Source organism: Pseudomonas sp. DF11 (assembly GCF_058148565.1).
This window is the reverse complement of the sequence record NZ_JBYVYN010000017.1, coordinates 1-56358: the sequence shown is the minus strand read 5'-3', so window position 1 is coordinate 56358 and position 56358 is coordinate 1. Positions and strand designations below refer to the sequence as shown.

51 protein-coding genes, 4 tRNA genes and 1 pseudogene are annotated in these 56358 nt (G+C 61.3%); 28 read left to right on the top strand and 28 right to left on the bottom strand.

The window, feature by feature from the left end; translation table 11 throughout:
- Positions 1-14: 14 nt before the first annotated feature.
- The 9 genes and pseudogenes from rluD to AC30D9_RS29010 all read left to right on the top strand — a co-directional run bounded on the left by rluD (position 15) and on the right by AC30D9_RS29010 (position 6877).
- Positions 15-977, top strand: coding sequence for a 23S rRNA pseudouridine(1911/1915/1917) synthase RluD (rluD, locus tag AC30D9_RS29050; protein WP_490145347.1), 963 nt, complete (start codon positions 15-17; stop codon positions 975-977).
- Positions 974-1699 carry a peptidoglycan editing factor PgeF gene (pgeF, locus tag AC30D9_RS29045; RefSeq protein WP_490145346.1) on the top strand — a complete coding sequence of 242 codons (726 nt, stop codon included), beginning with the start codon at positions 974-976 and terminating at the stop codon, positions 1697-1699. Before rluD ends, pgeF begins: the two co-directional genes overlap by 4 nt.
- Positions 1700-1829: 130 nt before the next feature.
- Complete coding sequence (clpB, locus tag AC30D9_RS29040) at positions 1830-4394, top strand: ATP-dependent chaperone ClpB (RefSeq protein WP_053125348.1); 2565 nt, start codon at positions 1830-1832, stop codon at positions 4392-4394.
- Between the two features lie 299 nt (positions 4395-4693).
- Positions 4694-4769 (top strand) — tRNA-Asn (locus tag AC30D9_RS29035).
- A gap of 7 nt (positions 4770-4776) precedes the next feature.
- Positions 4777-4853: transfer RNA gene (locus AC30D9_RS29030), tRNA-Pro, on the top strand.
- A 5-nt stretch (positions 4854-4858) separates the two neighbouring features.
- Positions 4859-4934 (top strand) — tRNA-Lys (locus tag AC30D9_RS29025).
- A gap of 93 nt (positions 4935-5027) precedes the next feature.
- A tRNA-Pro gene (locus AC30D9_RS29020) sits at positions 5028-5104 on the top strand.
- Positions 5105-5209: 105 nt separating this feature from the next.
- Positions 5210-6019, top strand: a pseudogene (locus AC30D9_RS29015) (MCP four helix bundle domain-containing protein); the annotation flags it as partial.
- Positions 6011-6877, top strand: a complete 867-nt coding sequence (locus AC30D9_RS29010; protein ID WP_373459266.1) for a methyl-accepting chemotaxis protein — start codon at positions 6011-6013, stop codon at positions 6875-6877. The pseudogene AC30D9_RS29015 and the gene AC30D9_RS29010, both read left to right, overlap by 9 nt.
- 204 nt (positions 6878-7081) lie before the next feature.
- Here AC30D9_RS29010 and AC30D9_RS29005 read toward each other — a convergent pair whose 3' ends face one another.
- The 4 genes from AC30D9_RS29005 to AC30D9_RS28990 are packed head-to-tail and all read right to left on the bottom strand — an operon-like array spanning position 7082 to position 9817.
- Positions 7082-8380, bottom strand: coding sequence for an NAD(P)/FAD-dependent oxidoreductase (locus AC30D9_RS29005; RefSeq protein ID WP_109756367.1), 1299 nt, complete (start codon positions 8378-8380; stop codon positions 7082-7084).
- Positions 8381-8440: 60 nt separating this feature from the next.
- Positions 8441-8614, bottom strand: a complete 174-nt coding sequence (locus AC30D9_RS29000; RefSeq protein WP_003185543.1) for a DUF3094 domain-containing protein — start codon at positions 8612-8614, stop codon at positions 8441-8443.
- 52 nt (positions 8615-8666) lie between these two features.
- Entirely contained in the window at positions 8667-9194 is a 528-nt protein-coding gene (locus tag AC30D9_RS28995) for an MOSC domain-containing protein (protein ID WP_134925867.1), read from the bottom strand.
- The gene (locus tag AC30D9_RS28990) at positions 9191-9817 is read right to left on the bottom strand and encodes a DUF1780 domain-containing protein (protein ID WP_003205682.1); all 627 of its coding nucleotides are present in this window, start codon (positions 9815-9817) and stop codon (positions 9191-9193) included. The genes AC30D9_RS28995 and AC30D9_RS28990 overlap by 4 nt, the downstream gene beginning before the upstream one ends.
- A gap of 145 nt (positions 9818-9962) precedes the next feature.
- Between AC30D9_RS28990 and AC30D9_RS28985 the strand changes: the two genes are divergently transcribed.
- Together AC30D9_RS28985 and AC30D9_RS28980 are read left to right on the top strand one after the other, a co-directional pair.
- Positions 9963-10649 carry an energy-coupling factor ABC transporter permease gene (locus tag AC30D9_RS28985; protein ID WP_307576408.1) on the top strand — a complete coding sequence of 229 codons (687 nt, stop codon included), beginning with the start codon at positions 9963-9965 and terminating at the stop codon, positions 10647-10649.
- Positions 10650-10712: 63 nt separating this feature from the next.
- Positions 10713-10928 carry a hypothetical protein gene (locus tag AC30D9_RS28980; RefSeq protein ID WP_013694234.1) on the top strand — a complete coding sequence of 72 codons (216 nt, stop codon included), beginning with the start codon at positions 10713-10715 and terminating at the stop codon, positions 10926-10928.
- Between the two features lie 202 nt (positions 10929-11130).
- Here AC30D9_RS28980 and yacG read toward each other — a convergent pair whose 3' ends face one another.
- From yacG to pilB, 5 genes are read right to left on the bottom strand one after another with little or no spacing between them, the layout of a single operon-like run.
- Complete coding sequence (gene yacG / locus AC30D9_RS28975; RefSeq protein ID WP_109756364.1) at positions 11131-11337, bottom strand: DNA gyrase inhibitor YacG; 207 nt, start codon at positions 11335-11337, stop codon at positions 11131-11133.
- Positions 11334-11957, bottom strand: coding sequence for a dephospho-CoA kinase (coaE, locus tag AC30D9_RS28970; protein WP_307576412.1), 624 nt, complete (start codon positions 11955-11957; stop codon positions 11334-11336). Before coaE ends, yacG begins: the two co-directional genes overlap by 4 nt.
- Positions 11957-12826, bottom strand: coding sequence for a prepilin peptidase (locus AC30D9_RS28965; RefSeq protein ID WP_307576414.1), 870 nt, complete (start codon positions 12824-12826; stop codon positions 11957-11959). Before AC30D9_RS28965 ends, coaE begins: the two co-directional genes overlap by 1 nt.
- Position 12827: 1 nt before the next feature.
- The gene (locus tag AC30D9_RS28960; protein ID WP_109756361.1) at positions 12828-14045 is read right to left on the bottom strand and encodes a type II secretion system F family protein; all 1218 of its coding nucleotides are present in this window, start codon (positions 14043-14045) and stop codon (positions 12828-12830) included.
- A 2-nt stretch (positions 14046-14047) separates the two neighbouring features.
- Positions 14048-15748 carry a type IV-A pilus assembly ATPase PilB gene (gene pilB, locus AC30D9_RS28955; protein WP_307576418.1) on the bottom strand — a complete coding sequence of 567 codons (1701 nt, stop codon included), beginning with the start codon at positions 15746-15748 and terminating at the stop codon, positions 14048-14050.
- Positions 15749-15971: 223 nt separating this feature from the next.
- On the opposite strand from pilB, the gene AC30D9_RS28950 reads away from it, so the two are divergent.
- Both AC30D9_RS28950 and AC30D9_RS28945 read left to right on the top strand, forming a co-directional pair.
- Complete coding sequence (locus AC30D9_RS28950) at positions 15972-16391, top strand: pilin (RefSeq protein WP_134925863.1); 420 nt, start codon at positions 15972-15974, stop codon at positions 16389-16391.
- A 280-nt stretch (positions 16392-16671) separates the two neighbouring features.
- Positions 16672-17025, top strand: a complete 354-nt coding sequence (locus tag AC30D9_RS28945; RefSeq protein ID WP_134925862.1) for a BON domain-containing protein — start codon at positions 16672-16674, stop codon at positions 17023-17025.
- A 313-nt stretch (positions 17026-17338) separates the two neighbouring features.
- Here the strand turns inward: AC30D9_RS28945 and AC30D9_RS28940 are convergent, their stop codons facing one another.
- From AC30D9_RS28940 to dksA, 14 genes are all read right to left on the bottom strand, one after another.
- On the bottom strand, positions 17339-17635 hold the full coding sequence (locus AC30D9_RS28940) for a DUF2845 domain-containing protein (RefSeq protein WP_307576422.1): 297 nt from the start codon (positions 17633-17635) through the stop codon (positions 17339-17341).
- 1 nt (position 17636) lies between these two features.
- Entirely contained in the window at positions 17637-20570 is a 2934-nt protein-coding gene (locus AC30D9_RS28935) for a DUF748 domain-containing protein (protein ID WP_209022168.1), read from the bottom strand.
- Positions 20571-20691: 121 nt separating this feature from the next.
- Positions 20692-21708 (bottom strand): class I SAM-dependent rRNA methyltransferase, encoded by a 1017-nt coding sequence (locus tag AC30D9_RS28930; RefSeq protein ID WP_307576425.1) that lies wholly within the window; start codon positions 21706-21708, stop codon positions 20692-20694.
- Between the two features lie 237 nt (positions 21709-21945).
- Positions 21946-23883, bottom strand: coding sequence for an acetate--CoA ligase (gene acs / locus AC30D9_RS28925; RefSeq protein ID WP_490145345.1), 1938 nt, complete (start codon positions 23881-23883; stop codon positions 21946-21948).
- 213 nt (positions 23884-24096) lie between these two features.
- Entirely contained in the window at positions 24097-25761 is a 1665-nt protein-coding gene (gene pgi / locus AC30D9_RS28920) for a glucose-6-phosphate isomerase (protein ID WP_116641323.1), read from the bottom strand.
- A 377-nt stretch (positions 25762-26138) separates the two neighbouring features.
- The gene (gene panC, locus AC30D9_RS28915; protein WP_307576431.1) at positions 26139-26999 is read right to left on the bottom strand and encodes a pantoate--beta-alanine ligase; all 861 of its coding nucleotides are present in this window, start codon (positions 26997-26999) and stop codon (positions 26139-26141) included.
- Positions 26996-27796 carry a 3-methyl-2-oxobutanoate hydroxymethyltransferase gene (gene panB / locus AC30D9_RS28910; protein WP_134925856.1) on the bottom strand — a complete coding sequence of 267 codons (801 nt, stop codon included), beginning with the start codon at positions 27794-27796 and terminating at the stop codon, positions 26996-26998. Before panB ends, panC begins: the two co-directional genes overlap by 4 nt.
- A 365-nt stretch (positions 27797-28161) precedes the next feature.
- Complete coding sequence (gene folK / locus AC30D9_RS28905) at positions 28162-28647, bottom strand: 2-amino-4-hydroxy-6-hydroxymethyldihydropteridine diphosphokinase (RefSeq protein WP_490145344.1); 486 nt, start codon at positions 28645-28647, stop codon at positions 28162-28164.
- Between the two features lie 3 nt (positions 28648-28650).
- A complete protein-coding gene (locus tag AC30D9_RS28900; protein ID WP_167659357.1) occupies positions 28651-30048 on the bottom strand; it encodes a polynucleotide adenylyltransferase PcnB in 1398 nt (465 codons plus the stop codon).
- 717 nt (positions 30049-30765) lie between these two features.
- Complete coding sequence (locus tag AC30D9_RS28895; protein ID WP_307576434.1) at positions 30766-32199, bottom strand: sigma-54-dependent transcriptional regulator; 1434 nt, start codon at positions 32197-32199, stop codon at positions 30766-30768.
- A gap of 22 nt (positions 32200-32221) precedes the next feature.
- Positions 32222-35176 carry a sensor histidine kinase gene (locus AC30D9_RS28890; protein ID WP_307576435.1) on the bottom strand — a complete coding sequence of 985 codons (2955 nt, stop codon included), beginning with the start codon at positions 35174-35176 and terminating at the stop codon, positions 32222-32224.
- Positions 35160-35336 carry a hypothetical protein gene (locus AC30D9_RS28885; RefSeq protein WP_003176118.1) on the bottom strand — a complete coding sequence of 59 codons (177 nt, stop codon included), beginning with the start codon at positions 35334-35336 and terminating at the stop codon, positions 35160-35162. Before AC30D9_RS28885 ends, AC30D9_RS28890 begins: the two co-directional genes overlap by 17 nt.
- Positions 35337-35413: 77 nt before the next feature.
- The gene (gene gluQRS / locus AC30D9_RS28880; protein ID WP_490145343.1) at positions 35414-36301 is read right to left on the bottom strand and encodes a tRNA glutamyl-Q(34) synthetase GluQRS; all 888 of its coding nucleotides are present in this window, start codon (positions 36299-36301) and stop codon (positions 35414-35416) included.
- A gap of 217 nt (positions 36302-36518) precedes the next feature.
- Positions 36519-36962, bottom strand: a complete 444-nt coding sequence (gene dksA / locus AC30D9_RS28875) for an RNA polymerase-binding protein DksA (RefSeq protein WP_109756347.1) — start codon at positions 36960-36962, stop codon at positions 36519-36521.
- 350 nt (positions 36963-37312) lie between these two features.
- Here dksA and AC30D9_RS28870 point away from each other — a divergent pair, with 350 nt between their 5' ends.
- Both AC30D9_RS28870 and sfsA read left to right on the top strand, forming a co-directional pair.
- Positions 37313-38485 (top strand): pyridoxal phosphate-dependent aminotransferase, encoded by a 1173-nt coding sequence (locus AC30D9_RS28870; protein ID WP_134925850.1) that lies wholly within the window; start codon positions 37313-37315, stop codon positions 38483-38485.
- The gene (gene sfsA / locus AC30D9_RS28865) at positions 38485-39240 is read left to right on the top strand and encodes a DNA/RNA nuclease SfsA (protein WP_490145342.1); all 756 of its coding nucleotides are present in this window, start codon (positions 38485-38487) and stop codon (positions 39238-39240) included. The genes AC30D9_RS28870 and sfsA overlap by 1 nt, the downstream gene beginning before the upstream one ends.
- On the opposite strand, the gene AC30D9_RS28860 is transcribed toward sfsA, so the two are convergent.
- Positions 39196-39513: a Rieske (2Fe-2S) protein gene (locus tag AC30D9_RS28860; protein ID WP_490145341.1), complete on the bottom strand. Its 318-nt coding sequence runs from the start codon at positions 39511-39513 to the stop codon at positions 39196-39198. The two genes, sfsA and AC30D9_RS28860, sit on opposite strands and share 45 nt — an antisense overlap.
- Before the next feature lie 254 nt (positions 39514-39767).
- On the opposite strand from AC30D9_RS28860, the gene AC30D9_RS28855 reads away from it, so the two are divergent.
- From AC30D9_RS28855 to AC30D9_RS28840, 4 genes are read left to right on the top strand one after another with little or no spacing between them, the layout of a single operon-like run.
- The gene (locus AC30D9_RS28855; protein ID WP_307576443.1) at positions 39768-40646 is read left to right on the top strand and encodes a heme/hemin ABC transporter substrate-binding protein; all 879 of its coding nucleotides are present in this window, start codon (positions 39768-39770) and stop codon (positions 40644-40646) included.
- Between the two features lie 50 nt (positions 40647-40696).
- Positions 40697-41680: a FecCD family ABC transporter permease gene (locus AC30D9_RS28850; protein ID WP_167659397.1), complete on the top strand. Its 984-nt coding sequence runs from the start codon at positions 40697-40699 to the stop codon at positions 41678-41680.
- Positions 41680-42447 carry a heme ABC transporter ATP-binding protein gene (locus AC30D9_RS28845; protein WP_490145340.1) on the top strand — a complete coding sequence of 256 codons (768 nt, stop codon included), beginning with the start codon at positions 41680-41682 and terminating at the stop codon, positions 42445-42447. Before AC30D9_RS28850 ends, AC30D9_RS28845 begins: the two co-directional genes overlap by 1 nt.
- Positions 42448-42469: 22 nt before the next feature.
- On the top strand, positions 42470-43318 hold the full coding sequence (locus tag AC30D9_RS28840) for a ChaN family lipoprotein (protein WP_490145339.1): 849 nt from the start codon (positions 42470-42472) through the stop codon (positions 43316-43318).
- Positions 43319-43555: 237 nt separating this feature from the next.
- Here AC30D9_RS28840 and AC30D9_RS28835 read toward each other — a convergent pair whose 3' ends face one another.
- From AC30D9_RS28835 to AC30D9_RS28825, 3 genes are all read right to left on the bottom strand, one after another.
- Positions 43556-43828, bottom strand: coding sequence for a TfoX/Sxy family protein (locus AC30D9_RS28835; RefSeq protein WP_003205623.1), 273 nt, complete (start codon positions 43826-43828; stop codon positions 43556-43558).
- Positions 43829-44060: 232 nt separating this feature from the next.
- The gene (locus tag AC30D9_RS28830; protein WP_063324353.1) at positions 44061-44402 is read right to left on the bottom strand and encodes a pentapeptide repeat-containing protein; all 342 of its coding nucleotides are present in this window, start codon (positions 44400-44402) and stop codon (positions 44061-44063) included.
- A 91-nt stretch (positions 44403-44493) separates the two neighbouring features.
- The gene (locus AC30D9_RS28825; RefSeq protein ID WP_307576450.1) at positions 44494-46050 is read right to left on the bottom strand and encodes a bifunctional aminoglycoside phosphotransferase/ATP-binding protein; all 1557 of its coding nucleotides are present in this window, start codon (positions 46048-46050) and stop codon (positions 44494-44496) included.
- A gap of 116 nt (positions 46051-46166) precedes the next feature.
- Here AC30D9_RS28825 and mrcB point away from each other — a divergent pair, with 116 nt between their 5' ends.
- The 3 genes from mrcB to AC30D9_RS28810 are packed head-to-tail and all read left to right on the top strand — an operon-like array spanning position 46167 to position 49550.
- Complete coding sequence (mrcB, locus tag AC30D9_RS28820; RefSeq protein ID WP_490145338.1) at positions 46167-48485, top strand: penicillin-binding protein 1B; 2319 nt, start codon at positions 46167-46169, stop codon at positions 48483-48485.
- A gap of 16 nt (positions 48486-48501) precedes the next feature.
- Complete coding sequence (locus tag AC30D9_RS28815; protein ID WP_490145337.1) at positions 48502-49221, top strand: tetratricopeptide repeat protein; 720 nt, start codon at positions 48502-48504, stop codon at positions 49219-49221.
- On the top strand, positions 49221-49550 hold the full coding sequence (locus tag AC30D9_RS28810) for a YqcC family protein (protein ID WP_116833458.1): 330 nt from the start codon (positions 49221-49223) through the stop codon (positions 49548-49550). The genes AC30D9_RS28815 and AC30D9_RS28810 overlap by 1 nt, the downstream gene beginning before the upstream one ends.
- A 6-nt stretch (positions 49551-49556) precedes the next feature.
- On the opposite strand, the gene AC30D9_RS28805 is transcribed toward AC30D9_RS28810, so the two are convergent.
- A complete protein-coding gene (locus AC30D9_RS28805) occupies positions 49557-49979 on the bottom strand; it encodes a DUF4124 domain-containing protein (protein WP_307576453.1) in 423 nt (140 codons plus the stop codon).
- 401 nt (positions 49980-50380) lie between these two features.
- Between AC30D9_RS28805 and AC30D9_RS28800 the strand changes: the two genes are divergently transcribed.
- The 6 genes from AC30D9_RS28800 to msrQ form a co-directional block, all read left to right on the top strand.
- A complete protein-coding gene (locus AC30D9_RS28800) occupies positions 50381-52105 on the top strand; it encodes an acetolactate synthase 3 large subunit (protein WP_116834279.1) in 1725 nt (574 codons plus the stop codon).
- Positions 52106-52107: 2 nt separating this feature from the next.
- Complete coding sequence (gene ilvN / locus AC30D9_RS28795; protein WP_003205610.1) at positions 52108-52599, top strand: acetolactate synthase small subunit; 492 nt, start codon at positions 52108-52110, stop codon at positions 52597-52599.
- Positions 52600-52644: 45 nt separating this feature from the next.
- Complete coding sequence (gene ilvC, locus AC30D9_RS28790; protein WP_109756335.1) at positions 52645-53661, top strand: ketol-acid reductoisomerase; 1017 nt, start codon at positions 52645-52647, stop codon at positions 53659-53661.
- A gap of 144 nt (positions 53662-53805) precedes the next feature.
- A complete protein-coding gene (pssA, locus tag AC30D9_RS28785) occupies positions 53806-54651 on the top strand; it encodes a CDP-diacylglycerol--serine O-phosphatidyltransferase (RefSeq protein WP_134925841.1) in 846 nt (281 codons plus the stop codon).
- A 75-nt stretch (positions 54652-54726) separates the two neighbouring features.
- Complete coding sequence (gene msrP / locus AC30D9_RS28780; RefSeq protein WP_134925840.1) at positions 54727-55740, top strand: protein-methionine-sulfoxide reductase catalytic subunit MsrP; 1014 nt, start codon at positions 54727-54729, stop codon at positions 55738-55740.
- A partial coding sequence (msrQ, locus tag AC30D9_RS28775; RefSeq protein WP_490145336.1) for a protein-methionine-sulfoxide reductase heme-binding subunit MsrQ occupies positions 55740-56358 on the top strand: 619 nt, incomplete at its 3' end. The genes msrP and msrQ, both read left to right, overlap by 1 nt.

Sequence of the window (56358 nt, the reverse complement as noted above, 5' to 3'; positions counted from 1 at the left end):
CGCCCAGTCCGAGCATGTCCGATAAAATAGAACTTCGCGCAGAGGTGCCGTCCGAATTGGGCGGCCAACGCCTCGATCAAGTCGCCGCACAACTCTTTGCCGAGCACTCTCGCTCGCGCCTTTCCGCCTGGATCAAGGACGGCCGCCTGACTGTGGATGGGGCGGTGATCCGCCCGCGCGACATCGTCCATGGCGGCGCCATCCTCGAGCTGACCGCCGAGCAGGAGGCCCAGGGAGAATGGGTCGCCCAGGACATCGCCCTGGACATCGTCTATGAAGACGACGACATTCTGGTGATCAACAAGCCTGCGGGCCTGGTGGTACACCCGGCGGCCGGGCATGCCGACGGCACGCTGCTCAATGCCTTGTTGCATCACGTCCCGGACATCATCAACGTTCCGCGCGCCGGTATCGTCCACCGCTTGGACAAGGACACCACCGGTCTGATGGTGGTGGCCAAGACCATCCAGGCGCAGACACAACTGGTCACTCAGTTGCAAAGCCGCAGCGTCAGCCGTATCTATGAGTGCATCGTGATCGGCGTAGTCACCGCCGGTGGCAAGATCAACGCCCCCATCGGTCGTCACGGCCAGCAGCGCCAGCGCATGGCGGTGATGGAGGGTGGCAAGCAGGCGGTCAGCCATTACCGCGTGCTCGAACGCTTCCGCTCCCACACGCATGTACGGGTCAAGCTGGAAACCGGCCGTACCCACCAGATTCGTGTGCACATGGCTCACATCAACTTCCCATTGGTGGGTGACCCGGCCTACGGCGGACGCTTCCGTATTCCGCCGGCTGCCAGCCAGACCATGGTCGAATCGCTGAAGAGTTTCCCGCGCCAAGCGCTGCACGCGCGTTTCCTGGAATTGGATCACCCGACGACCGGCAAGCGCATGAGCTGGGAGTCGCCGTTGCCGGATGACTTCGTCTGGCTGCTGACGTTGCTCAAGCAGGATCGCGAGGCGTTCGTCGGATGAGTGACTGGCTGATACCCGACTGGCCTGCGCCGGCCCGGGTCAAGGCCTGCGTTACCACCCGTGCGGGTGGCGTCAGCCTGGCGCCGTTCGACAGTCTCAATCTGGGCGACCATGTGGGCGACGACCCTGGAGCCGTCGCCGAAAACCGTCGCCGCCTCACCGATCGATTCGCCATCACCCCGGCCTGGTTGCAGCAGGTCCACGGCATTGCCGTGGTCGAGGCTGACCCCACCCAGGTAGCCACCGCCGATGCCAGTTGGACCGAGACGCCGGGTATCGCCTGCGTGGCGATGACGGCGGACTGCCTGCCCGTGCTGTTCTGCAACCGTGCCGGCACCCGCGTCGCGGCGGCCCATGCCGGTTGGCGCGGGCTGGCCAACGGTGTGCTGGAAGCCACCCTCGACAGCCTTGCCGTGCCCGCGGATGAAATCCTCGCCTGGCTCGGCCCGGCCATTGGTCCGCAAGCGTTTGAAGTCGGGCCGGAGGTGCGTGAAGCCTTCATCGCGCAATTGCCCCAGACGAGCCAAGCCTTTGCTGCGAGCCCCAATGCCGGCAAATTCCTGGCCGATATCTACCAATTGGCACGGCTGCGCCTGGCCGCACGCGGTGTCACGGCCGTTTACGGTGGTGATTTCTGCACTGTGACCGACCCACGTTTCTTTTCTTACCGCCGCAATCCGCGCACCGGTCGCTTCGCCTCGCTGGTCTGGATCGAACGCTAGACTTCTCTGATCTGTATCAAGGGCGCCCGGCTTGAATCTTCCAGAATCGACCACATCTATAACGGTATCTGGCAGGTTTCTTCATTCAGGATGTTTCCAAGGTCCGGCCTGCTCATTAGGAAGGTGACCCATGCGTATTGATCGTTTAACCAGCAAATTACAATTGGCCCTGTCCGATGCCCAGTCCCTGGCCGTCGGCCTGGACCATCCCGGTATCGAACCGGCGCATTTGATGCAAGCCATGCTCGAACAGCAGGGCGGCTCCATCAAGCCGCTGCTGATGCAGGTCGGCTTTGACGTCAACAGCCTGCGCAAAGAACTGGCCAAGGAACTCGACCAGTTACCCAAGATCCAGAATCCGACCGGTGACGTGAACATGTCCCAGGACCTGGCGCGGCTGCTCAACCAGGCCGACCGCCTGGCCCAGCAGAAGGGCGACCAGTTCATTTCCAGCGAGCTGGTGCTGCTCGCCGCCATGGACGAAAACAGCAAGCTCGGCAAACTCCTGCTTGGCCAGGGCGTAAGCAAGAAAGCCCTGGAAAATGCCATCAACAACCTGCGTGGCGGCGAAGCGGTCAACGACGCCAACCACGAAGAGTCGCGCCAGGCGCTGGACAAATACACCGTCGACCTGACCAAGCGTGCCGAAGAAGGCAAGCTCGACCCGGTGATCGGCCGTGACGACGAGATCCGCCGCACGATCCAGGTGCTGCAACGCCGTACCAAGAACAACCCGGTGCTGATCGGTGAGCCGGGCGTGGGTAAAACCGCCATCGCCGAGGGCCTGGCCCAGCGCATCATCAACGGCGAAGTGCCGGATGGCCTCAAGGGCAAGCGGCTGTTGTCCCTGGATATGGGGGCCTTGATCGCCGGTGCCAAATACCGTGGTGAATTCGAAGAGCGGCTCAAGGCGCTGCTCAATGAACTGTCCAAGCAGGAAGGGCAGATCATCCTGTTCATCGACGAACTGCACACCATGGTCGGTGCGGGCAAGGGTGAAGGCTCGATGGACGCCGGCAACATGCTCAAGCCTGCGTTGGCCCGTGGCGAGTTGCACTGCGTCGGCGCGACCACGCTCAACGAGTACCGCCAATATATAGAGAAAGACGCGGCCCTTGAGCGGCGCTTCCAGAAAGTACTGGTGGAGGAGCCGAGCGAAGAAGACACCATCGCTATCCTGCGCGGCCTTAAAGAACGCTACGAAGTTCACCACAAGGTGGCGATTACCGATGGCGCGATCATCGCGGCGGCCAAGCTCAGCCACCGCTACATCACCGACCGCCAATTGCCGGACAAGGCCATCGACCTGATCGACGAGGCGGCCAGCCGCATCCGCATGGAAATCGACTCCAAGCCTGAAGTGCTGGATCGGCTGGAGCGGCGCCTGATTCAACTCAAGGTCGAATCCCAGGCCCTGAAGAAAGAAAGCGACGAAGCGGCGAAGAAGCGTCTGGAAAGGTTGCAGGAAGAAATCGTTCGCCATGAGCGCGAGTATTCCGACCTCGAGGAAATCTGGAACTCGGAGAAAGCCGAAGTCCAGGGTTCGGCGCAGATTCAGCAGAAGATCGAACAGTCCCGCCAGGAGCTGGAAGCGGCCCGCCGTAAAGGCGACCTCAATCGCATGGCCGAGCTGCAGTACGGGGTGATCCCGGACCTGGAGCGCAGCCTGCAAATGGTCGACCAGCACGGCAAGAGCGAAAACCAGTTGCTGCGCAGCAAGGTCACCGAGGAAGAAATTGCCGAAGTGGTCTCCAAGTGGACCGGCATTCCGGTGTCGAAAATGCTCGAAGGCGAGCGTGACAAGCTGCTGAAGATGGAAAGCCTGCTGCACCAGCGCGTGATCGGTCAGGAAGAAGCGGTGGTGGCGGTGTCCAACGCCGTGCGCCGTTCCCGCGCCGGGCTGTCGGACCCTAACCGGCCGAGCGGTTCGTTCATGTTCCTCGGCCCTACCGGTGTCGGTAAGACTGAATTGTGCAAGGCGTTGGCCGAGTTCCTCTTCGATACGGAAGAGGCCATGGTGCGCATCGACATGTCCGAGTTCATGGAGAAACATTCCGTGGCACGGTTGATCGGTGCGCCACCGGGTTATGTCGGTTATGAAGAGGGCGGCTACCTGACCGAGGCTGTGCGGCGCAAGCCGTACTCGGTGATCCTGCTCGATGAGGTCGAGAAGGCGCACCCGGATGTGTTCAACATCCTGCTGCAAGTGCTGGAGGATGGTCGCTTGACCGACAGCCACGGGCGCACGGTGGACTTCCGTAACACGGTGATCGTGATGACCTCCAACCTGGGTTCGACGCAGATCCAGGAACTGGTGGGTGACCGCGAGGCGCAGCGCGCTGCGGTGATGGATGCGATCTCTACCCACTTCCGACCAGAGTTCATCAACCGGGTCGACGAAGTGGTGATCTTCGAGCCGCTGGCCCGTGATCAGATTGCCGGCATTACCGAGATCCAGTTGGGTCGCCTGCGCAGTCGCCTCACCGAGCGTGAGCTGAAACTGCAGTTGAGCGATGAGGCGTTGGACAAGTTGATTGCCGTGGGTTACGACCCGGTCTATGGCGCACGGCCGCTGAAGCGGGCGATCCAGCGCTGGATCGAAAACCCGCTGGCGCAGTTGATCCTGTCGGGTCGCTTCATGCCGGGTGAAACCGTGACCGGTACGGTGGAGAACGACGAAATCGTCTTCAACTGAAAGCCGGCATCGCCTGCAATTGGAATGGCCTCGCTTTGCGAGGCCATTTTTTTCATCAGGCCGTTGAACTCAAAGGAAAAGGCTTGTAAAGTGCGCCCCGCAGTCAGTCACCCCAAGGACGACTTCTCCCTGAGAAGGAATCCAAAATAAGTTGCAAATCATTGTCTTGAAAGCAATTTAAGGGGTTGACAGAGGTTTTGAAGATTGTAGAATAGCGCGCCTCAGACACACGAACGCAGCGATGCGTAAGAGTAGAAGAGGTTGAAGCTAGCTTCAACGTTGTAACTTGAAATATCAGTTCCGTGATAGCTCAGTCGGTAGAGCAAATGACTGTTAATCATTGGGTCCCAGGTTCGAGTCCTGGTCACGGAGCCATTTCAATCGGGGTATAGCGCAGTCCGGTAGCGCGCCTGCTTTGGGAGCAGGATGTCAGGAGTTCGAATCCCCTTACCCCGACCATTTTTGGGTCGTTAGCTCAGTTGGTAGAGCAGTTGGCTTTTAACCAATTGGTCGTAGGTTCGAATCCCACACGACCCACCATTTTTGAAACCAGTTCGCTGGAATCGAATCTTAAGATCAGAGGCCAAAAGCGCTGATCGAGAAGGCGACTTGCGAAGGTCGCCTTTTTTTTACCGGGGTATAGCGCAGTCCGGTAGCGCGCCTGCTTTGGGAGCAGGATGTCAGGAGTTCGAATCCCCTTACCCCGACCATATTGAAAATCCTCGTATCGAAAGATACGGGGATTTTTTTTGCCTGCGATAAAGCAGATTGCCTTAAGTCATCGTACAACCTGCCGATAACCCAGCGACAGGGGCATGGCCCCACTTCAGGCCAATAATAAAAAGGCGCTTCCCATGGTTCTTCGTCAACTGAATATCGCCCCCCGTGCTGCGTTGGGTTTCGCTTTGATCGCCGTGCTGGTGGCGCTGCTCGGAGTGTTTGCGCTGGGACAGATGTCGAGTATCCGTGACAGTGAAGTTGCGGTAGAAACCCAGTGGTTGCCCAGTATTCGTGGCGGTGACGAGATCCGTGAATTGATGTTGCGCATCCGCACGATTTCACTGCGCATGGCCCTGGACCAGGATCCGAAGAACATCCCTGTGTACCGTGGGCAAATGGATACCCGCGACAAGGAGCTGAGCGAAAAAATCACCAGTTACGAAAAGCTGGTCGTCACGCCTGAAGGCAAGGCGCTTTATGACCAGTTCAAGCAGACCTTCGCCGCTTACCGCACGGGCATCGCCCAATCTTTCACCCTGGCGGAACAAGGGCGCCGGGATGAGCTGATCAAGCTGCTGCTGGTGGACATGAAGACCGTGGTAGACGGTTCCGGCAAACAACTCAACGACCTGGCGGAGCTGTTCTCCAAACAAGTCTCCATCGAGAGCCAGAAATCCCAGGAGCACTACGTCAATTCCCGGATGATCGTCAGCCTGTTCATCGTGCTCGCCGCCCTGGCGACGGTGGCCCTGGCCATGCTGCTCACACGCAGTATCGTCAAGCCTTTGGGCGAGGCGTTGAATGCCGCCGAGAACGTCGCCCGAGGCGACCTGACCCGACCGATCGAGACCCACGGCAGCGACGAAGTGAGCCGCTTGCTCAAGGCGCTGGCGACCATGCAGCAGAACCTGCGTGAAACCCTGCAGGGTATCAGCGGCTCGGCTACCCAACTGGCGACCGCCGCCGATGAGCTGAACACGGTCACCATCGATAGCACCCACAGCCTGCAACAGCAGAATAACGAAATCGAACAGGCGGCCACCGCCGTCACCGAAATGACCACCGCCGTGGAGGAAGTCGCGCGCAATGCGGTTTCCACCTCCGATGCCACGCGTCAGTCCAGTGAGTCGGCGTCCCTTGGGCAGCAGCGGGTCAGCGACACGGTCGATGCCATCGGCGCCCTTGCCAGCGACGTGCAAGTGACTGGCGGCCTGGTGCAGTCCCTGGCCAACCAGTCGCAGGATATCGGCAAGGTACTGGACGTGATCCGGGCCATCGCCGAGCAGACCAACCTGCTGGCCCTCAACGCGGCCATCGAAGCGGCCCGGGCGGGTGAGAGTGGACGTGGGTTCGCGGTGGTCGCGGACGAGGTGCGGGCGCTGGCTTATCGCACGCAGCAATCGACCCAGGAAATCGAACAGATGGTCCAGGGCATGCGCAGCGGTGCCACCCAGGCACTCGACTCCATGCAGGCCAGCTCCAGTCGCGCCGCCAGCACCCTGGCGATGGCGGAACGAGCAGGGGAGGCGCTACAGACCATCACGGCGTCGGTCAACGAGATCCACGAGCGTAACCTGGTGATCGCCAGCGCCGCCGAAGAACAGGCGCAAGTCGCCCGTGAGGTGGATCGCAACCTGGTGAACATTCGTGACTTGTCGGTGCGCTCGGCCTCGGGCGCGGACCAGACCAGCGCCTCCAGCCATGAGTTGTCGCAACTGGCGAATTCGCTGCGCACGATGGTGCAGCGGTTTCAGGTTGATTGATGCTGCGCAGCTCGATTTTTATCGTTTAGATGACTATTGACTGCACTGCCGCCTTCGCGAGCAAGCCCGCTCCCACAGGAGATCGAGTATTTCATGAGTATGCGATCAACTGTGGGAGCGGGCTTGCTCGCGAAAACGATGGAACAGGCGATGCACCTCTAGAACCCATCGCTGTCACGAGCAGTTTACGCGTCGCTTTTATCCTCAGTGCAACTTGAGCCGAGGCTCAGTCCCACGCCCGATCTTGCTGCCCAACATCAGCATCGCCGTGCGAAACATGCCGTACAGCGCCATCTGGTGCATGCGGTACAGCGACACGTAGAACATCCGCGCCAGCCAGCCTTCGAGCATCACGCTGCCGGTCAGGTTGCCCATCAGGTTGCCCACCGCCGAGAACCGCGACAGCGAGATCAACGAGCCATAGTCGGTGTACTTGTACTCGGGCAGGGCCTTGCCCTCGATCCGCAGCTTCAAGGACTTGGCCAGCAGCGAGGCCTGCTGATGCGCTGCCTGGGCGCGGGGCGGGACGTTGCGCTCGCTGCCGGGTTGCGGGCAGGCGGCGCAGTCACCGAAGGCGAAGATGTTCTCGTCACGGGTGGTCTGTAGCGTAGGCAGCACGTGCAACTGATTGATCCGGTTGGTCTCCAGGCCGTCGATGTCCTTGAGGAAGTCCGGTGCGCGAATCCCGGCGGCCCAGACTTTCAGGCTCGCGTCGATCACTTTGCCATCCGCCGTAATCAGGCTGTCGGCGGTCACCTGGCTGACGGCGGCGTTGGTCATGACGTTGACCCCGAGTTTTTCCAGGGTCTTGTGCACCGGTCCGCCGATGCGCTCCGGCAGTGCCGGCAAGACCCGTGGGCCTGCCTCGATCAGGGTGATGTGCATGTTTTCCGGTTTGATGCGGTCCAGGCCGTAGGCATGCAGTTCGTGGGCGGCATTATGCAGCTCGGCCGCCAGTTCGACCCCGGTCGCACCGGCACCGACGATGGCGACGCTGATGCGCTCGACGATATCGGTCTGCCCGGCGTGGGCCCGCAGATAGTGGTGAAGCAATTGCTGATGGAAGCGCTCGGCCTGCTTGCGGGTGTCGAGGAACAGGCAGTGCTGCGCCGCGCCTTCGGTGCCGAAATCGTTGGTGGTACTGCCGACGGCAATCACCAGGGTGTCGTAGCCCAGTTCCCGGGCCGGCAACAATTCGACGCCGCCCTCGTCATAGGTGGCGGCCAGTTGGATTCTCTTGCGCTCGCGATCCAGGCCACTCATGCGCCCCAGCTGGAACTCGAAGTGGTTCCATTTTGCCTGGGCAACATAGTTGAGTTCGTCTTCGGAGGAGTTCAAGGAACCGGCGGCCACTTCGTGCAGCAGGGGTTTCCAGATGTGGGTCAGGTTCGCGTCGACCAGCATCACACTGGCCGTACCGCGCTTGCCCAGAGTCTTACCCAGACGGGTAGCCAACTCCAGACCGCCGGCGCCGCCGCCAACGATGACAATACGATGAGTCATGGGGATATCTCGCAAGGCTAAAGGAAATCGGTGCCGTTACCCGCGCGAGCATCAAGCGGCTCATAGCGTCAGGTAACTGATCAGTCGGCTCAACAGGCCCAGGCCGATGGTCACGGCCAGTACCACCACCAGGAGCATCCACGGCCGGAAGGGCCGGCGCTCGACTCGGTGCTGGGACAGTTGCAGGTACTCTTCGACATGCTTCTGGTCATCTGGGTTCAGGCGGCTGGTCATAAAGGCCTCGTCAGGTAGACGTTGCGGAATGTGAACACGTTACAGCGTCCGGCTAGCCGGCATTGAAAGCAGCGTAGCCGCTCGCCGGAACGGGTTCGACGATCAGGCTGTCGTCCAGGCGAATGATTCCACTTTTTAACACTCGGGCTGTGATTCCGCCATGGCCGCGTACGGCCTGGAACGTCCCTTCACCGAGGTTGCGCTCCAGTCGAGCGCACGGTTGGCACCAGCCGGTGGTTTCGAAGATCGCCTGGCCGATGCGAAAGCGCCGGCCCTTGAGGCTGAACAGATTGATGCCGCTGATCACAAGGTTGCGTCGCAGCTCTTGCGGCAACACCGGTTGATCCGCCGGGCGGCCCATCAGGGAACTGATCACGGCCAGGTGTTCCCACTGAATCAAGGTGACTTGCCGGGCATTGCGCACGCCGGGGCGGGCATGATCGCCTGTCAGGCCGGCTTCCAGGCGGGCCTCCACGGCGTCCAGTTCAATCATGGGCGCATGGCCCTGGGGGCGCACGCCAATCCAGCGTACGCGGCCCTGCTGCGGCACGGCGGCGATCAACTCCTGCAACGGGCTCACAGGCTGATCCCGACATCGAACACAATGCTGCGCCCCAGGTTGCTGCGCAGAAAATCCGGCGCGTCGGGATGGGCGAACAATACCCGGGCAAACGTCGGCCCCACCAGCGACAGCGAGCGCCAGCCCTGGCGCAGGTATTCGGTCGGCGGCGGGAAATGGCTGTTGAGGTCCAGCACTTCGCGCTTGAGACTGGCGAAGGCGATGATGTCCAGGTCGCCCAGGTCCATGCCGCGCTCGGTGTAGTTGTGGGCTTTCTTGCGCAGGGTCGGGGCCAGCCGCATCAGGAACTCGTTGGCCGGGATCCGCCGGGGCTTGGCTTCGCGGCGCACCAGTTGGCTCAGGGAGAACGCGCTGCGGCGACGTTGCAGTTCGTCGCGCCATTCGTCATTGAGGCGCCGGCCCTCGTCGAGGACGAAAAACACCTCGAAGTTGGCGTCGCGAAACAACACGTCCGGCGGCTCACCGGCGGGGGCGAACTCGTCGGCGCGATAGGGCACGTTCAACCCTTGCAACAGGCGTTGGCAGACCCAACGCTCACGCTCCCATTTGCGGGCATTGGAGAGAAAGGCGTTGGCTTGCTCGGCCGCGATGGTCAGCAGGCGTAAGTAATCGGAGTCATCCATGAGCCCAAGCTTAGCGTTCAATTGCGACAAGCTGGAAGCGTTGCGTTGATTAATGGCCGTTATGGGGCGGGGTGTAGACTGCCCGCTTGGATCGTGGAGCGATCAAGGAGTCTTTGATGCAAGGGCAAGTGAAAGGAGTAGTCCCATGATCGGTGCTGAACTGCTCTCACCGCAGACCCTGGCGGCCGGTTGGCTGATTTATGTGCCGGTATTGGCCTGGGCGGTGTCGCGGGTACCGTGGGTCGAGTTGTTCACCGACAGTCGTCGCCAGCACCTGCTGTTCGGCACGGTGCTGGCGTTGTTCATGCTGTGGCTGGTGCGCCGGGATTTCGACACGGGCGTTTCGTATCACTTCATCGGCATGACCGCCGTGACGTTGCTGCTGGACTGGCCCTTGGCGATCCTGGGTGGCCTGTGCGCACAACTGGCGCTGGTGCTGCTGGGGCGTCAGGACATGGCGGCGGTAGGGGTCAACGGTACGCTGTTGATCCTGTTGCCGGTGCTGGTTACCGAGTGTTGCGCGATCCTGGTGGAGCGCGCCCAGCCGCGCAATCTGTTCGTATATATCTTCTGCTCGGGTTTTCTCGCTGCCGCGCTTTCGGCGTTGGCGTGCCTGCTGCTGGGGCTTGGCCTGCTGTGGTACGACGGAATATTCGCCATGCCTTACTGGCTGGAAGATTTTGTCGGCTACCTCTGGCTGATCATTTTTCCCGAGGCCTTCATCAACGGCATGGTGATCAGTGCGTTGGTGGTGTTCAGCCCCGAATGGCTGGAGACGTTCAACCGCACGCGCTATCTGTCGGCGCCCTGGAAAGATGACGACAAGCCTTGATTCACGTCAAGGCTGCACAATCGCACGCCCTTCATGCTCTGGAAAACTTCCAGGAGCACAACCATGAGTGTTTATGAGTGGGCGAGACAAGAGATCAGGCGTAGTCACGATGCCGCAATGGAGATCGGCTTCGACCCGGGTTTGAGCCTGCGTGCCTTGCTCAGTGCGATCGTGCAGCAGAGCAAGACAGTGCGCAGCCCAGAAGACCTGGCCGATGAGTTGAGTTTCCTGGCGGAAAACCTCGACGATGAACAGGACTACGGTTTCATGCGGCCTTAGTGGCTGAATGCCGCCCGCCAGGAAACGATGACTCTGTGGCGAGGGGATTTAGCGAAACGTCGCACCGCCCCGCTGGGCTGCGTAGCAGCCTTGAAACCTGACACTGTGGTGTTTCAGATTGACTGCATCAGCTTTTTTGGGGGCCGCTTCGCAGCCCAACGGGGATAAATCCCCTCGCCACAATGATTCAACCGGTTCTGAGTTAGTGGTGTGAGCGAGGTTCGAAATCTTCGCTGAACAGCTCATCCTCGGCATCGGGGCTGACCGGAATCTTGTGTTCTTCCGACGCCCAGGCGCCTAAGTCAATCAGCTTGCAGCGATCGGAGCAGAACGGCCGGAACTTGCTCTCTGGGCTCCATTCCACGGGGGCGCCACAGGTTGGGCAATCAACGGTTGGGATTTGGCTCATGACTGGCCTCCACGCAAAGTAAGGTAAAAGTGATGCAGGCGCTCGACCTCGCTGTGCAGCCAGGCGAGGTCGCGGTCGTTGACCACCACGTCGTCGGCATGGCTCAGGCGATCCTGGCGGCTGGACTGGGCCTTGAGAATCGCCTGGACCTGCTGCTCGCTGGTCTGGTCGCGCTGTAAGGTACGTTCGATCTGCAGTTGTTCCGGCACATCGATCACCAGGATCCGCTGGGTCATGGCGTACTGCCCTGACTCGATCAGCAGTGGCGATACCAGGATCGCGTAGGGCGATTGTGCCTGGGCCAGATGATGGGCGATCTCCTCGGCGATCAGCGGATGCAGCAGCGCCTCGAGCCAGCGGCGTTCGTCGGCATTCTCGAAGATCAGCTTGCGCAGCGCCGCCCGATCAAGGGTGCCGTCGGCCTGCAATACACCGGGGCCGAAGTGTTCGGCGATTTTCGTCAGCGCCGGGCGCCCGGGCTCGACCACCCAGCGCGCCGCATGATCGGCGTCGATCACGTGCACGCCCAGGTCGATGAAATGCTGGGCTGCCGCGCTCTTGCCGCTGCCGATGCCACCGGTCAGGCCGAGAATCCAGGGTTTTTCCAGGGGGGTATTCATTAGAAACCGACAGACTGCCAATAGAAGTCGGTTATTTGACCACCCCAGAGCAAGGCAATCCAGCCGGCAATGGCCAGATAAGGCCCAAAGGGGATCTGCGTCGACCCTGGGGCATCACGCAGGCGCAGCACGATGACCCCGATAACGGCGCCCACCAGCGACGACAATAACAACGTCAGCGGCAGGATCTGCCAGCCACCCCAAGCCCCCAGCATCGCCAGCAGCTTGAAATCCCCGTAGCCCATGCCCTCCTTGCCGGTGATCAGCTTGAACACCCAGAACACCGACCACAACGCCAGATAACCGGCCACCGCGCCCCACATCGCCTGGTTCAAGGAAACGAACAGCCCGAAGCTGTTGACGATCAAGCCCAGCCACAACAACGGCAACACCAGGGTATCGGGCAGCAATTGATGTTCGGCGTCGATCAGGCTCATGCCCAGCAGGCCCCAGCTCAACACCATCACCATCGCCGCCTGCCAGCCGAAGCCGAAGTGCCAGGCGACGAACGCCGACAACGCGCCGCAGGCCAGTTCGGTCAGGGGATAACGCCTGCCGATGGACGCGGCGCAGCTTGAACAGCGGCCGCGCAGCATCAGGTAGCTGAGCAGCGGAATGTTTTCCCAGGCGCGGATGCGATGGCCGCAGTGCGGGCATTGGGAGTGGGGCAGCATCAGGTTGTAGACCGGGCCCGGGGTTTCAGCCGGCAGGCCCAGCAGATCGTGGGCTTGCAGGCGCCATTCGCGGTCGAGCATCTTTGGCAGGCGCCACACCAGCACGTTGAGGAAGCTGCCGATGATCAGACCGAGCAGTGCCGCAACGAGCACGAAAGCCAGGGGATACAGCACGAAGAATTCGCTCAGGGGCATGTCAGATCGCAGAGCCGAGTTGAAAGATGGGCAAGTACATGGCAACCACCAGGCCACCGACGACGACCCCCAGGACCACCATGATGAAGGGTTCCATCAGGCTGGTGAGGTTGTCCACCAGATTGTCCACCTCGGCCTCATAAAAGCTCGCCACCTTGTCGAGCATGTCATCCAGCGCACCGGATTCTTCGCCGATGGCGGTCATCTGGATCGCCAGGTTCGGAAAGATCCCTGAGGTACGCATGGAGAAATTCAACTGCATGCCGGTCGAGACGTCTTGCTTGATGCGCTGCACCGCGCGCTTGAACACCACGTTGCCGGTGGCGCCAGACACCGAGTCCAGGGCTTCCACCAGCGGCACGCCGGCGGCGAATGTGGTGGAGAGCGTGCGGGCGTAGCGGGCCACGGCGGATTTGTACATCAGGGTGCCGATCAGTGGCAGCTTGAGCAGCCATTTATCGCGCCAGTCACGAAAGGCCTCGGAGCGTCTGAGCGCGTATTTCACGCCAAAGAATCCGCCCACCATCCCGCCGAGCAGTATCCACCATGACTCCTGCATGAACTCTGACAAGCCGATGACCATCACCGTGAAGGCTGGCAACTGCGCACCGAACCCGGAGAATACCGATTCGAACTGCGGCACCACCTTGACCAGCAGGATCCCCGTGACCACTGCGGCGACGAGAACGACGGCGGCTGGATAGGTCATGGCTTTCTTGATCTTGGCCTTGAGGGCTTCGCTCTTTTCCTTGTAGGTCGCGACCCGGTCCAGCAGCGTGTCCAGGGCGCCGGCCTGTTCACCGGCGTCCACCAGGTTGCAGTACAGATCGTCGAAATACTGCGGGCATTTGCGCAGCGATGCGGCAAAGCTGTTGCCGGCGGCGACTTCCTGTTTCACCTCGTCCACCAGCTTGCGCATATTGGCGTTGTCGAAGCCTTCGCCAATGATGTCGAACGCCTGCAACAGCGGCACGCCTGCCTTGAGCATCGTTGCCATCTGGCGGGTGAAGAGGGCGATATCCAATGGCTTGATGCGCTTGCCCTTGCTGAATATCGAGGTGGATTTCTTGCGTACCTTCTGCGGGTTGATGCCTTGTTTGCGCAGCTGTGCCTTGACCAGGGCCGGGCTCTGGCCCGTCAGCTCGCCGGTCATTTTCGTGCCTTTGCGGTCCTTGCCTTCCCAAGTGTAAACATCGGTTTTGACTGCTTTGACCGCCATGTTCAATCCTTGGTGACCCGGTTGATTTCTTCGAGGCTGGTGACGCCCTGCATCACTTTGAGCAGCCCCGATGTACGCAGGTCATTGAAACCGTCCTTGCGCATTTGCAGATCGATTTCCAGCGAGTTGCCCTCGGCCATGATCAACCGCTGCAGCTCGGGCGTGTTCTTGACCACTTCATAAACCCCCATGCGCCCTTTGTAACCATGGTTGCACTGTTCGCAACCGACCGGCTCATAGATCGTGAATGTGCCGATGCGTTCCCGGGGGAAGCCTTCCTTGAGCAAGGTCTCTTCGGGAATCTCGATGGCCTTCTTGCAGTGGCTGCACAACTTGCGCGCCAGCCGCTGGGCGATGATCAGGTGCACGGCGGTGGCGATGTTGAACCCTGGGATGCCCATGTTCTGCAGGCGGATCAGGGTTTCGGCGGCGCTGTTGGTGTGCAGGGTGGAGAGCACCAGGTGCCCGGTCTGGGCGGCCTTGATGGCGATCTCGGCGGTTTCCAGGTCGCGGATCTCGCCGACCATGATCACGTCCGGGTCCTGGCGCAGGAACGAACGCAGGGCCTGGGCGAAGTCCAGCCCCTGGCGTGGATTCACGTTGACCTGGTTGATGCCTTCCATGTTGATCTCCACCGGGTCTTCAGCGGTGGAAATGTTGATGTCCACGGTGTTGAGGATGTTCAGCCCGGTGTACAGCGATACGGTCTTGCCCGAGCCGGTCGGGCCGGTCACCAGGATCAGCCCTTGCGGTTGCTTGAGGGCCGCCATGTACAGGTCTTTCTGGTCCGGTTCGTAGCCCAGGGCATCGATGCCCATTTGCGCGCTGGACGGATCGAGGATCCGGATCACCACTTTTTCGCCCCAGAGCGTGGGCAGGGTGTTGACCCGGAAGTCGATGGATTTGCTTTTCGACAGGCGCATTTTCAGGCGCCCATCCTGGGGTTTGCGTCGTTCGGAAATATCGAGGCTGGCCATGACTTTCAGGCGTGCGGCGATGCGGTTGGCCAGTTGGATCGGCGGCCTGGCGACTTCTCGCAGCATGCCGTCGGTGCGTACCCGCACGCGGTAGATTTTTTCATAGGGCTCGAAGTGCAGGTCGGAAGAGCCTCCCTTGATCGCGTCCAGCAGCATCTTGTTGACGAAGCGCACCACGGGCGCGTCGTCAGTGTCCTGGCCGGCGATGGAATCCTGCTTGGTATCGTCGATCGATTCGATGTCCAGGCCATCGAGGTCGACATCGCCCATGCCTTCCAGGCCCGTGCTACTGGATTCGAAGAATTTTTCGATGGCGTCGCTGAGCTTGTCGTCCTCCACCAGGATGGCTTCGGTGGTCAGGCCGGTGCTGAACTGGATGTCATTGATGGCCTGGTGATTGGTGGGGTCGGAGATGCCCACGAACAATTTGTTGCCTCGTCGCCACAGCGGCAGGGCGTGATGTTGGCGCACCAGTTTTTCGCTGACCAGGCCCGTGGGCTGGGTTTCCTTGTCCAGGCTGTTGAGGTCCAGCAGGGCGACGCCGAAGTGCTCCGAGGCGATTTCCGCGACCTGGCGGCTCTGGACCAGTTTGTTCTGTACCAGATAACTGACCAGGGGCATGCGACTGCGCTGGGCCTGTTGATACGCCTGTTGCGCGCTTTGCTCGGTGAGCAGTTCGGCCAGTACCAATTGCTTGGTCAGGCCGCTGAGGGCGATGTCATTCATGGGAATCCCGGCGGCGAACAGTTCATGACTTATAGCCTAGACAAGCATCGACGCCAAACCAGCGAGCCGGAGTGACAAAAAACGTCAGATAGTGCGGTTGTTTAGGTAGGACGTCGCCGTTGGGCTGGTTGAAACCCCTTATTCATCGGGTTTCCGGGTTGGCATGTGCCCTGCAATGGCCGTTTCAGGTCATGAGATTCCGACTCATGCATGGGAGATGTCTATGAATAAGCAGAGTGGCTTTACCTTGATCGAGCTGCTGATCGTCGTGGCGATCATCGGCATTCTGGCGACCTTTGCGTTGCCGCAATATTCCAAGTACCAGGCGCGAGCCAAGGCGACGGCGGGGCTGGCGGAAGTATCTGCGTTGAAGGTGCCGTTCGAGGACATCATGAATCAAGGCACCAACCCATCATTGGCCAATATTGGTGGGACATCGCCTACCAGCAATTGCACCTTGACCGCTTCAGGTACTGCTTCGGCTGGAACGGGTACCATCGCATGCACCTTGTTGAACGCGCCCGCTCCGGTCCTTGGCAAGGCGATCACTCTTACCCGTTCTGCCGAAGGTGTTTGGAGTTGCGGTTCGACGGCTGCCCAGGAGTTCTTGCCAGCTGGCTGTACTGGTACAGCGGCTCCGTAATTGAAGTTCGCTTGATCGGATAGCGAGGGAGCGGGCTCCCTCGCTAAAGAAAATCCTTCGCAATTCATTAGCTTAGAAAAAGACCCAAACCCGCAAGTTGCATGTCCAGAATCACCGCTTCATGCATTTTGCATGATCACGAAAATCGCCGCTTCGCTTAACTTACTGATTTATAAGCAATTGATAAATATTTCAAAAGTGGCACAGCCTTCGCACTACTCCTGATAACCCTGCCGGGATGCACGTCCGGCAGTTTTTGAGAAAAACAGGAGTTACTCGTATGAAGAAGTTCGCTATCACTGCCGCCGCTGCAACCGCACTGACCTTGACCATGGCTAGCGCATTCGCCGAGACCACTCAAGCGACTCAGGCGCCGATGATGCTGGCTGCTGGCGAAGTGACCAAGGCCAAGGAAGAAACCAAGGACACTTGGATTACCACCAAGGTCAAAGCTGACCTGGTCACCGAGAAAGGCATTCCTGGCACCGACATCAAAGTGGAAACCAACAAAGGTGTTGTGTCCCTGTCGTCGACTGTTGCCGTGACCGAAGCGCAGAAAAAAACTGCCGTTGCGATCGCCAAGAAAATCAAAGGCGTCCAAGCCGTATCGGCTGACGGCCTGAAAGCCGAGTAAGGCTAAGACTTCTCGCCTGGACTGGGAGAAGGCGCGGCAAGCGGGCCAGGATATACGTTTGCCGTCGCTTTGGAGTTCATGCGAAAGGCCACAGGGATGTGGCCGTTACAGGCCTCCGGCATTCGTGTCGGGGGCCTGTTCTATTTTGGGGTGACTCAATCTGTGGGCCAGACTCAGGCACCGAGTTGTCGCCATCGCGAGCAGGCTCGCTCCCACAGGTGATCGAGTTCTCTCAGGAAGAACGCAATCCAATGTGGGAGCGAGCCTGCTCGCGATGGCGGCGCTACTTCACAACACATATGGATGGACAAGCTCATCGCCCACGCTTGCTGGTAATCTGCACCAGCCGATTTCCCTCGAAACGCAGGTACTGGTACATGCCGCTGTTGGGGCCGTAGGTCCATTCTTCCACCGGGTATTCCTCCCGGCGATTGACACTGCGCTTGTAGCCCAAGTCATCCCGCGCCGCAGGCTGACCGCACTTCTGCAGCACTTCGCTCGAGCGGTCTCCGACACTGATCAACTGGCTGCCGCAGCGCAGGGTATCGGCTGCCGACACTTGGCCAGCGACAAGCAGTAGCGTCAGGCCGAGGCCGTACAGGTGCTTCATCTTATTCGGCATCCAGATGCATAGGCGTGATCACGCGACCGTCGCTCTCGGCCTGGCCGAGGCTGGCGTCGATGAAATACACGCGGTCGTCGGCCAGTTGTCCTTTGTCCACCAGGAAGTCCTTGATGCTGCTGGCCCGTTCCTGCCCCAGTTGGCGCAAGAGCACGTCACTGCCACTCCAGAACTTGATCACGCTCTCGCGCAGTTTCTCGATACGCGCCTTTTTGTCCAGTTGCGTCCATTCGGCGGGCGGTTGGGTCTTGAGGCGGGTGCGGTAGATGCCTTCGAGCAGCGCTGGTTTTTCATCCTCGGGCACCTGTATCAGCGAGGCCTGGGCCGGTACCTTGTCGCCCCGACGCTGCAGCATCTTGTAGTAGTTGTACTGGTATTCGCGCTCCAGGCGCTGGGCGGCGAGCAGCGGGCCGTCGCTGCTCTCGGCGGCGGTGCCTTCGATCTCCAGGCGCAGCTCCGGACGTTTGCCCAGGGCCTCGGACAGCTTGAGCAGTACGCCTTCGTTTTCCTTGCTCAGATCGCTGGAGCCGGGGGCGAACGACACACTGCCCAGATCCTCTGAACCACCACCAGCCACCAACCCACCAATGAGCTTGAACGGCGCCTGGGCCGCTCGTACCACCAGGTTGCGCAAGGTCTGCCAGATGATCGGCATGACACTGAATTGCGGATCGTTGAGATCGCCGGACACCGGCAGTTCGATGGAGATCTTGCCGTCGGAATCCTTCAGCAGTGCGACGGCCAATTTGAGTGGCAGGCTCACGGCATCCGGGCTGTCGACTTTTTCTCCCAATTGCAGCTGCTCGACCACCACCTTGTTCTCCGCCTGGAGCTTGCCCTGGGTGATCCGGTAATGCAGGTCGAGATTAAGCCGGCCCTTGCGGATGCGATAGCCGGCGAACTTGCCGGAGTAGGGGGTCAGGGTGGTCAACTCGACCCGTTTGAAGCTGGTGGCGATGTCGAGGCTGGCCATCGGGTCGAAGGGGTTGACCGCCCCCTTGATGGTGACCGGTGCATAGCGATCGACCTTGCCCTTGATGTCCACGCTGGCCGGTTTGGCCTGGCGGCTGTCGATGGTGCCGATCTGGCCGTTGAGCTGCTGGATGGCGGTGGCGAAGTTCGGGGTCAGGCTGAAGTCGGCGAAGTTGGCCGAGCCGTCGTTGATGGCAATGCCGCCAATATGGATACCCAGCGGTTTTTCCTGGGAGGCCGGTTTTGCCGCGGTCTTCTTCGTGCCGCCGTCGGCCGGTTGTGGGATCAGCAGGTCATCGACGTTGGTGGTGCGGTCGTCGTTGATCATGAAGCGCGCGTACGGCTGGAACAGGTTGACCTTGTCGATGGACAGGCTGTCACCGTGCTGATAGTTGAGCCCTTCGAGGACCAGGCTCTGCCACTTGAGAAAGTCGCGGGTCTTGAGGGTGTCGAGGGTGTGCAACTGATCGACCTGGGCGCGACCGGTAACGGCGAATGCCAGCGGCTCGGTGCTCTTGAGATCCACCGCCAGGTCGCTGCCGAGCATCCCGGAGCGCAGCTCCAGGCGAATGAATGGGTTGATGTACGACTGGGCAACACGCAGGTCGACGTCCTGGGTCTTGACCTTGAGTCGGGCGCTGATCGGGTTCAGGTTGACCTCGCCGTCGGCCAGGATCTTGCCCTGTTTGCCTATCCCGGTGTCCAGCTTGAGGGTAAAGGGCGAGCCGTTGAGGGTGTCGTAGTTCTGCAAGTCGAGGTTCAGCGGGCCGACCTCCAGTGCCACGGCGGGCTGCGCCTGGCGGTCGGCCAGATGTACCTGGTAGTTGCGCAGTTGCACATCCTTCAACAGCACCTGCCACGGTTTGCTGGGCGGCGCCGGTTCAGCTTTTGGCGAGTCGGCCGCTGCCGGGGCGGAGGCCGGTTCAGCCTTGACCTGCGGTTTGGCCGGCTGGCTGGCGAAGAGTTTCTGCCAGTCCAGTTGCCCGTCCGCCTCGCGCGCGGCCCAGGTTTCCAGTTTCTGGCTGCGGATCTTGCCCACCACCACTTGCTGCTTGGCCAGGTCCACTGTGGTTTCACTGACATCCAGGCGTTCGAGTTTCACCAGTGGACGGCCATCGGGGGCCTTGATGGCAAAAGGCGCGACGCTGACGGCGACGTTGTTGAGCAGCAACTCGGTGCCCTTGGCCAGGTTGAGCTTGTAGTCGGCGCTGAGGTTCAGGACACCGTTTTCCAACACCAGCGGCACGGCATCGCGCACATAGGGCCACCAGGCTTTCATCTGGCCGCCGGTGACTTTGAGCGTACCTTGGGAGGCAATCGGCGTGAGGCTGAAATTACCGGTCCAGTCGATCTGCCCGCCTTCGGGGCCGGCGGCCACCAGGGTCATGTCGGCATTGTCGTCGGGCAGGGTGCTGAGGTTTTTCAGCTCGAAATCGAGGGTGTCGTACAGAAATTCGATGGGCTCGCTGGGGCGCAGGTCCTGGAAATGCACATAACCACCGGCCAGCTTGATGCGATCGACCCGCAGCGGGAACGGCTTGGCCTCGGGATCGGCGGGCGTCGGTTCGCTGGCCGGCAGCTTGAACAGGCCCAGCAGGTTCAGCTGGCCGTCCTTGGTGAACACCACTTCGGTCTTGGGCTTGTCCAGCTCGATGTCGACCAGATGCAGGGCGCCTGACCACAGGCTATCGAGTTGCAGGTTGGCGTAGAGCCGTTCGAAGCCGACCTGCTCCTTGCCCGGTTCGCCGATATTCAGGCCCCAGAGGGTGACTTCCAGGCTGAAGGGATTGAGTTCTATACGCTGGATCTGGGCCGGCACCGTCGCAAGGGCGGCCAATTGCTGGTTGGCGATGCGCAAGGCGATGCCCGGCAGTATCAGGAAACCCAACAGACTGTAGAGGGCCAGTGCGGTCAACAGAGCGCCGATAGCGCGAATCAATCCTTTGGGCATGTGCGGCTTCATCTTGGTGTGAATTCGGAATGCCTTGGAGTATGGCATGCGTTTACGGTTCCGAAGCCACTGTGATTTATGAGATTTGTCTGGTTTTCTCGGTAAGAATTTCGACGCGGGCCTAGAGCTGGAGGATCAACGTCTTGAGCGGCGGCTGCTGATCCAGGGAAGGGAAATCGCTGCCGGGCGTTAGCGCGCTCCATTCGCGCACCGGGCGGCCGACCTTTTCCGCGCAACGCAACACCTGCTCGCGCCAGTCGTCCATGGGCACTTTTGCCAGGTTGTTGCAGCAGATCAGTACGCCATTTTCAGCGGTGGTCAGCAGAGCCGGTTTCAGCAGGCTTTGGTAGTCACGCAACAGGTCGACGGTGCCGAACGCACTTTTCGCCCAGGCCGGAGGGTCGAGCAGCACCAGGTCGTACTGGCGTTGCTCCAGGCGCGCGTAGCTGGGCAGTTTCTGCCCGCGACGCTGGCTGATGGGCAGGCCGGCCAGCTGGCGGATCGCCGGGAAGTAATCCGACTGCACGAATTCCATCGGCGGCAAATCGGGGTTGAGCAGACCGTTTTCGCGGCCCACCGCCAGGTTGCCCTCGGCGAAGTCCAGGTTGCACACCTCCCGCGCGCCACCAGCCGCAGCACTCAGGCCGACGCCGCAGGTATAGGCGAACAGGTTCAGCACGCTTTTGTCGCGGCTGTGTGCCTTGACCCAGCCCCGGGCGTTGCGCAGGTCGAGAAACAGCAGTGGATCCTGCCCCGCATGGCGGCCGCGAACGCGATAATTCAAGCCCCATTCATGTCCGACCAGATCTTGCAGGGCGGCCTCGTCAGCCTGATAGACCGTGTCCTGGCGGTCGACGCGCGAATTACCGCGGGCGCGGTCGTTGTAGACCAACAGGGTCTCCAGGCCCAGCCGCTCGTTGACGATGCCGTGCAGTTGCAGCAGGTCGTCGCGCTCCAGCGACTGATGGAAACTCTGCACCAGCAGTTGCGGGCCGTAGCGGTCGACGGTCAGGCCGGGCGCGCCTTCCTGGCTGCCATGGAACAGGCGATAGCAGTCGGTGCCTTGCTGATGCAGTTGGCCGAGCAGCTCCTGGCGCTGGTCGAGGGCGGCGCGCAGCGCCTGATTCAAGGAAGACATGCCGGGCGCGCCTTAGAGAAATGAGGCGAGGGAGTTTAGCAGTTATGGATACTCGGGTATTGCATACAGATGTGAGCCTGGCACCGACCTGTGGCGAGTGGATTCATCCCCGTTGGACTGCAGCAGTCCCTGGTTCGGCAAGCGAAATCCGACTGACACTCTGAGGTGTCAGGCTTTAGGGCTGCTGCGCAGCCCAGCGGGGATGAATCTCCTCGCCACAGGGGGGCCAGTTGTCGCTCAGCGATTCAGGCGTTTGTCGATCAACCCTTCCACCACACTTGGGTCAGCCAGGGTCGAAGTATCGCCGAGGCTGTCGAGCTCATTGCAGGCGATCTTGCGCAGGATCCGCCGCATGATCTTGCCCGAACGGGTCTTGGGAAGCGCTGGCGCCCACTGGATCAGTTCCGGCTTGGCGAAGCTGCCGATTTCCTTGCTGACGTGGGCCAGCAACTCCTTCTTCAACTCGTCATTGGCTTCCACACCGTTCATCGGCGTGACGAAAGCATAGATACCCTGGCCCTTGAGGTCGTGGGGGTAGCCGACGACGGCCGCTTCGGCAATGCTGTCGTGCAGCACCAGGGCGCTCTCCACCTCGGCGGTGCCAATGCGATGCCCGGAGACGTTGATCACATCGTCGATGCGCCCGGTGATCCAGTAATCGCCGTCCTCATCGCGGCGCGCCCCATCGCCGGTGAAGTAATAGCCGGGGTAGGGCTTGAAGTAGGTGTCGACCATGCGCTGGTGGTCGCCGAAGACGCTGCGAATCTGCCCTGGCCAGCTGGATTTGATCGCCAGTACACCGCTGCCGGCGCCGCTGATTTCCTTGCCCACCTCATCCAGCAAGACCGGTTGTACGCCGAACATCGGCCGGGTGGCGCAGCCGGGCTTGAGCCGTGGCGCGCTCACCAGGGGGCTGAGCATGATGCCGCCGGTTTCGGTCTGCCACCAGGTATCGACAATCGGGCAGCGCTGTTCGCCGACCGCGTTGAAGTACCATTCCCACGCCTCCGGGTTGATCGGCTCACCGACACTGCCGAGTAATCGCAGGCTTTTGCGCGACGTTTCCTGCAGCGGTCCGGTGCCTTCGCGCATCAAAGCCCGCAGTGCGGTCGGCGCCGTATAGAAGATGTTGACCTGATGTTTGTCGATCACCTGCCAGAAACGCGAACTGCTGGGGTAGCTCGGCACGCCTTCGAAGATCAGCGTGGTGGCGCCGTTGGCCAACGGGCCGTAGACGATGTAACTGTGGCCGGTGACCCAGCCGACGTCGGCGGTGCACCAGAACACTTCGTTGTCGCGGTAATCGAGCACGTACTTGAACGTCATCGCTGCTTGCAGCAAATAGCCGCCCGTGGTGTGCAGCACGCCCTTGGGTTTGCCGGTGCTGCCGGAGGTGTAGAGGATGAACAGCGGATCCTCGGCATCCATCGGTTCGGGTGGGCAGTCATCGCTCATCTCGTGCATGGCCTCGTGGTACCAGAGGTCACGCCCTTCAACCCAGTCCACGTCGCCGTGGGTGCGCTCGACCACCAACACGGTGCTGACGTTCGGACAGCTTTCCAGGGCCTTGTCGACGTTGCGCTTGAGCGGTATGAAGCGCCCGCCGCGCACACCCTCGTCGGCGGTGATCACGGTGCGGCAATCGGCATCGAGAATCCGGTCGCGCAGCGAATCCGGCGAAAAACCGCCGAACACCACCGAATGCACCGCGCCGATGCGGGTGCAGGCGAGCATGGCGTAGGCGGCTTCCGGAATCATCGGCATGTAGATGCAGACCCGGTCGCCTTTCTTCACCCCACGGCTTTTCAGCACGTTGGCCAGGCGGCACACATGATTGTGAAGTTTCTTGTAAGTGATTTGCGCCGATTCGGCGGGGGCGTCGCCTTCCCAGATGATCGCGATCTGATCGCCGCGCGTGTCCAGGTGACGGTCGATGCAATTGGCACTGACATTCAGCTTGCCGCCGGCGAACCAGGTCGCGTCGCCGTTCTTGAGGTCATAGCGCTGGACGGTTTGCCAGGGCGTCATCCAGTCGAGAAAACGCGTGGCCTGCCCGGCCCAGAAGGTGCTGGGGTGTTCGATGGATTCTTTATAGAGCCGCTGGTACTCGTCCTGGCTCAGTTGCGCAGCCCGGCGGACGGCATCGGCGTGGGGGAACTGGCTGATATCGAACATGACGGTTCCTTATTCTTGTTTTTGCGACAAGTCATAAAGATGCGCCCAGTAGCGGGAGGGTTCAAGTCAACTGTGGGTGCGAGCTTGGTGGGAGCAAAGCTTGCTCGCGATGACGTCGTCACATTCAACGGATAGGTTGATATCAGACCGCTATCGCGAGCAAGCTTTGCTCCCACCAAGCCCGCTCCCACAAGGGGAATGCAAACCTAGGGATCAGCCGCGATGACGCCCGCGGAAGTAATTGATCAAGCCTTGGGTCGAGGCATCTTCGGCCGGGCTTTCTTCGCTGCCCACCAGGCGGTTGTAGACGCCCTTGCCCAGCTCCTTGCCCAACTCCACGCCCCATTGGTCGAAGGCGTTGATGCCCCAGACCACGCTCTGCACGAACACCTTGTGTTCATACAGCGCCACCAGTGCGCCGAGGCGCCGTGGGCTGATGCGTTCGACCACCAGGGTGTTGCTCGGACGGTTGCCCGGGATCACCTTGTGGGAGGCCAGTTTCTGCACCTCTTCTTCGCTGGCGCCCTTGTCCCGCAGCTCGGCTTCGGCTTCGGCGCGGGTCTTGCCCAGCATCAGCGCCTGGCTCTGGGACAGGCAGTTGGCGTACAGCCACTGGTGGTGATCGGAAACCGGGTTGAAGCTGACGATCGGCACGATGAAGTCGGCCGGGATCAACTGGGTGCCTTGGTGCAGCAGCTGGTGGTAGGCGTGCTGGCCGTTGCAACCGACGCCGCCCCAGATCACCGGGCCTGTGTCGGTCGACACCGGCGTGCCGTCCTGCCGCACGCTCTTGCCGTTGGACTCCATGTCCAGTTGCTGCAAGTGCTTGGTGATGTTGCGCAGGTAATGGTCGTACGGCAGGATCGCGTGGCTCTGCGCGCCCCAGAAGTTGCCGTACCACACGCCCAGCAGTGCCAGCAGCACCGGCATGTTCTGTTCGAACGGTGCGCTCTGGAAATGCTGGTCCATGGAATAGGCCCCGGACAGCAATTCCTTGAAGTTCGACATGCCGATGGCCAGGGCGATCGGCAGGCCGATGGCCGACCACAGCGAGTAGCGCCCGCCGACCCAGTCCCACATCGGGAAGATGTTCTCTTCACGAATGCCGAAGGCCACGGCGGCGGCGTTGTTGCTCGATACGGCGATAAAGTGGCGATACAGCTCCGCTTCGGAACCGCCCTGGGCCAGGTACCAGGCACGGGCGGCCTGGGCGTTCTTCAGGGTTTCGAGGGTGTTGAAGGATTTCGACGAAACGATGAACAGCGTGGTTTCGGCGCGCAGCTTCATGGTCAGTTCATGGAATTCGCTGCCGTCGATGTTCGCCAGATAGTGGCAGCGAACGCCTTTTTGCGCGTAGGACAACAGCGCTTCGGACACCAGTTCCGGGCCGAGGAAAGAGCCGCCGATGCCGATATTCACCACGTCGGTGATGGGCTTTTCGGTGTAGCCGCGCCACAGGCCGTCGTGAATGCGGCCGACCAGGTCGGTGATCTGGTTCAGCACTTTATGTACGTCCGGCATCACGTTGACACCGTTGACCAGCAACTTGTCGCCCACTGGCCGACGTAGGGCGGTGTGCAGGGCAGGGCGGTTTTCCGAGGCGTTGACGATTTCGCCTTCGAACAGCGACTTGATCGCGCCCTTGAGGTCGACTTCGTTGGCCAGGCCCACCAGCAGGTCGCGGGTCTGGGCGTTGATCAGGTTTTTCGAGTAGTCGAGAAACAGGCCGCAGCTCGACAGGGTGAATTGAGTGAAACGCTGCGGATCGGCATTGAACGCTTCGCGCATGCTGAAATCCTGCATGGCTTTGCGGTGGTCATTCAGCGCTTGCCAGGCTGGCAGAGCGGTCACGTCATGAGGGGTTCGGTAATACGCCATCGCTGCGGGTTTCCTTTTTACTTGAACGACCTTTTGTACACTAAAAATTCCGACGCGGCTCGAGGTGGGCGTCTGGACACTGCGTCGACACGATCGCCGGACGCAGGGCGACTACAGTAAACCTCGCGTTGCGATCTGTCTTGACTTTGTAAGACCGGTTCCCGGTACTTTTTTATACAACGGGGGTGGGAAGGGGCCGACGGACGGAAACGCGATGAGGTCTTGCGGACAAACTGAATTGTTGTGGGGGGGAGCCTTGTGGGAGCAAAGCTTGCTCGCGACGACGAGGTCACATTCAACACCTATGTTGACTATCAGACCGCTATCGCGAGCAAGCTTTGCTCCCACGGGCCTCCTCCCGCGGGGTGTGCGTTGGTTCAGGCGGGAGTGTCGAGGTCCAGATGCAAGTTGTCGATCAGGCGCGTGGTACCGAGGAAGGCGGCCACCAGAATCACCAGGTCGCGGTCCTCGCTCGACGCCGGGCGCAGGGTCTTGGCGTGACGGATTTCCAGATAATCGGGGCGCAGGCCAGCGGCTTCGAGTTGCTTGAGCTGCTCGCCGATCAGCGCCGGGAAGTCCCGTTGGCCCTGCCTGATCGCCTCGGCGATCTGGCTCAGGCTGCGATAGACCACGGGCGCGACGGCGCGTTGCTCCGGGCTGAGGAAGCCATTGCGCGACGACAGCGCCAGGCCGTCCTCGGCACGGACGGTCGGCTCGCCGATGATCTGGATCGGCATGTTCAGGTCATGGACCAGGGCGCGGATTACCGCCAGTTGCTGGAAGTCTTTCTGGCCGAACACCGCCAGGTCAGGCTGGACCATGTTGAACAGCTTGCTGACCACCGTCGCCACACCTTCGAAATGCCCTGGACGGCTGGCGCCGCACAAGCCTTCGGACAATTGTGGGACGCTGACCCGGGTCTGGCCGGCCATGCCGTCGGGGTACATCTCTTCGACGCTGGGGGCGAACAGCAGATGGCAGCCGGCCTGGAGCAGCTTCTCCTGGTCGGCCGCCAGGGTGCGGGGGTATTTGTCCAGGTCTTCGCCGGCGCCGAATTGCAGTGGATTGACGAAAATGCTCGCCACCACGAAATCGGCCCGTTGCGCAGCCTTGGTCACCAGTGCCACATGACCGCTGTGCAGGTTGCCCATGGTCGGTACGAAGGCGATGCGTTTGCCTTCGCCGCGGGCACGGGCCACGGCGGCCCGCAGTTCGCGTACGGTTTTGACGGTGTTCATGCAGAGAATCCGTGTTCAATGCCTGGGAAGGTGGCTGCCTTGACTTCAGCGACGTAGGCACCCAGGGCCGCCTGGATGGAGGTTTGCCCGGTCATGAAGTTCTTCACGAACTTGGGCACGCGACCGGTGATCGACAGCCCGAGCATGTCGTGCAGGACCAGCACCTGGCCGTCGGTGGCGTTGCCGGCACCTATGCCGATGACCGGGATCTTCACCGCCTGGGTGATTTCTTCAGCCAGCTCGCTGGGCACGCATTCGAGCAGCAACATCGCCGCGCCAGCCTGCTCCAGCGCAATCGCATCGGCGCGCATCTGGCGCGCCTGGTTTTCATTGCGGCCCTGGACTTTGTAGCCACCGAGGATGTTCACCGCTTGTGGGGTCAGACCCAGGTGCGCGCACACCGGGATACCGCGCTCGGCCAGCAACCGAATCGAATCGGCCAGCCACAACGCGCCTTCGACCTTGACCATGTGGGCACCGGCCTGCATCAGCATGGCGCTGTTGGTCATGGTTTGTTCGAGGGTGGCGTAGGCCATGAACGGCAGGTCGGCGAGGATCAGCGCATCGGTGTTACCGCGTTTGACGGCGGCCACATGGTAGGCCATCTCGGCGGTGGTCACCGGCAGCGTGCTGTCGTGACCTTGCAGCACCATGCCGAGGGAATCGCCCACCAGCAACACTTCGACACCAGCCTCATTGCAGGCGTGGGCGAAGGTCGCGTCATAGCAGGTCAGCATGGCGATCTTCTCACCTTTTTGCTTGAGACCTTGCAGCGTGGTCAGGGTAATAGCTGGCATGAAAAAGTCCTCATTAGGCGCTCGTGAATTACTGCGAGTAACGCGCATGATTCGTCATTTATACAGGCGCACCCTCTATGCGTGGTGCTTGTAAGGCCTGGACTGCGCCCTTTAAACGCCGCGTTGGCGGCGACGGGACGCCTATAGTCGTGAGGAGCACTCGGGAAGTCAATTGGATGTGTTACCGCCGGGTGTTACCGGGGTTACTGATGCGTTTCAGCGTAGAGGGAGTGTCCCGGATCTGACTGTCCGGTACCGGATCCTGTGGGAGCGAGCCTGCTCGCGATAGCGGTGTGTCAGTCGACATATACATTGACTGATCCGCCGCTATCGCGAGCAGGCTCGCTCCCACAAGGGTATCTATGTCAGTTGGGAGGCAAGCGTTCCAGGCCGACGAATGGGCAGGCCGCAAGCAGGTCCTTGAGTCGGCGCCCATCGGCCAGGTGCAGGTCAGCGGGCGCCAGCTCGGCCAGCGGGTACAGCACGAAGGCCCGGGCCTGCATGTGGTAGTGGGGGACCTTGAGGCGGGGTTCGTCGATCAGACGATCGCCAAACAGCAGAATATCCAGGTCCAGCGTGCGTGGGCCCCAGCGTTCGAGGCGTTCGCGACCCTGTCCGGTTTCGATGGCTTGCAGCGCATCGAGCAGGTCCAGCGGTGCCAGGTGGCTGTCCAGCGCCGCCACCGCGTTGGTGTAGCGCGGCTGGCCGGGCAGCAGGGAATCGCTTTGATAAAACGCCGAGACCCCCACCAGTTGGGTTTCGGGCAATTGCGCCAGCGCCTGGACGGCACAGCGCAATTGTTCGGCGGGTTCGGCCAGGTTGCTGCCCATGCCGATGTAGATGCGTTCCATCGATTACTCGCCCGATGCGCTCGGTACACCGGCGCGCTTGCGCTTGGCGCCACTGCTGCGACGGCGTTTGCGCGGGCCGCTGGCGCCGTCATCCTTGCCGCTGAGTTCGCGAATCATGTCGCGGCGCTCACTGTCGTTGGCATCCTGGTAATCGGTCCACCATTCGCCCAGGCCATCGGTCTGCTCGCCTGCGCTTTCACGCAGCAGCAGGAAGTCGTAGCCGGCGCGGAAACGCGGGTTGTCCAGCAGCAGGTCGGCACGTTTGCCGCTGCGTCGTGGCAGGCGCTCCTGCATGTCCCAGATCTCGCGGATCGGCATGGTGAAGCGTTTTGGAATGGCAATGCGCTGGCACTGCTCGGCGATCAGCTCGTGGGCGGCTTCCTGCATCGCCGGGATCGGCGGCATGCCACGTTCCTGCAGGCGCAGCACCCGGGCCGGCAGGGCAGGCCAGAGCAGGGCGGCAAACAGGAAGGCCGGGGTTACCGGCTTGTTCTGCTTGATGCGCAAGTCGGTGTTGATCAGTGCTTCGCTGATCAAGGTGTGGGTGTAGGTCGGGTTGTGCTCCAGGGCCTCGGCGCTGGCGGGGAACAGCGGGTCGAACAGTTGCAGGTCCACCAGCATCTCGAAGGTGTCCGCCGCGTTGCCCGACAGGAACAGCTTGAGCACTTCCTCGAACAGCCGCGCCGAGGGAATTTCCCGCAGCATCGGTGCCAGTTCGCGAATCGGCAGGGCGCTGTGTTTTTCGATGCCGAAATCCAGCTTGGCGGCGAAACGCACGGCTCGCAGCATCCGTACCGGGTCTTCCTGGTAGCGTTGCTTGGGGTCGCCAATCAGGCGGATCAGGTGATTGCGGATGTCGTGTACGCCGTTGGCGTAATCGAGGATGCGCTCGCTGACCGGATCGTAATACAGGGCGTTGATAGTGAAGTCGCGGCGTTGCGCGTCTTCTTCCAGCGTGCCGTAGACGTTATCGCGCAGGATGCGCCCGCTCTCGTTGCGAGAAGATTGGTTGCTGTCTTCCTCTTCGTCGTTTTGCGGGTGATTGGCGCGGAACGTCGCGACTTCGATGATTTCGCGACCGAAGTGGATGTGGACCAGCTTGAAGCGCCGGCCAATGATCCGCGCATTGCGAAATTCGGCCCGTATCTGTTCTGGCGTGGCGCTGGTGGCGACGTCGAAATCCTTGGGAGTGATGTTGAGCAGCATGTCGCGCACGCAACCGCCGACCAGGTAAGCCTGGTAACCGGCGTTCTGCAAACGTTCGACGATGTTCACCGCATAACGGCTGAACTGGGCCTTTTGCAGCGAATGCTGGCTGCTGTTGAGCACTTCAGGCGTGCTGCGAATGTGTTGCGTACGACGCAAGGGAGAACGGAATGACTGGAACAGCTTCTTCAGCATGGGATGCACTGTTTGAAGGAATATTCGGCCAAAAACGAAGAATGACCGCATGATGGGCCGGGATTCTAGCATTTAGTCGAGGGATGGTGTAGGACGGAGCAGTTTTGAGCTGCAAGCTTCAAGCGACAAGCTTTGTAGGCTTCAGGGAAGGGGAATGACAGAAACCACAAGGGGAGCCGAAGCTCCCCCAGAATTAGTTGCGTGCTCTGTTTTTATTATTGGTTTCGGGCTTCTTGTTTTTGTTGAGTGCCCGCGCCACGAGGTTTTCCCTTCGTGACCCTCCCAATCGGGAGCCAAGAGCAAACGGATTGCTTTGGTCGCTGTGTTGCAGTGATCTGTCGATCCAACCAGTTCAGGCACCTGTCTTGAGACAGTTTTTATTGTTCTCGGCCTGGTTGTGGGGCAAGCCCCAAATACAACGCCTCTCCAAAAGAATCAGTTAGCTGCGCCTCTCGCCGTCTTGTTTTTATTGTGCGTGAGTCGATTCGTCTTATTTTTATTGTCTTTTGCATTGCTTGTTATTGTTCTTGTACCAAAGCTATAGCAGGGTGCGTGCCAACTTTTGCGAAACCCAGCGAAACCGGGGGTTCTATGGATATAGCCATTTTTCCGGGGCGAAAAAAAGCCGGGGTTTCGTTACCGTAAACCCCGGCTTCTGTTACGTGAAAAAGACTGAGGTAACAGTTTTTTCACATCCAGTGGTGTTACCCCCACACCTCAGCTTTCGCTGGTCGCCCCGGTCTTGCGCCGTGGAATCCCCAGGCGCTGGCGACGTTCCCACAGGCACTTGCGGCTGACGCCCAGCTTGCGTGCCAGTTCGGTCTCGGTCATGTGGTCCTGGTGCTCGAGGACGAAGTGCTGGAAGTAGTCTTCCAGGGACAGGTCTTCAGTGGGTTCGTGGCTGGTGTTGTTGGCGGCGCCGCCCTGTTGCGGGGCCAGGCCGATGAATTCTTCGTCGTCCAGGTCACTCAGCTCGATGTCGATGCCCAGCAGGTCGGCGGAGATTTCCGGGCTCTCGCACAGGATCACCGCTCGCTCGACAGCGTTTTCCAGTTCTCGAACGTTACCCGGCCAGGCGTAGTGGCGGATGGCTTGTTCGGCGTCCGGGGCGAACTTGAGGTCGGTGCGGTTGACCCGTGCGCTCTGGCGGGCCAGGAACGCCTGGGCGATTTCATTGACGTCCGCGCCACGCTCGCGCAGGGGGGGCAGCTTCAAGGCAATGACGTGCAAGCGATAATACAAGTCTTCACGGAACTGGCCGATCTTGGCCAGGCTCTTGAGGTCTCGGTGGGTGGCCGCGATCAGGCGGACATCGACCTTTTGCGACTGCACCGAGCCAACCCGGCGGATTTCGCCTTCCTGAAGGACTCGCAGCAATCGCGCCTGGGCTTCCAGTGGCAGCTCGCCGATTTCATCGAGGAATAACGTGCCGCCGTCAGCAGCTTCCACCAGACCGGCACGTCCGGCGCTGGCGCCGGTAAACGCGCCTTTTTCGTGGCCGAACAGTTCGGACTCGATCAGGCTTTCCGGAATCGCCGCGCAGTTAACCGAGATCATCGGCGCCTTGGCCCGGCGCGACAGATTGTGCAGGGCCCGGGCCACCAGTTCCTTGCCGGTACCGGATTCGCCCTGGATCAGGACATTGGAGTCGGTCGGGGCCACCTTGCGGATCTTGCCGTACAGGTCCTGCATGGGCGGGCAGGAACCGATGATGCCGATTTCGCCATTACTGTTGCTGGCACCGGGTTTCGCCGCGGCGCTGGCCTTGCCGACGGGCTCTGCCGGGTTGCTGGTCGCCGCCTGTCGATCGCGCAGGATGCGGGCCACGGCCTGGAGCATCTCGTCGTGGTCGAACGGTTTGGCGATGTAGTCCACTGCGCCCATTTTCATGGAGTCGACTGCCGAGCGCAGGCTGGCGTAGCTGGTCATGATCAGCACGGGGGTGCCCTGGCCGAGCTTGATCAGCTCGGTACCCGGGGCGCCAGGCAGGCGCAGGTCGCTGACGATCAGGTCAAACGTGGGAATGCTGAAACGCTCTTGTGCTTCCTGCACTGAACCGGCTTCGCTGACCTGGTACTGGTTGCGTTCCAGCAGGCGGCGCAAGGCGGAGCGGATAATTGTTTCGTCTTCGACGATCAAAATGTGCGGCATTGATTCGATTCTCTCGACGGTCTCAGTTCACAGCGGACGTCGCTTCGACATGACGCGGCAAGGTCACCCGGATACGGGTGCCGCGTTGGCTCTGAACATCGGCCGGGCTGTCGATGGTGATTTGTCCATAATGCTCTTCAACGATGGAATAGACCAGTGCGAGGCCCAGACCGGTACCTTCGCCAGGATCCTTGGTGGTGAAGAAGGGTTCGAACAATCGGTCCATGATGTTCTGTGGGATACCGCTGCCTTCGTCTTCGACGATCAGGTCGACCGTGTGTTCGAAGGCTTCGCTCTTGACCCGCACCGCGCTGCCGGCCGGTGAGGCGTCCCGCGCGTTGGACAGCAGGTTGATCAACACCTGGGCGAGCCGCTGGGGGTCGCCATCGACCCAATGATCCGGGTCGCACAGGTTGAAGAATTGCACTTCGAAATTGCGCCGGTTGAGCGCCAGCAGACCAATGGCATCCTGGGCCACTTCGGCCAGACAGACGGGCTCGTCATTGTGCTGGTGACCGCCGGCATGGGCGAAGCTCATCAGCGACTGGACGATGCGCGACACGCGCTTGGTCTGTTCGAGGATCTGGCCGCTGATTTCCGTCAGTTCGCCGTCGTCCTCGCGCTCTTCGCGCAGGTTCTGCGCCAGGCAGGCGATGCCGGTGATCGGATTGCCGATCTCGTGGGCCACCCCGGCGGCCAGCCGGCCGATGCTTGCCAGCCGTTCGGAATGCACCAGCTTGTCTTCGAGCATCTGCGTATCGGTGAGGTCTTCCACCAGCAGCACCAGGCCGCTGTTACCGGGTGCCAGCGGCTCGTCGATCGCCGCCTTGTGCAGGTTCAGCCAACGGGTCTGGCCGTCGAGGGCCAGGTGCTGTTTGTGCAAGTGCTCGTCCGGCAGGTTGATGAAGCCTTGCAGCAAGCCTTTCCACGGCTCGCCCAGGGTGCTCAGGCGGGAACCGACCACGCGCTGGGCGGCGATCCCGGTCAGTTCTTCCATGGCTTTGTTCCACATCAGGATTTCCTGGTCCTTGGCCAGGGAGCACACGCCCATCGGCAGTTCCTGCAGGGTCTGGCGGTGGTAGCGGCGCAGGGCGTCCAGTTCGGCGGCAAGGCCGGTGAGGCGCGAGTGGTAATCCTCGAGGCGGCTTTCGATGAAGTGGATGTCTTCGGTGACATAGTTTTCGCCGCCGGCCTTGTAGGGCAGGAACGTCTCGACCATGTCCTGGGCCACGCTGGGGCCCATCAGGCCGGACAGGTTGGCTTCGATCCGGTCCCGCAGGCGGCGCAAGGCATATGGGCGGCGCTCATCGAAGGGCAGGTAGAGGTCGCGCAGGGCCTGTTCGACTTCCTTTTGCGCGGCCTTGGCGCCCAGGGGCTTGGCCAGTTGCGTGGCGAATTCCTGGGGCGAAGCGGCGTGCAGCTCGCGGCGCTGCGGGCGACGGACATTGTCCACCGCACAGGCTTCGGCGGCGCTGGCCTCCTCGCTGCTGGCGTTGGTGAACAGCGAGATCAGGGTGAACATCAGCACGTTTGCCGCCAGGGAGGCGATGGCCGCCATATGCCAACTGGTGTCGTCGAGCACGTAGATCATATTCAACAGAGGAATATAGAAGCCCTGCAGGTTGCCCATCAGCGGCAACAGCATCGCCACCAGCCACACCAGGATCCCGGCCAGCAGGCCAGCGATGAACCCGCGGCGGTTGGCGGTCGGCCAGTACAGCACCGACAACACGCCGGGCAGGAACTGCAAAGTGGCGACGAAGGCGACGATGCCCAGGTTGGCCAGGTCCTGTCCGTCGCCGAGCATCAGGTAGAAGCCGTAGCCGGCCATGATGATTGCGACGATCAGCGCCCGACGTGTCCATTTCAGCCAGCGGTAAATATTGCCTTCGGCCGGTGGCTGGTAGAGCGGCAGCACCAAGTGGTTGAGAGCCATGCCCGACAGGGCCAGCGTGGTGACGATGATCAGGCCGCTGGCCGCCGAGAGGCCGCCAACGTAGGCCAGCAGCGCCAGGGCCTTGCTGTTGGCGGCGATGCCGATACCGAGGGTGAAGTATTCCGGATTGGTGCTGGCGCCCAGCTTCAAGCCGGCCCAGAGGATCAGCGGTACCGCCAGGCTCATCAGCAGCAGGAACAGCGGCAACCCCCAACTCGCGCTCACCAGCGAGCGCGGGTTGAGGTTTTCGGTAAAGGTCATGTGGTACATGTGCGGCATCACGATGGCCGACGCGAAGAACACCAGCAACAGCGTGCGCCACGGGCCTTCCTGCAAGGGGGTGTGCAGGGCGGCGAGGGCGGTCTGGTTCTGCAGCAGCCACAACTCAAGCTGCTGTGGGCCATCGAACACGCCGTACAAGGCATAGAGCCCGACACCGCCGATGGCGATCAGCTTGATCACCGACTCGAAGGCGATGGCGAACACCAGGCCTTCGTGCTTTTCCCGCGTGGCAATGTGTCGGGAGCCGAAGAAAATCGTGAACAGGATGATCAGCGCACAGAAGCTCAGCGCCACCCGGTGCTGTACCGGTTCGCGGGTCAGGATGCTGATGGAGTCGGCCACGGCCTGGATTTGCAGGGCCAGCAATGGCAACACCCCGACCAGCATGAAGATCGTGGTCAGCGCACCGGCCCAGGTGCTGCGAAAACGAAAGGCGAACAGGTCGGCCAGCGACGACAGCTGGTAGGTGCGGGTGATTTTCAGGATCGGGTAGAGCAACACCGGCGCCAGAAGGAACGCGCCCGATACACCGAGGTAACTGGAGAGGAAACCATAGCCGTACTGGTAGGCCAGCCCGACCGTGCCATAGAACGCCCATGCGCTGGCATAGACACCCAGCGACAGGGTGTAGGTCAGCGGGTGGCGGATGATCGCCCGGGGGATCATGCCTCGTTCGCTGATCCAGGCGACACCGAACAGCACGGCCAGGTAGGCGGCGCTGATCAGGATCATCTGGGTCAGGCTAAAGCTCATCGGCATCTTTTTGGCTCTGCAGGATGAAGGTCACGACAATCAGGATCAGCCAGAGCAGGTAAGGCCGATACCAGGCACCCGTGGCATCGATCCACCAATCCATGATGGCCGGGGAGAACAGATAAATCCCCACTACCAGGAGCAGGACCAAGCGATAGATATACATCCCGGCCTCTCTAATTTATGCGCGTGCCCGAAAACGTGCGGCGATGGTAACGGATGGGCGCCAAGCTGCAAGGGCCGTCAACGTATTTGCGCTTCGGGCAGGCTCAGTGTGCGCGGGATCTTGCCCGCGTCCCAGTGGCCAATGCCCCAGGCCAACAGTTCCCGGGGGCTGGCATCGACCAGTTCGAGGCCCGGTTGCTGGCCCAGCGCGCGCAACGCCCGTAACAGCAGCGGTGTGGCCTGGTCGGCCGCCAGGGGCGGTGAACGATAGGATTTGCCCAGCTTGTGCCCGTCGGGCTGGGTGATCAACGGCACGTGCAGGTAACGCGGTTGTGGCAATCCGAGCAATTCTTGCAGGTAGAGCTGGCGTGGCGTGGAGTCCAGCAGGTCGGCACCGCGCACGATATCGGTTACCCCCTGCCAGGCGTCGTCCAGGACCACGGCCAGTTGATAGGCGTAGAGCCCGTCGCGGCGGCGGATCACGAAATCGCCGACCTCACGGCCCAGGTGCTGGCGGAACTCGCCCTGGACCCGGTCGGTAAAGTGATATTCAAGTTCGGGGACGCGCAGGCGGATGGCGGCGTCCTCGGTGCCGTGCCCGGCGTTGCGGCACAGTCCCGGATAAATGCCCTGATACGGCTCCAGTTGTTTGCGCGAACAGGTGCAGGCATAGGCCAGGCCCTGGCTGAACAGCCGGTTGATGATCTGGTCATAGGCAGCATGGCGCTCGCTCTGGCGGACCATTTCGCCGTCCCACTCAAACCCGTAGCTTTCCAGCGCCTTGAGAATCGCTGCTTGTGCGCCCGGTTCCTCCCGGGGTGGGTCGAGGTCCTCCATGCGCAGCAGCCAGCGCCCGCCCACGGCCCGGGCATCCAGGTACGACGCCAGGGCGGCGACCAGCGAGCCGAAATGCAAGTGGCCGCTGGGGGTGGGGGCGAAGCGACCGATGTAGGGGGCGGTAGTCATAGGGGAATATTACTAGCTTGGATCTGGCAGAGGCGCATTTGTGGGAGCGGGCTTGCTCGCGAATGCGGTGGATCAGTCGACACAGATGTTGAATGCTCCACCGCATTCGCGAGCGAGCCCGCTCCCACAGGATTTCGCAAGGTTCAGGATGGTGGTCAGGTGCCAAAAACAAAAAACGGAGCGTATGAACGCTCCGTTTTTGTAACAGCCCCGGCGATTACTTGCCGACCTGTTTTTCCTTGATTTCCGCCAGGGTCTTGCAGTCGATGCACAGGTCGGCGGTTGGGCGGGCTTCCAGGCGGCGAATGCCGATCTCGATGCCGCAGGACTCGCACCAACCGTATTCTTCGTCTTCGATCAGTTGCAGGGTCTTGTCGATTTTCTTGATGAGCTTGCGTTCGCGATCACGGGCGCGCAGTTCGAGGCTGAACTCTTCTTCCTGACTGGCACGGTCGGCCGGGTCCGGGAAGTTGGCCGCTTCGTCTTTCATGTGATCCACGGTGCGGTCGACTTCCTGCATCAAGTCCTGTTTCCACTTGTTCAGGATCTTGGTGAAGTGCGCGCGCATGGGGGCGCCCATGTACTCTTCGCCAGCTTGCGGGACGTAAGGCTCAAACCCGCTGAGCGTGTTATTTGGGTTTTGCTTTGCTTGGGTGGGCATGAATGGACCGCCTCTACTCTTGTAATCCACTACGCAGGATTGCTCCATCACCGACACCTGCCGGCCCTGCGGCTGCAAGCGGGCGAACTTACCAGATCAAATCGGGCCGCGCTACTCCCGGTTGTCGAGCCTGCGGCGGCCGGGGCCTGTAAAACGTGACTGGGTTCGCTTCGGTGGGGATGTAAACCTGCTCAATGCTTGATTCTAGTCAAGCCTGGGCCAATCGCGGGAGTCATTTCCTGCAATTCACGGCCTCAGACCGCTTTCGGTTCGCGCTCGTTCCCGCAGTTGTTTCTGACTTGGCGGGAGAGTTGGGTAGAATCGGTTCTTTTTTTCCTGAAGGAAGGCCAATGGCTCAGCCCTACAGTGCGCGCAGCCGCGCCATCGAACCTTTCCATGTGATGGCGCTGCTGGCCCGTGCCAACGAGCTGCAGGCCGCCGGGCATGACGTCATCCACCTGGAGATCGGCGAGCCGGACTTCACCACCGCCGAGCCGATCATCCAGGCCGGTCAGGCTGCGCTGGCGGCGGGCAAGACCCGCTACACCGCGGCCCGCGGCATTCCCGAGCTGCGCGAGGCCATCGCCGGTTTCTACGGCCAGCGCTATGGGGTGGAGATTGACCCGCGACGCATCCTCGTGACCCCAGGCGGCTCCGGCGCATTGCTGCTGGCCAGCGCCTTGCTGGTGGACCCAGGCAAGCATTGGCTGCTGGCTGACCCCGGTTATCCCTGCAACCGTCATTTCCTGCGTCTGGTCGAAGGTGCGGCGCAATTGGTGCCCGTGGGGCCGGAGGTGCGTTACCAATTGACGCCGGACCTGGTGAACCGGCATTGGGACCAGGACAGCGTCGGTGCGTTGGTGGCCTCGCCGGCCAACCCTACCGGGACGATTCTCACCCGGGACGAACTGGCGGGGTTGTCCAAGGCCATCAAGGGGCATAACGGTCATCTGGTGGTGGACGAGATCTATCACGGCCTGACCTACGGCACCGATGCCGCCAGTGTGCTGGAAGTCGACGACGAGGCCTTTGTCCTCAACAGTTTCTCCAAGTATTTCGGCATGACCGGTTGGCGGCTTGGCTGGCTGGTGGCCCCGTCGGCGGCCGTCGGCGAGCTGGAAAAGCTCGCGCAGAACCTCTACATCAGCGCGCCGAGCATGGCCCAGTACGCCGCCCTGGCCTGTTTCGAGCCCGCGACCATCGAAATCTTCGAGCAGCGGCGGGCCGAGTTCGCCCTGCGCCGTGACTTTCTACTGCCGGCCTTGCGTGAATTGGGCTTCGGTATCGCGGTGGAGCCGGAAGGGGCGTTTTACCTGTATGCCGACATCAGCGCGTTCGGCGGAGACGCCTTCGCGTTCTGCCAGCACTTCCTGGAAACCGAACACGTGGCCTTCACGCCGGGTCTGGATTTCGGCCGCCATCAGGCCGGTCACCATGTGCGGTTCGCCTACACCCAGAGCCTGCCGCGGCTCCAGGAAGCCGTGGCGCGAATCGAACGTGGACTACGGAGCTGGCAAGGCTGATGCGTTTTTCCCCTGCGTTGGAAGAAGGTCGCTTGATTCGACGTTACAAACGTTTTCTCGCGGATATCGAGACCGTTCACGGCGAACTGCTCACCATTCACTGCCCTAACACCGGCTCGATGCTCAACTGCATGGCGCAGGGCGCGCGCGTCTGGTTCAGTCGCTCCAGCGACCCCAAGCGCAAGTTGCCCGGTACCTGGGAAATCGGTGAAACCCCTCAGGGACGGCTCGCCTGCATCAATACCGCGCGGGCCAACGGGTTGGTCGAAGAGGCCTTGCGCGCCGGGGTCATCAGCGAATTGAACGGGTTTATCGGGCTCAAGCGTGAAGTGGCTTATGGCGTGGAGAACAGCCGAATCGATTTTCGCCTGGACTACGATCGAGGCTCGGCCTGGGTCGAAGTCAAAAGCGTCACGCTGGGTTTCGATGGCACCAACGTGGCGGCGTTTCCCGATGCGGTGACCCTGCGCGGCGCCAAGCACCTGAGGGAACTCGCCTGTCTGGCCCGGGAAGGCGTGCGGGCGGTGCAATTGTATTGTGTGAACCTGAGCGGCATCGAAGCGGTGCGCCCGGCACAGGAAATCGACCCGGTGTACGCCGCTGCCCTGCGTGACGCGGTGGCGGCGGGTGTGGAGGTGCTGGCCTATGGGGTCATGCTGACGCCCGAGCAGATGTGGGTCGACCGCGCGTTGCCAGTGTTGCTCGAGCCGCTAGAGCTGGACCCAGATGCCTTGCTCGTCCTCCCGGCTATCTAGGGCCGTCAGGAACTGGCCGGCGCAGGGCCCGGCCACGCATTCACCGCTTTCGATCAGGAACAGCGCGCCGTGCGTGGCACACTGGATCAGGCTGGCGCTGGGGTCGAGGAACTGGTCGGGTTGCCATTCCAGCGGCACGCCACGGTGCGGGCAGCGGTTGAGATAGGCATACACCTGGCCGGCGCGCCGCACGGTCAGCACCTTGCGCCCATCCAGATCGAAACCGCGACTGCCGTTGTCGGGCACTTCGGCGGTGGTACAAAGAAACTTCATGTGTATCTCTATATTTGTGTTGAAAAGTCCCCTGTGGGAGCGAGCCTGCTCGCGATAGCGGTGGATCAGCCAGCCTTAATGCGACTGACACACCGCTATCGCGAGCAGGCTCGCTCCCACAGAGGTTCATGCCACAGATGTCTATGCTTGACGGTCAAATGAAAACAATTATCAAATGGCGCCTCCTTCGCAGATGGGTGAGGATACTTGGCCACGCCCGGTCCTGTGAAAAACTTCCTTGAGGACGCCGTCCTATGCGCCTGAACATCCGTGTTGTTGCGCTCTGTGCCGCACTGTTGATCAACCAGGGGGCCAGCGCGGCCGAATTACCGCAACGCTGGGTCAGCGCCGGTGGCGCGTTGTCGGAGTGGGTCAGTGCGTTGGGGGGCGAGTCGAAGCTGGTGGGCGTGGACACCACCAGCCAGCATCCTGAGTCCTTACGGGCCCTGCCCAGTATTGGCTACCAGCGACAACTGTCGGCGGAGGGGGTGCTGAGCCTGCGTCCGCAGATTCTGGTGGGGACCGAAGAAATGGGGCCACCACCGGTGCTGGCACAGATTCGTAACGCTGGCGTGCAGGTCGAACTGTTCTCGGCCACGCCTGACCTGCCGACCCTTCAAGGCAATTTACGGCACTTGGGGCAACTGCTGGGGGGCGAGGCCCAAGCCGCGCAGTTGTTCCAAGGTTATCAACAACAGCTGGACCGGCAAGCTGCCCGGGTGCGGGAAGTCCAGCTCAAGCAAAAGGCTCCCGGCGTGTTGCTGTTGCTGGGAAGTTCCGGCGGCAAGTTAATGGTGGCCGGCAAGGATACCGCCGCTGACTGGCTGTTGCGGCAGGCCGGGGGGCACAACCTGGCGACCCACGGCGGCTACAAGTCTTTTTCCGTGGAGAGCCTGGCCGGTCTGAATCCTGAAGTGCTGGTCTTCGCCGACCGCGCCTTGAGCGGTGAAGAAGCGCGGGCGGCGTTGTTCAAGGAAAACCCGATTCTGTCCTCGACCCGGGCTGCCAGGGATGGGCGCGTCATGGAGCTGGACCCGACGTTATTGGTGGGCGGGCTGGGTCCACGGTTGCCACAAAGCCTGGAGAAACTGACGGCGGGGTTCTATCCGGCTGTGTCGGCTACGGCGCCATGACTTCGTTGGTCAAACCTCGCACCTTGTTCATCGGCCTGAGCCTGTTGTGTCTGCTGGCGACCTGGCTGTCCCTGGCCCTGGGGCCGGTGAGTTTGCCGCTGCTCGACACCTTGCGCGCCGCCCTACGCCTGCTGGGTTTGCCGGTGGCTGCCGATGGCCTGGAACAGGCCGAACTGATCCTCGGCCAGATCCGTTTGCCGCGCACCTTGCTGGGGTTGGCGGTGGGCGGGGTGTTGGCATTGTCCGGTGTGGCGATGCAGGGGCTGTTTCGCAACCCATTGGCCGACCCGGGGCTGGTGGGCGTATCCAGCGGTGCGGCACTGGGCGCCGCGTTCGCCATTGTCGGTGGCTCGGCGCTGGGTGGGTTGCCCGAAGCTTTTGGCCCCTACGTGTTGTCGTTGTGTGCATTCCTCGGTGGGCTTGGCGTTACGGCGCTGGTCTATCGTCTTGGTCGACGCAATGGCCAGACCCACGTCGCGACCATGCTCCTGGCCGGTATTGCCCTGACCGCACTGTCCGGCTCGGCCGTCGGCCTGTTCACCTACCTGGCGGACGACGCGACCCTGCGCACCCTGACGTTCTGGAACCTGGGCAGTCTCAACGGCGCCAGCTATGCGCGATTGTGGCCGCTGTTGCTGGTCAGTGCCGCTGTGGCGCTCTGGTTGCCACGGCGGGCCCGGGCGCTCAATGCGCTGTTACTGGGGGAGTCCGAGGCGGCCCATTTGGGCGTCGACGTCGAAGGTCTCAAGCGTGAACTGGTGTTTTGTACGGCGATGGGGGTTGGCGCGGCGGTGGCGGCGGCGGGCATGATCGGTTTCGTCGGGCTGGTGGTGCCACATCTGGTGCGACTGGTGGCCGGCCCCGACCATCGTGTGTTGCTGCCTGCCTCTGTGTTGGCGGGGGCAAGCCTGTTGCTGTTCGCCGACCTGGTGGCGCGCCTGGCACTGGCCCCTGCGGAATTGCCGATCGGTATTGTCACGGCCTTCATCGGGGCACCGTTCTTCCTTTATCTATTGGTGCGAGGGCGCGCCTGATGCTGCGAGCGCAGAACCTGCACATTCAGCGTGGCCGGAAAACCGTGCTGGCGGACATCGATCTGCTGCTCAATCCTGGTGAAGTGCTCGGTGTGCTCGGGCCCAACGGTGCGGGCAAAAGTACCTTGCTGGCGGGCCTGTGCGGCGAGTTGCGCCCGGCCCAGGGACAGGTCTGGCTCGATGATCGGCCACTGGCCCAGTGGCACGGTGCCGAGCGTGCTCGTCGCCTGGCGGTGTTGCCGCAATCCTCGACCCTGGATTTTGCCTTCCGGGTCGAGGAAGTCGTCGGCATGGGGCGCCTGCCGCACCAGAGTGGTCGGCTGCGCGACGAGCAAATCGTCGCCGAGGCGCTGCAAGCGGCGGATGCCGCGCATCTGCACGGTCGCAGTTACCTGGCGTTGTCCGGCGGCGAGCGCCAGCGGCTACATCTGGCGCGGGTATTGACGCAGTTGTGGCCGGGTGAGGCGGGGCAAACCCTGTTGCTGGACGAGCCGACCTCGATGCTCGACCCGCTGCATCAGCACACCATCCTCCAGGCGGTGCGTGAGTTCGCCAGTCGCGGCGCTGCCGTGTTGGTGATCCTGCATGACCTGAACCTGGCGGCGCGTTACTGTGATCGCCTGTTGCTGCTCGCGTCCGGTCGGCCGGTGGCCCTGGATACGCCCCGGCAGGTGCTGCGCCCGGAATCGCTCAAGGCGGTGTTTGGCCTGGAAGTGTTGGTGCAAGACCATCCGGAGCGTGGGCATCCATTGATCATTGCCCGCTGAGGGCTCCCTTGAGGATACCGACGTGCGCCTGCTCCTGATTCTGGCATTGAGTGTACTGACGGCGTGCCAGAGCATCGCACCGCCCCCGCTTGGCGGACGAATCCGTGATTTGCACAATGGCCAGGCCGTGGCGCCCCAGGCGTTGATCGAACGCCTGGCAAAGGCGCCTCGGGTGGTGGTGGGGGAGCGGCACGACAATCGCGATCACCATACACTGCAGGTATGGCTGCTCCAGGCTTTGGCCGGACAGCGGGCCCAGGGCAGCCTGTTGCTGGAAATGCTCACTCCCTCCCAACAGCCACGCGTCGATTCGGTCCGCCAGTTACCCGCCTTGCCAAAGGATCTGCCCGAGGCGCTGGCCTGGTCGCCCGGCTGGGATTGGAGCCTGTACGGGCCCGTGGTCGAGTTTGCCCTGGCGCAACGCTATCCGTTGCTGGCCGCCAATCTGGACGCCGCCGAGATCCAGCGTTTCTATCGACAACCTCCCAGCTTGATGGGCGATCGCTCCAATGCGACCACAGTCAAGGCGGCGTTGTTGGGACAGATCCGTGAATCCCACTGCGGTTTGCTACCGGAGTCGCAAATGCCAGCGATGCTGGCTGTGCAGCAACAGCGTGACCGGCGCATGGCCGAACGCCTGCTGCAAGCGCCGACGCCGGCATTATTGTTCGCCGGTGCCTGGCATGCTCGAAAGGATGTCGGTGTGCCGCTGCATGCAGTGGATCTTGGCGCCAGCGAGGCACCGATCGTCCTGATGCTGGCCGAGGAGGGCAGTGACGTAACGTCGGCCATGGCGGATTACGTGTGGTACACGCCGGCCATGCCAACCCAGGATTACTGCGCTCAGATGCGTGAACACGCCGGAAAATGATTTTCTACAGGCAATTTCTACAGGCAAAAAAAGACCCGGCAAAAGCCGGGTCAAATAACCGTGATTAGCCTGATGAGGAGATATCTGAGAGTCCGAACCAAGGGCTGTTCAAATATCGACCAGTCTCGCGACCGGATGTGGTAATCATAGCGATTCTCATTACCATGTCAAACATTGTTTTACGATTCGCAGAAATAACCTGGTCGGTTATGGCGCCATTCGACAAACAAGGGGCCGTCAGGCTTTATGACGCGTCGAAATGGCGTCCAGCTGCTTGTTCAGGGCTTCCTTGCGTTCGGCGGGGATGTCGTTCCAGTGCACATCCATCAACGCGCCTTCGATGGCGTACAACAACACCTTGGAAGCCCGGAAGCCGCGCGTGCGCACGGCCCGATAAGCGTCCACCGCACCAAGCCGGCGTAGATCCGAGGCGCTGTGAATGCCGACGGCATGCAGCCACTGGGCTGATGTCTTGCCCAGATTCTTCAGGTGTTGCAATTCATCATTCATCGAGCCTCCTTGCGACGGCCGAATGGTGCATTGGGCAAGCTTCTGAGCAGTGTAGCGGTCAGTAGGAAAAGCGTGATTCTTTGGTGGGATTCAATGCAAAAGCTTCTAATGCATTACGCACGATAGAGGGAACGTGCGGCACAGCGCATCGTCCAGCGCGGGCGGGGGCGCTGGAGCTCAGTTCGGACTGTGGTGGGTTCGCCGCATGTCGGCTTACCCGGTTTCCACCGTATCAGCGGGTGCGATAGCGCAGGCGGGTGCCGAAGTTCATCGACATCAGGATTTCGTCCGCAGACAGTTCGGGCGGGAAGTAGGCGCCGGATATTTGCGCATGGGCCAGGCTCGCGCCTTCCAGTGACGACTTGCGAAAATCGATGCCACGCAAATCGGCGGAGCGGAAGTAGGCGTCGCTGAAGTCAACGTCGTCCGCGTTCAGTTCCCGCAGATCAAGGCCTCGAAAGTCGCCGCCGCGCATGTCGACCGGACCTTGTGGGCGTTCGCTGTTGAACCCGGCGATATCGTCTTTGCGCAGCAAGGCATAAAGCGGGGTATTGAGAAGCTTGGGAAGGCTCATTTCATATCACCTGTTGGTTTTATGACGCCAGTATAGTGCCACTATTTGGTGGCCGTGAAGCCGGGCATCGCTTCACGGCCCAAATAGTTACCTACAGGCCGGGCAGGCGCTGGCGGATTTGCGCGACCACGACGTCGAGCGTGCCGCTTTCATTGGTTTGCACCCGTTTGCTGCAGAGGATTTCCGCCGGAGTAAGGGCTTCACGGCTGGACTGTTGGGCAGCAATGACCGCCAGGTTCGCATCGGAAGGGTCGTTCTGGTCGGCCTGGCGCTGGGCCAGCCGGCTTTCGATGACCGCTTGCGGTGCATCGCAGTCGAGGATCAGGAACGGGGCGCCGGTGGCCTCGGCGATTTTCGCCGCGGCGTCACGCTGATCGCGCTTGAGGTAAGTGGCATCGACCACCACCGGGAATCCGGCGCGCAGGATCACGTTGGCGATTTCGTGCAGGCGGGCATAGGTGGCGTTGCTGGCGTCGCTGTTATAAATGCCGGCCTGTGGGTCGTTGGGTATCTGTTGCTGGCCGAACAGGCGCTTGCGCTCTACGTCCGAACGCAGGCGAATGGCGCCCAGTGCTTCGACCAGGCGCATCGCGACATGGCTTTTGCCGACGGCCGAAACGCCGTGGGTGATGGCCAGGAAGCGCGACGGAATGGTGCTGTAGCTTTCGGCCAGGTTGGCGTAGTTGCGGTACTGGCGCAGGGTGGTGGCGCGCTGCACCGGATCGGCTTCGGCCGGCATGCTGAACAGCGCGACTTTTGCCCGGACAAGGGCGCGATAGGCTTTATAGAAGTTCAGCAGTTCCAGGCCCTGGTAGTCACCGGTCAGTTCCAGGTACTGGCTGACGAAGCGCCGGGCCAGCGACTTGAGGCCGCGGTCCTCCAGGTCCATCGCCAGGAACGCGGTGTCGGCGTAGACGTCGGTGAAGCGGAACGGTTCGTTGAACTCGATGCAATCGAAGATCACCACCCTGCCGTCGATCACAGTGGCGTTGCCCAGGTGGATATCGCCGTGGCATTCGCGGATGAAACCTTCGGCCTTGCGCTGGGCGAACAGCGGCTTGAGGCGTTCGAAACTGGTCTCGGCCCAGGCTTGCAGCGCTTCGAGTTGCAGCAGGTCGGCCTTGTCGTTGAGGAATGGGCGGATCTGTTCGAAGTTCTGCAGCACCGGAGCCATCACGCTTTGCGGGGTGCCGGCGTCGTTCTCGGCGGGTACCTTGGGCGTGGAGAGGTGGAACCGGGCGATTTGCGCGGCCATCTCATCGATGTGCGTGGTGGTCAGTTCGCCGTTGGCTTGCAGCGTGCTGAGCAATTGGCTCTGGGGGAACTGGCGCATTTTCAGGGCGTATTCGATGGCCGGGCCGTCGCCACCCAGTTGTGGCGCTTCGGCGCTGCCGGTAATCGGCAGGACGTCCAGGTACAGGTCCTGGGTCAGGCGCTGGTTCAGGCGCAACTCCTCGCCACAGAAATGTTTGCGCGCGTCGAGGCTGGTGAAATCGAGGAAGCCGAAGTTGACCGGTTTCTTGAATTTGTAGGCGTATGGCCCGGTGAGCAATACCCAGGAAATGTGGGTCTCGATGACCTGGAACCCTTCGACGGGATGCGGGTAGAGGGCCGGGTTTTGCAGGGCAGCGATCAGGGATTGGCTCACGGGCGGTCCTTCAGAGACTGGAAAATTCAAGGCCGTCATTATGGCCGCTAGCCGCGTTAACGCAAACCTCGTCGGGCTCATGTTGAACCGCGGCAAAGTGCGTATAATCCGCCGCCATGACTCGTACCCGATCCCCCCGTACCCCCAAGAAACCACCCGCCAGCCGCCTGCGGCCCTGGCTGGGCTGGGCCCTTAAACTCAGCCTCGTGGGCCTCGTCGTGCTCGCCGGTTTTGCGGTCTACCTCGATGCCGTGGTCCAGGAGAAATTCTCCGGCAAGCGCTGGACCATTCCGGCCAAGGTGTATGCCCGGCCGTTGGAGCTGTTCGTCGGACAAAAGCTGAGCAAGGATGATTTCCTGACCGAGCTCGATGCCTTGGGATATCGCCGTGAAAGCGTGGCCAATGGCCCGGGCGCGGCCTCGGTCAATGGCAATACCATCGACCTCAACACCCGTGGCTTCCAGTTCTATGAAGGCATGGAGCAGGCGCAACCGGTGCGGGTGCGTTTTTCCGGCGATTATGTCGCTGCACTGACCGGTGCCAACAACGCGAGCCTGTCGGTGGTGCGCCTCGAGCCGCTGCTCATTGGTGGCTTGTACCCCAAGAACCTCGAAGACCGGATCCTGATCAAGATCGACCAGGTGCCGCCGTTCCTGCTCGATACGTTGATCGCCGTCGAAGACCGCGACTTCTATCATCACTTCGGTGTCTCGCCCAAGTCGATTGCCCGGGCCGTCTGGGTCAACACGTCCTCGGGCCATATGCGCCAGGGCGGCAGTACCCTGACCCAGCAGTTGGTCAAGAACTTCTACCTGACCAACGAGCGCAGCCTGACCCGCAAGCTCACCGAAGCCATGATGGCGTTGTTGCTGGAACTGCATTACGACAAGCAGGAGATCCTGGAGGCCTACCTCAACGAGGTATTTATCGGCCAGGACGGTCAACGGGCGGTGCACGGTTTCGGCCTTGCCAGCCAGTTCTTCTTCAGCCAGCCGCTGTCCGAGCTCAAGCTGCATCAGGTGGCGTTGCTGGTGGGCATGGTCAAGGGGCCGTCTTCCTACAACCCCCGGCGTTATCCGGAGCGAGCCCTCGAGCGGCGCAACCTGGTGCTCGACCTGCTGCAACAGCAAGGCGTGGCGACCGCCGAGCAAGTCGAAGCGGCGAAGAAGATGCCATTGGGCGTGACCAAGCGCGGCAGCCTGGCGGACAGCTCGTTCCCCGGCTTCATGGACCTGGTCAAGCGTCAGTTGCGCGAAGACTACCGCGACGAGGACTTGACCGAAGAAGGCCTGCGTATCTTCACCAGCTTCGACCCGATCCTGCAGATGAAGGCCGAAGCCTCGGTCGAGGACACCTTCAAGCGGCTGGGCGGGCGCAAGGGCGCTGACGAAGTCGAAGCGGCCATGGTGGTGACCAACCCGGAAACCGGCGAAGTCCAGGCCATGATCGGCAGCCGGCAGGCCAGTTTCGCCGGGTTCAACCGGGCCCTGGACGCGGTGCGCCCGATTGGCTCGCTGATCAAGCCGGCGGTGTACCTCACCGCGCTGGAAAAACCGAGCCAGTACACGCTGACCAGTTGGTTGTCGGATGAGACGTTTTCGGTCAAGGGGGCGGATGGGCAGGTCTGGAAACCGCAGAATTATGATCGTCGTTCCCACGGCACGGTGTTCCTCTACCAGGGCCTGGCGCATTCCTACAACCTGTCGACGGCTCGCCTCGGGTTGGAGGTCGGCGTGCCGAACGTGCTCAAGACCCTGGCACGCCTGGGGGTAAGCCGCGAGTTCCCGGCGTTCCCATCGATGTTGCTGGGGGCCGGTGGCCTCACGCCAATCGAAGTGGCCGCCATGTACCAGACGCTGGCCAACGGCGGTTTCAATACGCCGATGCGCGGGATCCGCAGCGTGCTGACTGCCGATGGCGAGCCGCTCAAGCGTTATCCGTTCCAGATCCAGCAGCGTTTCGATCCGGCTTCCATTTATCTGATCCAGAGCGCCATGCAGCGGGTCATGCGCGAAGGGACCGGCAGTTCGGTCTATAACGTGTTGCCCCGGACCCTGAACCTGGCGGGCAAGACCGGCACCAGTAATGATTCGCGTGACAGTTGGTTCGCCGGCTTCAGCCAGGACCTGCTGGCGGTGGTCTGGCTCGGACGTGATGACAACGGCAAGACCCCGTTCACTGGTGCCACCGGTGCGTTGCAGGTCTGGACCAGTTTCATGCGCAAGGCCGACCCGTTGCCGCTGGACATGCCGCAACCGGACAATATCGTTCAGGCTTGGGTGGATTCGCGCACGGGGCAAGGCTCCGATGCCAATTGCCCAGGCGCCGTGCAGATGCCGTATATTCGCGGCAGCGAGCCGCCACCCGGTGCTGCCTGCGGCGGCACGAATCCCGCCGAATCGGTGATGGATTGGGTCAAGGACTGGATGAATTAAGCAAAGAGGGTTTCAAGTGAACAAGTGGTTGATTCCAGCGGTAACCGCCGTGGCTTTGCTCAGTGGTTGCTCTACCGTACAGCGCGGTTCGATTCCGGTCGTTGACTCCGGCACAGCTGTTTCCAACAGTGAGCGGGTCTCGGCCAACGGCGGTTTCCGGCAAACGACGGTGAAGCGGCCGGTGCAGGGGCAGGCCCAGGCGATTCCCCAGGGGGACAGCGGTGTCGTCGTGATGGTGCCCGGTGGTGGCGCGACGACCTCGGCGCCGATCAGCAGCACGCCGATCACGCCGGGCCCGATTACCCCGGGCCCTATCGAGACCTCGCCGATCGATCAGGGCAGTTACAGCATGCCTTCGACGCCGAGCAGCATCCCGTCGGCAGGCGCCGGTGGATTGTCCGCCGATGAGCAACTGGACGGCCCGGTGTTGGCCCTGCTGACCACGGCGCAACAGCAACAGGCCGGCGGCGACCTCAACGGTGCGTCCTCCAGCCTGGAACGTGCCCAGCGTGTGGCGCCGCGCGAGCCCCAGGTTCTGTATCGCCTGGCCCAGGTGCGCATGGCCCAGGGCGATGCGCCGCAAGCCGAACAACTGGCCCGGCGTGGTCTGACATTCTCCAGCGGTCGCCCGGCGCTTCAGGCCAGCCTGTGGGAACTGATCGCCCAGGCTCGTGAGAAACAAGGCGATTCCGCTGGCGCGGCGTTGGCCCGTCAGAAGGCCAAGGTTTCGCTCTGATGGATACGCGTTTCCCCCAGATCGCCGATCAGTTGTTGCTGATCGAGCGGGAATTGCGTGTCCAGGGCTGGTGGAGCGACGTTTCGCCTTCGGCGCAAGCGTTGGCCAGTGTCGAGCCGTTTGCGGTCGACACCCTGGACTTCGAGCAATGGCTGCAATGGATTTTCCTGCCGCGGATGAAAACCATCCTGGAAAATGACCTGCCGCTGCCCAACGCCTCGGGCATCCTGGCCATGGCTGAAATGGTCTATGCCCAGCGGCCAGGGCAGGGCGTGGCGTTGCAGCGGCTGTTGGCGCAGTTCGATCAGATGATCAGTAACGTCGGCTGACCGACGTTACTGGCAGTGTTCCTCGATCTGCTTGCGCGTTTCCTCGATGCGCTGGCGCCGCTCTTCGTCAGTGAGGCGGCGCATTTCCCCTTCTACGTCCTCGCGAACCCTCGGGTTATTTTGCAACTGCGCCAGGTTGGTCCTGGCCTGCTCGCAAAATGCCTTGAGTTGGGCTTCCTGCTCGGCAATCTGTTTCTTGACCTCTTTATCGATCGCTTTCTGGTCACCAATGGGGCCACCGGAAGGCGGCGCTGGCGGTTTGGTGACGGACGGTGAGGACTTGATCACGGTGGTAGCCTCAGCGCCTTCGGGTGGCTGGGCGCCGAAGTGGGTAACGCCCTGAGCGTCTACCCATTTGTAGACCTGGCCGGCCATGCACATCGGGCTCAGGCCAACCAGCAGGCTGGCCGTCAGGAAGATCATTCGCATGCTGTTTCCTTGTCATGGGTTGCGCAATTGAAGCTAACACAGTTGCCGTTTAAAGGTTTTTTCTTGCGTTCTCATGCGCTTACTTCGAATAAAGCACATTGACGACTTGACTTGCAGAAGGCGAAACAGAAGAATCCAAAGTCCGCTGTAGAGGGACTGCCAGAAGCAGACCCACTCGGCAGATCATGAGGCGCACATCCGCGCCGACCTGTTACACCCGCAACGCGTTACCTCGCGCTGGGTGGGAAAGGCCCGCAACACTTGGGACGATCCCAATACTTGCTCAGTCAGTGCTGACGTAGTCGGCGACCACCGTCGCTCATGCTCTGCCGAGAAGTAAACCTATTAAGACCCGTCCCCTCTTTGTGGGTCGGTATTCTGGCGTTTTAGAGGTGAACAACGTGGAGCTTTTATCTGGCGGTGAGATGCTCGTCCGCTTTTTGCGTGACGAAGGCGTCAAATATATCTACGGGTACCCCGGTGGTGCTCTTCTTCATGTCTATGATGCCCTGTTCAAAGAACCGGAAGTGACCCACATCCTGGTTCGTCACGAGCAGGCGGCCACCCATATGGCTGACGGCTATGCCCGTGCCACCGGCAAGGCCGGCGTGGTATTGGTGACTTCCGGTCCAGGCGCCACGAACGCCATCACCGGTATCGCCACCGCGTACATGGACTCCATCCCGATGGTGATCATCTCCGGCCAGGTGCCCAGCACCATGGTGGGTACCGATGCGTTCCAGGAAACCGACATGATCGGTATCTCCCGGCCGATCGTGAAGCACAGCTTCATGATCAAGCACGCGTCGGAAATCCCGGAGGTCATGAAGAAAGCCTTCTACCTGGCGGAATCCGGTCGTCCGGGCCCGGTCGTGGTCGATGTCCCGAAAGACATGACCAACCCGGCCGAGAAGTTCGAATACATCTTCCCGAAAAAAGCCAAGCTGCGTTCCTACAGCCCCGCCGTCCGTGGTCACTCCGGGCAAATCCGCAAGGCAGCCGAAATGCTGCTGGCGGCCAAGCGCCCTGTGCTGTACTCCGGTGGTGGCGTGATCCTCGGTGGTGGCTCCGCGCCGCTGACCGAACTGGCGAAAATGCTCAACCTGCCGGTCACCAATACGCTGATGGGCCTGGGCGCGTTCCCGGGTTCCGACCGTCAGTTCATCGGTATGCTCGGCATGCACGGCAGCTACACCGCCAACCTGGCGATGCACCACGCCGATGTGATCCTGGCGGTCGGCGCGCGTTTCGACGACCGTGTCATCAACGGCGCGGCGAAATTCTGCCCGAATGCCAAGATCATCCACATCGACATCGACCCGGCTTCCATCTCCAAGACCATCAAGGCAGACGTGCCGATTGTCGGTCCGGTAGAGAGCGTGCTGACCGAAATGGTCGCCATTCTCAAGGAAATCGGCGAGGTTCCAAACAAGGACTCCGTGGCCAGTTGGTGGAAGCAAGTCGATGAATGGCGCGGCGATCGTGGCCTGTTCCCTTACGATAAGGGCGACGGCAGTGTGATCAAGCCGCAGACCGTGATCGAAACCCTGTGCGAAGTGACCAAGGGCGATGCCTTTGTGACCTCCGACGTGGGCCAGCACCAGATGTTCGCTGCGCAGTACTACAAGTTCGACAAACCCAATCGCTGGATCAACTCCGGCGGCCTGGGCACCATGGGCTTCGGTTTCCCGGCGGCCATGGGCATCAAGTTGAGCTTCCCGGATGCCGACGTCGCCTGCGTTACCGGCGAGGGCAGCATCCAGATGAACATCCAGGAACTGTCCACCTGCCTGCAATACGGCTTGCCGGTGAAGATCGTGATCCTGAACAACGGTGTGTTGGGCATGGTTCGCCAATGGCAGGACATGAGCTACGGCAGCCGCCACTCGCACTCCTACATGGAATCGCTGCCTGATTTCGTCAAGCTGGCGGAGGCCTACGGTCACGTTGGCGTGCGCATCACCGAATCGAAGGATTTGAAGTCGAAGATGGAGGAGGCGTTCGCCATGAAGGATCGCCTGGTGGTGATCGATATTGCGGTCGACACCAGCGAGCACGTCTACCCGATGCAGATCAAAGACGGCTCCATGCGCGATATGTGGCTGAGCAAGACGGAGCGTACCTAATCATGCGACATATTATTTCCCTGCTTCTGGAAAACGAACCGGGTGCGCTGTCTCGTGTTGTGGGCCTGTTCTCGCAGCGTAACTACAACATCGAAAGCCTGACCGTGGCGCCAACCGAAGACCCGACCCTGTCGCGTCTGACGCTGACCACCGTGGGGCACGATGAAATCATCGAGCAGATCACCAAGAACCTGAACAAGCTGATCGAGGTGGTCAAGCTGGTGGACCTGTCGGAAAGCGCTCACATCGAGCGTGAACTGATGCTGGTCAAGGTCAAGGCCACCGGCGCCCAGCGCGCCGAGATCAAACGTACTACCGATATTTATCGTGGGCAGATCGTCGATGTCAGCGCCAGCGTCTATACCGTTCAGTTGACCGGTACCAGCGACAAGCTCGACAGCTTCATTCAATCGATCGGTACTGCCTCGATTCTGGAAACCGTACGCAGTGGCGTCACCGGGATTGCCCGTGGCGACAAAGTACTGAGCATCTAAACCAAATTAGCGAATGGCCTGAACGGCCGGATATAGGGGAATTTCATGAAAGTTTTCTACGATAAAGACTGCGACCTGTCGATCATCCAGGGCAAGAAAGTCGCCATCATCGGCTACGGTTCCCAAGGTCACGCCCAGGCGTGCAACCTGAAGGACTCCGGCGTTGACGTGACCGTCGGCCTGCGTAAAGGCTCGGCCACCGTTGCCAAGGCTGAGGCCCATGGCCTGAAAGTCGCCGACGTGGCTTCTGCCGTTGCCGCCGCCGACCTGGTGATGATCCTGACTCCGGACGAGTTCCAGGGCGCGTTGTACAAGAACGAAATCGAACCGAACATCAAGAAAGGCGCCACCCTGGCCTTCTCCCACGGCTTCTCGATCCACTACAACCAGGTTGTGCCGCGTTCCGACCTCGACGTGATCATGATCGCGCCGAAGGCTCCAGGCCACACCGTGCGTTCCGAGTTCGTGAAGGGCGGTGGTATCCCTGACCTGATCGCGATCTACCAGGATGCGTCCGGCAACGCCAAGAACGTGGCCCTGTCCTACGCAGCTGGCGTCGGTGGCGGTCGTACCGGCATCATCGAAACCACCTTCAAGGACGAGACCGAAACCGACCTGTTCGGCGAGCAGGCCGTTCTGTGTGGCGGTACCGTCGAGCTGGTCAAGGCCGGTTTCGAAACCCTGGTTGAAGCCGGTTATGCGCCAGAAATGGCTTACTTCGAATGCCTGCACGAACTGAAGCTGATCGTTGACCTCATGTACGAAGGCGGCATCGCCAACATGAACTACTCGATCTCCAACAACGCCGAGTACGGCGAGTACGTGACTGGCCCGGAAGTCATCAACGCCGAGTCCCGCCAGGCCATGCGCAACGCCCTGAAACGTATCCAGGACGGCGAATACGCCAAGATGTTCATCAGCGAAGGCGCCACCGGCTATCCTTCGATGACCGCCAAGCGTCGCAATAACGCCGCCCACGGTATCGAAATCATCGGCGAGCAACTGCGCTCGATGATGCCGTGGATCAGCGCCAACAAGATCGTCGACAAAACCAAGAACTAAGTCGCGAGCTTGATCGAAAAACGCGGCCTTGGCCGCGTTTTTTCGTTTGGGCGGTGGCTTCTGGTATAAAGCTGCATCGTTTGCGGCCGAACCGTCGACCCAGACATCTGTCGAATTTTTTCACACCGTTGCAAGGTATTGTCCATGAGCGAACGTCCCGACGAGCCAAGCCAGGCTCCTGACGCCGAAAGCCTGTTGCCCATCGATGAGCACGTCGAAGAAGGCCATGACGCTGAAGGCCGTAAGGTCCGGCATCGTGGCATCTATCTGCTGCCGAATCTGTTCACCACCGCGAATCTGTTCGCCGGTTTCTATTCCATCATCAGCTCCATGAGTGCCCAGGCCGCCTTGAGCGCCGGCGATAGCGCGGGGGCGAGCCGTTACTTCGCCTTCGCCGCCATTGCGATCTTCGTCGCCATGGTGCTCGATGGCCTGGATGGGCGTGTCGCCCGCATGACCAATACCCAGAGTGCGTTCGGCGCCGAATACGATTCGCTGTCCGACATGGTCGCTTTTGGCGTGGCTCCCGCCTTGCTGGCGTTTGGCTGGGCGCTGGGGGACATGGGCAAGGTCGGCTGGATGGTCGCCTTTATCTATGTGGCAGGTGCGGCGTTGCGCCTGGCGCGTTTCAACACCCAGGTTGGCAAGGCTGACAAACGCTACTTCATCGGTCTGGCCAGTCCGGCCGCGGCGGGTGTCGTGGCAGGTGTTGTCTGGGCATTCAGCGACTACGGCATCCAGGGTTCGAAGATGTCGTTCCTGGTGGCGTTGCTGGTTGCAGCGGCCGGGATGCTGATGGTCAGCAACATCAAGTACAACAGCTTCAAGGAGCTGGATCTGAAGGGCCGCGTGCCGTTCGTGGCGATTCTGGCGGTGGTGCTGGTGTTCGCAGTGGTGTTCAGTGATCCACCGCGTATCCTGTTGCTGGTGTTCCTGGGGTATGCCGCCTCCGGGCCGGTGCAATATTTGTTGCGTCTGCGCCGACGCTAAACGTTGCCTTAATGTAATTTCCCCCATACTCCGCAGTCTATTGGTGCATCTGCCCTCCAATACTGCGGAGTTGTCATGCTGATCAAGATCCCCAAGTCGTCCGACTGCCGTGAATCGGACGTCACGCCCGAGTCCCTCTATCTATCCCGTCGGCAAATGCTCGGTGCAACCCTGGCTGGCCTCGCCGTCAGCAGCTTGCCCCAATGGGCTCGTGCTGCCGATGCGGCGCGGTATGCCGATGTCGAGCCCGGCAAAGCGCCGCCCTGGTTTGCGGAGAAGCTGCCTTCAGTCCAATGGGGGGCGGTCACGGTCAAGAATGAGTCCATCACACCGTTCAAGGACGCGACCCATTACAACAACTTCTATGAGTTCGGAACCGACAAGGGGGACCCGGCAGCCAATGCCGGATCGCTGAAGACCGAGCCCTGGAGCGTGGTAGTGGACGGGGAGGTGGGCAAGCCGGGGCGCTATGGGTTGGAAGACTTCATGAAGCCTTATCAACTGGAAGAGCGTATTTATCGATTGCGCTGTGTCGAGGCTTGGTCGATGGTCATTCCATGGATCGGCTTTCCGATCTCTGCACTGCTCAAGCAGGTCGAGCCGACCTCCAAGGCCAAATATATCCGCTTCGAAACCCTGCAGGATCCCAAGACCATGCCCGGGCAGCGTTCCGGTTTCGCTTTGATCGACTGGCCGTATGTCGAAGGCTTGCGATTGGATGAGGCGATGAACCCGCTGGCCATCCTGGCGGTGGGGATGTACGGGCGGGAGTTGCCGAACCAGAACGGCGCGCCGCTGCGGTTGGTGGTTCCATGGAAGTACGGGTTCAAAAGTGTGAAGTCCATTGTGCGCATCAGTCTGGTGACTGAGCAGCCGAAGACGACTTGGCAAAGCATTGCATCTGATGAGTACGGCTTCTATGCCAACGTCAATCCGACCGTCGATCACCCGCGCTGGACCCAGGCACATGAGCGCCGTTTGCCGAGTGGGCTGTTCAGCCCCAATGTCCGCGATACGTTGATGTTCAACGGCTATCAGGATGAAGTCGCTTCTTTGTATGCAGGGATGGACCTGAGGAAGGACTACTGATGCGTTTTCCAGTCTGGCGAATCGGCGTCTTCATCGCGGCGGCGGTCTGGCCGTTGTTCTGGCTTTACGAGGCGTTGATGAACTCGCTGGGGCCTGACCCGGGCAAAGTCCTGGTGGATCGGCTCGGGTTGGGGACGCTGATTCTGTTGTTGATCACCTTGAGCATGACGCCGCTGCAGAAGCTGACGGGGTGGGCGGGGTGGATCGCTGTCCGGCGGCAGTTGGGGTTGTGGTGCTTTGCTTATGTGGTGCTGCATTTGAGTGGGTATGGGGCGTTCATACTGGGGTTCGACTGGTCGCAGTTGGGCGTCGAGTTGAGCAAGCGGCCTTACATTATTGTCGGGGCGCTTGGGTTTCTCGGCCTGCTGGCGCTGGCGGTCACATCCAATCGCTACAGTCAGCGACGGCTTGGTGTGCGCTGGAAGAAATTGCATCGCCTGGTTTATCTGATCCTCGGGCTTGGGTTGCTGCATATGCTGTGGATCGTGCGGGCGGATCTGAAGGAGTGGGCGATATACGCCTTTATAGGTGGTGTACTGTTGTTGTTGAGGGTGCCGCCAGTTATGCGCCGGATCCCGCGTTTGCTGGGCAGGAAAGTTCCTTCTGCAACAAAAGCGT

Bases quoted from the DNA above. Each gene is read 5' to 3' on its own strand.
- rluD (WP_490145347.1), top strand. From the start codon at position 15: ATGTCCGATAAAATAGAACTTCGCGCAGAGGTGCCGTCCGAATTGGGC.
- pgeF (WP_490145346.1), top strand. From the start codon at position 974: ATGAGTGACTGGCTGATACCCGACTGGCCTGCGCCGGCCCGGGTCAAG.
- clpB (WP_053125348.1), top strand. From the start codon at position 1,830: ATGCGTATTGATCGTTTAACCAGCAAATTACAATTGGCCCTGTCCGAT.
- AC30D9_RS29010 (WP_373459266.1), top strand. From the start codon at position 6,011: ATGCAGCAGAACCTGCGTGAAACCCTGCAGGGTATCAGCGGCTCGGCT.
- AC30D9_RS29005 (WP_109756367.1), bottom strand. From the start codon at position 8,380: ATGACTCATCGTATTGTCATCGTTGGCGGCGGCGCCGGCGGTCTGGAG.
- AC30D9_RS29000 (WP_003185543.1), bottom strand. From the start codon at position 8,614: ATGACCAGCCGCCTGAACCCAGATGACCAGAAGCATGTCGAAGAGTAC.
- AC30D9_RS28990 (WP_003205682.1), bottom strand. From the start codon at position 9,817: ATGGATGACTCCGATTACTTACGCCTGCTGACCATCGCGGCCGAGCAA.
- AC30D9_RS28985 (WP_307576408.1), top strand. From the start codon at position 9,963: ATGATCGGTGCTGAACTGCTCTCACCGCAGACCCTGGCGGCCGGTTGG.
- AC30D9_RS28980 (WP_013694234.1), top strand. From the start codon at position 10,713: ATGAGTGTTTATGAGTGGGCGAGACAAGAGATCAGGCGTAGTCACGAT.
- yacG (WP_109756364.1), bottom strand. From the start codon at position 11,337: ATGAGCCAAATCCCAACCGTTGATTGCCCAACCTGTGGCGCCCCCGTG.
- coaE (WP_307576412.1), bottom strand. From the start codon at position 11,957: ATGAATACCCCCCTGGAAAAACCCTGGATTCTCGGCCTGACCGGTGGC.
- AC30D9_RS28965 (WP_307576414.1), bottom strand. From the start codon at position 12,826: ATGCCCCTGAGCGAATTCTTCGTGCTGTATCCCCTGGCTTTCGTGCTC.
- AC30D9_RS28960 (WP_109756361.1), bottom strand. From the start codon at position 14,045: ATGGCGGTCAAAGCAGTCAAAACCGATGTTTACACTTGGGAAGGCAAG.
- pilB (WP_307576418.1), bottom strand. From the start codon at position 15,748: ATGAATGACATCGCCCTCAGCGGCCTGACCAAGCAATTGGTACTGGCC.
- AC30D9_RS28950 (WP_134925863.1), top strand. From the start codon at position 15,972: ATGAATAAGCAGAGTGGCTTTACCTTGATCGAGCTGCTGATCGTCGTG.
- AC30D9_RS28945 (WP_134925862.1), top strand. From the start codon at position 16,672: ATGAAGAAGTTCGCTATCACTGCCGCCGCTGCAACCGCACTGACCTTG.
- AC30D9_RS28940 (WP_307576422.1), bottom strand. From the start codon at position 17,635: ATGAAGCACCTGTACGGCCTCGGCCTGACGCTACTGCTTGTCGCTGGC.
- AC30D9_RS28935 (WP_209022168.1), bottom strand. From the start codon at position 20,570: ATGCCCAAAGGATTGATTCGCGCTATCGGCGCTCTGTTGACCGCACTG.
- AC30D9_RS28930 (WP_307576425.1), bottom strand. From the start codon at position 21,708: ATGTCTTCCTTGAATCAGGCGCTGCGCGCCGCCCTCGACCAGCGCCAG.
- acs (WP_490145345.1), bottom strand. From the start codon at position 23,883: ATGTTCGATATCAGCCAGTTCCCCCACGCCGATGCCGTCCGCCGGGCT.
- pgi (WP_116641323.1), bottom strand. From the start codon at position 25,761: ATGGCGTATTACCGAACCCCTCATGACGTGACCGCTCTGCCAGCCTGG.
- panC (WP_307576431.1), bottom strand. From the start codon at position 26,999: ATGAACACCGTCAAAACCGTACGCGAACTGCGGGCCGCCGTGGCCCGT.
- panB (WP_134925856.1), bottom strand. From the start codon at position 27,796: ATGCCAGCTATTACCCTGACCACGCTGCAAGGTCTCAAGCAAAAAGGT.
- folK (WP_490145344.1), bottom strand. From the start codon at position 28,647: ATGGAACGCATCTACATCGGCATGGGCAGCAACCTGGCCGAACCCGCC.
- AC30D9_RS28900 (WP_167659357.1), bottom strand. From the start codon at position 30,048: ATGCTGAAGAAGCTGTTCCAGTCATTCCGTTCTCCCTTGCGTCGTACG.
- AC30D9_RS28895 (WP_307576434.1), bottom strand. From the start codon at position 32,199: ATGCCGCACATTTTGATCGTCGAAGACGAAACAATTATCCGCTCCGCC.
- AC30D9_RS28890 (WP_307576435.1), bottom strand. From the start codon at position 35,176: ATGCCGATGAGCTTTAGCCTGACCCAGATGATCCTGATCAGCGCCGCC.
- AC30D9_RS28885 (WP_003176118.1), bottom strand. From the start codon at position 35,336: ATGTATATCTATCGCTTGGTCCTGCTCCTGGTAGTGGGGATTTATCTG.
- gluQRS (WP_490145343.1), bottom strand. From the start codon at position 36,301: ATGACTACCGCCCCCTACATCGGTCGCTTCGCCCCCACCCCCAGCGGC.
- dksA (WP_109756347.1), bottom strand. From the start codon at position 36,962: ATGCCCACCCAAGCAAAGCAAAACCCAAATAACACGCTCAGCGGGTTT.
- AC30D9_RS28870 (WP_134925850.1), top strand. From the start codon at position 37,313: ATGGCTCAGCCCTACAGTGCGCGCAGCCGCGCCATCGAACCTTTCCAT.
- sfsA (WP_490145342.1), top strand. From the start codon at position 38,485: ATGCGTTTTTCCCCTGCGTTGGAAGAAGGTCGCTTGATTCGACGTTAC.
- AC30D9_RS28860 (WP_490145341.1), bottom strand. From the start codon at position 39,513: ATGAAGTTTCTTTGTACCACCGCCGAAGTGCCCGACAACGGCAGTCGC.
- AC30D9_RS28855 (WP_307576443.1), top strand. From the start codon at position 39,768: ATGCGCCTGAACATCCGTGTTGTTGCGCTCTGTGCCGCACTGTTGATC.
- AC30D9_RS28845 (WP_490145340.1), top strand. From the start codon at position 41,680: ATGCTGCGAGCGCAGAACCTGCACATTCAGCGTGGCCGGAAAACCGTG.
- AC30D9_RS28835 (WP_003205623.1), bottom strand. From the start codon at position 43,828: ATGAATGATGAATTGCAACACCTGAAGAATCTGGGCAAGACATCAGCC.
- AC30D9_RS28830 (WP_063324353.1), bottom strand. From the start codon at position 44,402: ATGAGCCTTCCCAAGCTTCTCAATACCCCGCTTTATGCCTTGCTGCGC.
- mrcB (WP_490145338.1), top strand. From the start codon at position 46,167: ATGACTCGTACCCGATCCCCCCGTACCCCCAAGAAACCACCCGCCAGC.
- AC30D9_RS28810 (WP_116833458.1), top strand. From the start codon at position 49,221: ATGGATACGCGTTTCCCCCAGATCGCCGATCAGTTGTTGCTGATCGAG.
- AC30D9_RS28805 (WP_307576453.1), bottom strand. From the start codon at position 49,979: ATGCGAATGATCTTCCTGACGGCCAGCCTGCTGGTTGGCCTGAGCCCG.
- ilvN (WP_003205610.1), top strand. From the start codon at position 52,108: ATGCGACATATTATTTCCCTGCTTCTGGAAAACGAACCGGGTGCGCTG.
- ilvC (WP_109756335.1), top strand. From the start codon at position 52,645: ATGAAAGTTTTCTACGATAAAGACTGCGACCTGTCGATCATCCAGGGC.
- pssA (WP_134925841.1), top strand. From the start codon at position 53,806: ATGAGCGAACGTCCCGACGAGCCAAGCCAGGCTCCTGACGCCGAAAGC.
- msrP (WP_134925840.1), top strand. From the start codon at position 54,727: ATGCTGATCAAGATCCCCAAGTCGTCCGACTGCCGTGAATCGGACGTC.